Annotated in this window: 38 protein-coding genes and 7 pseudogenes (2 of these 45 only partly in view); 21 read left to right on the top strand and 24 right to left on the bottom strand. The window is 58.3% G+C overall.

Going from position 1 to position 57,671, the window contains the following annotated elements:
- From KW837_RS07715 to KW837_RS07685, 6 genes and pseudogenes are all read right to left on the bottom strand, one after another.
- A protein-coding gene (locus KW837_RS07715; RefSeq protein ID WP_192344462.1) for a cupin domain-containing protein crosses the window boundary here: on the bottom strand, window positions 1-283 show its 5' portion. Its footprint begins 62 nt before the window's first position; the window shows 283 of its 345 coding nt (coding positions 1-283); its start codon is at window positions 281-283; the stop codon falls past the left edge of the window.
- 34 nt (window positions 284-317) lie between these two features.
- Window positions 318-542: pseudogene (locus KW837_RS07710) on the bottom strand (Rhs family protein); the annotation flags it as partial.
- Between the two features lie 20 nt (window positions 543-562).
- Window positions 563-1,852 (bottom strand): OprD family porin, encoded by a 1,290-nt coding sequence (locus KW837_RS07705; RefSeq protein ID WP_218395100.1) that lies wholly within the window; start codon window positions 1,850-1,852, stop codon window positions 563-565.
- Window positions 1,853-1,987: 135 nt separating this feature from the next.
- Window positions 1,988-2,992: an MBL fold metallo-hydrolase gene (locus KW837_RS07700; RefSeq protein ID WP_218395099.1), complete on the bottom strand. Its 1,005-nt coding sequence runs from the start codon at window positions 2,990-2,992 to the stop codon at window positions 1,988-1,990.
- A gap of 71 nt (window positions 2,993-3,063) precedes the next feature.
- On the bottom strand, window positions 3,064-3,717 hold the full coding sequence (locus KW837_RS07695; RefSeq protein WP_008075462.1) for a hydrolase: 654 nt from the start codon (window positions 3,715-3,717) through the stop codon (window positions 3,064-3,066).
- Window positions 3,718-4,144: 427 nt separating this feature from the next.
- Window positions 4,145-4,594: pseudogene (locus KW837_RS07685) on the bottom strand (LuxR C-terminal-related transcriptional regulator); the annotation flags it as partial.
- 282 nt (window positions 4,595-4,876) lie between these two features.
- On the opposite strand from KW837_RS07685, the gene KW837_RS07680 reads away from it, so the two are divergent.
- A complete protein-coding gene (locus KW837_RS07680) occupies window positions 4,877-5,656 on the top strand; it encodes an SDR family NAD(P)-dependent oxidoreductase (RefSeq protein ID WP_008075469.1) in 780 nt (259 codons plus the stop codon).
- Window positions 5,657-6,269: 613 nt separating this feature from the next.
- Here the strand turns inward: KW837_RS07680 and KW837_RS07675 are convergent.
- Window positions 6,270-7,445, bottom strand: coding sequence for a PAS domain-containing sensor histidine kinase (locus KW837_RS07675; RefSeq protein WP_218395098.1), 1,176 nt, complete (start codon window positions 7,443-7,445; stop codon window positions 6,270-6,272).
- A gap of 238 nt (window positions 7,446-7,683) precedes the next feature.
- Here KW837_RS07675 and KW837_RS07670 point away from each other — a divergent pair, with 238 nt between their 5' ends.
- The gene (locus KW837_RS07670; protein WP_218395097.1) at window positions 7,684-8,460 is read left to right on the top strand and encodes a nucleotidyltransferase domain-containing protein; all 777 of its coding nucleotides are present in this window, start codon (window positions 7,684-7,686) and stop codon (window positions 8,458-8,460) included.
- 332 nt (window positions 8,461-8,792) lie between these two features.
- Here the strand turns inward: KW837_RS07670 and KW837_RS07665 are convergent, their stop codons facing one another.
- A complete protein-coding gene (locus KW837_RS07665) occupies window positions 8,793-9,842 on the bottom strand; it encodes a DUF3592 domain-containing protein (RefSeq protein WP_218395096.1) in 1,050 nt (349 codons plus the stop codon).
- A gap of 184 nt (window positions 9,843-10,026) precedes the next feature.
- Here KW837_RS07665 and KW837_RS07660 point away from each other — a divergent pair.
- Window positions 10,027-10,275, top strand: a pseudogene (locus KW837_RS07660) (tyrosine-type recombinase/integrase); the annotation flags it as partial.
- 184 nt (window positions 10,276-10,459) lie between these two features.
- Here the strand turns inward: KW837_RS07660 and KW837_RS07655 are convergent.
- A complete protein-coding gene (locus KW837_RS07655; protein WP_009043509.1) occupies window positions 10,460-10,840 on the bottom strand; it encodes a hypothetical protein in 381 nt (126 codons plus the stop codon).
- A gap of 366 nt (window positions 10,841-11,206) precedes the next feature.
- Between KW837_RS07655 and KW837_RS07650 the strand changes: the two are divergent.
- Window positions 11,207-11,405, top strand: a pseudogene (locus KW837_RS07650) (IS66 family transposase); the annotation flags it as partial.
- Window positions 11,406-11,443: 38 nt separating this feature from the next.
- Here KW837_RS07650 and KW837_RS07645 read toward each other — a convergent pair.
- Together KW837_RS07645 and KW837_RS07640 are read right to left on the bottom strand one after the other, a co-directional pair.
- A complete protein-coding gene (locus KW837_RS07645; protein ID WP_218395094.1) occupies window positions 11,444-11,926 on the bottom strand; it encodes a GNAT family N-acetyltransferase in 483 nt (160 codons plus the stop codon).
- A gap of 343 nt (window positions 11,927-12,269) precedes the next feature.
- Window positions 12,270-12,659 carry a MerR family transcriptional regulator gene (locus tag KW837_RS07640; protein ID WP_123494942.1) on the bottom strand — a complete coding sequence of 130 codons (390 nt, stop codon included), beginning with the start codon at window positions 12,657-12,659 and terminating at the stop codon, window positions 12,270-12,272.
- A gap of 74 nt (window positions 12,660-12,733) precedes the next feature.
- Between KW837_RS07640 and KW837_RS07635 the strand changes: the two genes are divergently transcribed.
- A complete protein-coding gene (locus KW837_RS07635) occupies window positions 12,734-13,813 on the top strand; it encodes an SDR family oxidoreductase (protein ID WP_218395093.1) in 1,080 nt (359 codons plus the stop codon).
- 167 nt (window positions 13,814-13,980) lie between these two features.
- On the top strand, window positions 13,981-14,880 hold the full coding sequence (locus KW837_RS07630) for a DMT family transporter (RefSeq protein WP_008075485.1): 900 nt from the start codon (window positions 13,981-13,983) through the stop codon (window positions 14,878-14,880).
- A gap of 130 nt (window positions 14,881-15,010) precedes the next feature.
- Here the strand turns inward: KW837_RS07630 and KW837_RS07625 are convergent.
- Window positions 15,011-16,167, bottom strand: a pseudogene (locus KW837_RS07625) (aminotransferase class V-fold PLP-dependent enzyme).
- A gap of 142 nt (window positions 16,168-16,309) precedes the next feature.
- Complete coding sequence (locus KW837_RS07620; RefSeq protein ID WP_256348551.1) at window positions 16,310-16,852, bottom strand: LysR substrate-binding domain-containing protein; 543 nt, start codon at window positions 16,850-16,852, stop codon at window positions 16,310-16,312.
- Here KW837_RS07620 and KW837_RS07615 point away from each other — a divergent pair.
- Window positions 16,809-17,552: pseudogene (locus KW837_RS07615) on the top strand (MFS transporter); the annotation flags it as partial. The gene KW837_RS07620 and the pseudogene KW837_RS07615 overlap by 44 nt on opposite strands.
- A 194-nt stretch (window positions 17,553-17,746) precedes the next feature.
- Here the strand turns inward: KW837_RS07615 and KW837_RS28730 are convergent.
- Window positions 17,747-18,145 carry a hypothetical protein gene (locus KW837_RS28730; protein ID WP_256348550.1) on the bottom strand — a complete coding sequence of 133 codons (399 nt, stop codon included), beginning with the start codon at window positions 18,143-18,145 and terminating at the stop codon, window positions 17,747-17,749.
- A gap of 407 nt (window positions 18,146-18,552) precedes the next feature.
- Here KW837_RS28730 and KW837_RS07610 point away from each other — a divergent pair, with 407 nt between their 5' ends.
- A complete protein-coding gene (locus tag KW837_RS07610; RefSeq protein ID WP_218395174.1) occupies window positions 18,553-19,317 on the top strand; it encodes a tetratricopeptide repeat protein in 765 nt (254 codons plus the stop codon).
- A 248-nt stretch (window positions 19,318-19,565) separates the two neighbouring features.
- On the opposite strand, the gene KW837_RS07605 is transcribed toward KW837_RS07610, so the two are convergent.
- Window positions 19,566-20,255, bottom strand: coding sequence for an SOS response-associated peptidase family protein (locus KW837_RS07605; RefSeq protein WP_218395092.1), 690 nt, complete (start codon window positions 20,253-20,255; stop codon window positions 19,566-19,568).
- Window positions 20,256-20,685: 430 nt separating this feature from the next.
- On the opposite strand from KW837_RS07605, the gene gabP reads away from it, so the two are divergent.
- From gabP to KW837_RS07585, 4 genes are all read left to right on the top strand, one after another.
- Entirely contained in the window at window positions 20,686-22,092 is a 1,407-nt protein-coding gene (gene gabP / locus KW837_RS07600) for a GABA permease (RefSeq protein ID WP_063343841.1), read from the top strand.
- Between the two features lie 112 nt (window positions 22,093-22,204).
- On the top strand, window positions 22,205-23,296 hold the full coding sequence (locus KW837_RS07595; RefSeq protein WP_218395091.1) for a GlxA family transcriptional regulator: 1,092 nt from the start codon (window positions 22,205-22,207) through the stop codon (window positions 23,294-23,296).
- A 237-nt stretch (window positions 23,297-23,533) separates the two neighbouring features.
- Window positions 23,534-24,631, top strand: coding sequence for a carboxynorspermidine decarboxylase (gene nspC / locus KW837_RS07590; RefSeq protein WP_218395090.1), 1,098 nt, complete (start codon window positions 23,534-23,536; stop codon window positions 24,629-24,631).
- Between the two features lie 27 nt (window positions 24,632-24,658).
- Window positions 24,659-25,894: a saccharopine dehydrogenase family protein gene (locus KW837_RS07585; RefSeq protein WP_033036557.1), complete on the top strand. Its 1,236-nt coding sequence runs from the start codon at window positions 24,659-24,661 to the stop codon at window positions 25,892-25,894.
- Window positions 25,895-26,015: 121 nt separating this feature from the next.
- Here KW837_RS07585 and KW837_RS07580 read toward each other — a convergent pair whose 3' ends face one another.
- The 3 genes from KW837_RS07580 to KW837_RS07570 are packed head-to-tail and all read right to left on the bottom strand — an operon-like array spanning window position 26,016 to window position 28,705.
- A complete protein-coding gene (locus tag KW837_RS07580) occupies window positions 26,016-26,669 on the bottom strand; it encodes a TetR/AcrR family transcriptional regulator (protein WP_218395089.1) in 654 nt (217 codons plus the stop codon).
- The gene (locus tag KW837_RS07575; protein WP_218395088.1) at window positions 26,656-27,507 is read right to left on the bottom strand and encodes a 3-hydroxybutyryl-CoA dehydrogenase; all 852 of its coding nucleotides are present in this window, start codon (window positions 27,505-27,507) and stop codon (window positions 26,656-26,658) included. Before KW837_RS07575 ends, KW837_RS07580 begins: the two co-directional genes overlap by 14 nt.
- Window positions 27,508-27,520: 13 nt before the next feature.
- Complete coding sequence (locus KW837_RS07570; protein ID WP_095631998.1) at window positions 27,521-28,705, bottom strand: acetyl-CoA C-acyltransferase family protein; 1,185 nt, start codon at window positions 28,703-28,705, stop codon at window positions 27,521-27,523.
- 131 nt (window positions 28,706-28,836) lie between these two features.
- On the opposite strand from KW837_RS07570, the gene KW837_RS07565 reads away from it, so the two are divergent.
- A complete protein-coding gene (locus KW837_RS07565) occupies window positions 28,837-29,862 on the top strand; it encodes an AraC family transcriptional regulator (RefSeq protein WP_218395087.1) in 1,026 nt (341 codons plus the stop codon).
- Window positions 29,863-29,939: 77 nt separating this feature from the next.
- On the opposite strand, the gene KW837_RS07560 is transcribed toward KW837_RS07565, so the two are convergent.
- On the bottom strand, window positions 29,940-30,857 hold the full coding sequence (locus KW837_RS07560) for a LysR family transcriptional regulator (RefSeq protein WP_218395086.1): 918 nt from the start codon (window positions 30,855-30,857) through the stop codon (window positions 29,940-29,942).
- 125 nt (window positions 30,858-30,982) lie between these two features.
- Here KW837_RS07560 and KW837_RS07555 point away from each other — a divergent pair, with 125 nt between their 5' ends.
- Complete coding sequence (locus KW837_RS07555) at window positions 30,983-32,197, top strand: serine hydrolase (protein WP_218395085.1); 1,215 nt, start codon at window positions 30,983-30,985, stop codon at window positions 32,195-32,197.
- Window positions 32,194-33,378 carry an MFS transporter gene (locus tag KW837_RS07550; RefSeq protein ID WP_218395084.1) on the top strand — a complete coding sequence of 395 codons (1,185 nt, stop codon included), beginning with the start codon at window positions 32,194-32,196 and terminating at the stop codon, window positions 33,376-33,378. Before KW837_RS07555 ends, KW837_RS07550 begins: the two co-directional genes overlap by 4 nt.
- A 19-nt stretch (window positions 33,379-33,397) precedes the next feature.
- Here KW837_RS07550 and KW837_RS07545 read toward each other — a convergent pair whose 3' ends face one another.
- Window positions 33,398-34,324: a LysR family transcriptional regulator gene (locus KW837_RS07545; protein ID WP_218395083.1), complete on the bottom strand. Its 927-nt coding sequence runs from the start codon at window positions 34,322-34,324 to the stop codon at window positions 33,398-33,400.
- Window positions 34,325-34,452: 128 nt separating this feature from the next.
- Between KW837_RS07545 and KW837_RS07540 the strand changes: the two genes are divergently transcribed.
- The 6 genes from KW837_RS07540 to KW837_RS07515 all read left to right on the top strand — a co-directional run bounded on the left by KW837_RS07540 (window position 34,453) and on the right by KW837_RS07515 (window position 42,761).
- Entirely contained in the window at window positions 34,453-34,716 is a 264-nt protein-coding gene (locus KW837_RS07540; protein ID WP_123494915.1) for a DUF2798 domain-containing protein, read from the top strand.
- A 534-nt stretch (window positions 34,717-35,250) separates the two neighbouring features.
- Window positions 35,251-36,654, top strand: a complete 1,404-nt coding sequence (locus KW837_RS07535; RefSeq protein ID WP_218395082.1) for an MFS transporter — start codon at window positions 35,251-35,253, stop codon at window positions 36,652-36,654.
- A 394-nt stretch (window positions 36,655-37,048) separates the two neighbouring features.
- On the top strand, window positions 37,049-38,830 hold the full coding sequence (locus tag KW837_RS07530) for a type I secretion system permease/ATPase (RefSeq protein WP_218395081.1): 1,782 nt from the start codon (window positions 37,049-37,051) through the stop codon (window positions 38,828-38,830).
- Complete coding sequence (locus KW837_RS07525) at window positions 38,811-40,124, top strand: HlyD family type I secretion periplasmic adaptor subunit (RefSeq protein ID WP_218395080.1); 1,314 nt, start codon at window positions 38,811-38,813, stop codon at window positions 40,122-40,124. Before KW837_RS07530 ends, KW837_RS07525 begins: the two co-directional genes overlap by 20 nt.
- A 2-nt stretch (window positions 40,125-40,126) precedes the next feature.
- Window positions 40,127-41,506, top strand: a complete 1,380-nt coding sequence (locus KW837_RS07520) for a TolC family outer membrane protein (protein ID WP_218395079.1) — start codon at window positions 40,127-40,129, stop codon at window positions 41,504-41,506.
- 538 nt (window positions 41,507-42,044) lie between these two features.
- Complete coding sequence (locus KW837_RS07515; protein WP_218395078.1) at window positions 42,045-42,761, top strand: LuxR C-terminal-related transcriptional regulator; 717 nt, start codon at window positions 42,045-42,047, stop codon at window positions 42,759-42,761.
- A 249-nt stretch (window positions 42,762-43,010) separates the two neighbouring features.
- Here KW837_RS07515 and KW837_RS28725 read toward each other — a convergent pair whose 3' ends face one another.
- From KW837_RS28725 to KW837_RS07495, 4 genes and pseudogenes are all read right to left on the bottom strand, one after another.
- Window positions 43,011-48,725: a DUF5801 repeats-in-toxin domain-containing protein gene (locus tag KW837_RS28725; protein ID WP_256348549.1), complete on the bottom strand. Its 5,715-nt coding sequence runs from the start codon at window positions 48,723-48,725 to the stop codon at window positions 43,011-43,013.
- 284 nt (window positions 48,726-49,009) lie between these two features.
- Window positions 49,010-49,156 (bottom strand): annotated as a pseudogene (locus tag KW837_RS28720) (IS5/IS1182 family transposase); the annotation flags it as partial.
- Window positions 49,157-49,369: 213 nt separating this feature from the next.
- The gene (locus KW837_RS07500) at window positions 49,370-52,855 is read right to left on the bottom strand and encodes a DUF5801 repeats-in-toxin domain-containing protein (protein WP_218395077.1); all 3,486 of its coding nucleotides are present in this window, start codon (window positions 52,853-52,855) and stop codon (window positions 49,370-49,372) included.
- Window positions 52,856-53,234: 379 nt separating this feature from the next.
- Window positions 53,235-57,671, bottom strand: partial view of a DUF5801 repeats-in-toxin domain-containing protein gene (locus tag KW837_RS07495; protein ID WP_256348548.1) — the 3' portion only. It continues 1,512 nt past the right edge of the window; 4,437 of the gene's 5,949 nt are visible here — the last part of the coding sequence; the start codon falls outside the window, past its right edge; its stop codon occupies window positions 53,235-53,237.

Here is a 57,671-nt window from a genome sequence, read left to right as displayed (position 1 = left end):
GCCAGTGTGTGGTGTTCCTGTCCTCGGGCCAGCCCACGCCAGGCCCATAGTCCGTGGCGACTCCATTTCGATGGTCAGTGATCGTTCCTTGCAGTATGTAGACGGTGCCGGGTCTGTCTTTATGGTTGTGAATCGGTCCGAAGACGCCTCCAGGCTCGATGGTCACCATACGCATTCTAAGTTGGCGCCCTGCCATGCCCTCGATCTCAGGGCCGAGGTCTACCGTTGCAAGTAACTTCACCGCAACACCTTTGGTCTCAGGTGCCTCCTGTTCGTTGCTCATCGTGCTCTCCTCTCTGCCTGACTAGAAGTACACATCCCAAAAGGTGTAATCGGTTGCCTTTGACGTTGGCCAGGTTCGCGGTTGGTTGTTCGCCTTGGCCGAGGAGGTTGCCTGCCGGGCCATGGACGAAGCTTTCCGGGGTGGTGCCACGGACGTTGATCAGGCGGTCGAGCGGATCGTAGTGATAGCTGCGGTTGCCTTTGCGGCTGTCGTCGATACCGGCAAGGTTGCCGTTGGCGTCGTAAGTATAGTGGCGCTGGGGGCTAATACCTTGAAGGCTCAAAGCGATCCCAGCTTGAGCGGGTACTCAATAACCACATAAACCCGATCGATGTCATCGCCGGCCTGAGCGTTATTTGCTCGATGCGTCACATGGGACAGCTGCACGGACAAGTCCTTGGCCGGGCCTGACTGCACGATGTAGCGCAGGTCTATATCGCGTTCCCAATGCCGGCCGCCATCCCCTTGTTGAGGTTGGTAATCGCCAGTGCGCGGGTCGAACGGGTTATAAGCGCCGCCCTTGGGTGCCTGGGTGCCGTCGATGCCACGCCCGGTCACGTAGCGGGCCATGAATTTCAAGCCGGGCAGGCCGAAAGTGCCGAGGTCGAAGTCGTAGCGCACCTGCCAGGAGCGTTCATGGGGGCCGTTGAAATCAGCGTACTTGATCGAGTTGGCCAGGTAGATGGAATCACCACCGACGAAGTCGAAGGGTGTGTCGCCGTTGATTTTTTGATAGGCGAGGGTGAAGGCTTGGGCTCCGGTGGTGTATTTGCCCGACAGGCTGTAGGCGCTGTTATCGATCGCTCCTGCCACGGCCTCGCCATAGTCCTGAGTGTGGTAAAGATTGCCGTCGAGGAAAAAACCGGACTGTTTCAGGTGCAGGTTGGCGTAGTACTGACGCCAGGTGTCGCTCAGTTGCGATGCATAAAAGGCACCGCCCACTGGGCGATCTTCGAACAGGCTGGCCCCGATAAAATCGATGCCGCCCGTACCGGTGCTCACACCGTAGCCGGAAAAGTCGCCCTTGCTGGTGGACGCATCCAGATTCTTGAAAGCAGTGAAGTGACCGGCCACCAGATGCACATCATCGATTTCACGGCTGTCGATCAACAAGCCCGTGGCGTATTCCGGTTGCAAGCGTTTGTCTGCCGTATCGAACACCGGAGTTTCCACAGTCATTTCACCGAACGCCAGGAGGGTGCGAGAGACTCGCAACTTCAGGGCTCCACCACCACTGGAGTAGTTGTCTTCGCTGCGTCCGTCATGATCCAGAGGCAACAATCCCGTTCCGGAATGCCCCTTGCCGCCGTCCAGTTTCAAGCCGAGAAATCCATGGGCGTCGATACCCACTCCAATCATGCCAGGGGTGAACCCGGATTCGAACGAGGTGATGAAACCCTGAGCCCATTCCTGTTTGTAACTCTTGTCTGCCGGCGAGGGCGATCGATAGTCATTGTTGAGGTAAAAGTTTCGGCTGAGCACCTCAAGCGTCGACCCTGCCAGCAAACCTTGTGCGGTGTGTGCGGGCTCAGCGGCTATCGCGGTTCCGGCTGTACTGGTGAGCAACATGCCCAACCATAAGGGCGCCCAAGGTCCGGTCGCGTTGAGATTTTCGGATGCATATATCTGCACTGCACACGGACCTTTATATGCAGGGCGGGAGTGGGAACTCCCGCGGTGAAGTCGGATTATGTCCAGGGGGGATCACTGGATTAGCGGAACATTTTTCGGTCGCTGGTAAGGACCGTATTCGACGGGCACCCAGGCGAAGGCTTTTTCGCGACCGCTGATATGCCCGATACCAGGGAAGGGCAAGTGAGCACCAGCAACCCAGGTACGGTCATGAGCGACCTGTTTGAACAGTTTTTCACGCGTCACGACGGCCTGTTTACCCTGGACATCGAAGCCGATGCTCACTTCTGGATGCTGGAACTGCACGGCGAAGCTGTGGACCAGGTCACCCATGAACATAATGCTCTGGCCGTTGGAGCTGAACGTGTAACCACTGCTGCCGGGTGTATGGCCGGGCAGGCTGACCGCGCTCACGCCGGGCATCAGCGACTGCTCGGGGGTGAAGGTTTTGAACCGGTGGACGGCGACATAGGGGGCCACCGATTTACGGGCGACCTCGAAGAAGCCACGGGCGTCTTTTGGGGCCTTGTCCAGGTTTTCCTGGCTGAGCCAGTAATCGGCCTCCGGTTTCGCTGCATACACGGTGGCGTTGGCGAACACCGGTTCGTCCTTGGTATTGATCAGGCCGCAGACATGATCGACATGCATGTGGGTGAGCAACACGGTATCCACTTGCTCAGGTTGGTAACCGGCAGCGCGGATGTTGTCGGGCAGCCAGCCCGCGGTTCCGCCGAAACAAGCACCGGCACCGGCATCCACCAGCACCAGGTTTTTACCGGTGTTGATCAGGAATGCGTTGAACGCGGTCGGCATGCCGGGGGTAAAAATGAACTTGCGTTCGAGCATGGCGCGAATGTCTTTCTGCGAAAGGCCTTTGAGCAGCGTCGGCCCAAGGTCGCTGTAGCCATCGAACAACGCGGTAACTTCGTATTCACCCACCGCCAGGCGCTGATAGCCGGGGGCCTGGGTTTGCAGTGGCGGCGGTGGCGCCGCCTGGGCTTGATTGCCTGCAAGCGTGAGACCCAGGGCCATCAGTGAGCCCTTGAAGCAGGAGGGGAGGTGCTTAAGAAGACTCATGGCTTGCGTCCTGGTTGCAATGAGAAAGGCGTGAAAAAGCGGCTACGCCTGCGCGCAGCCGCTGTCATTGCTCAATGGCCTTCAGAGGCCTGGAACATGGTTTTGGCGTAGATCAGCCCCAGGCCGTAGGCCCCGCCATTGGCGATCGAAGTCTTGACGGTTTCCTCGTAGGTTTCGCTGCGAGCCCAGTCACGTTGCAGCTCCAGCAGATATTGCAGTGCTGTCATTGGGCGGGCGCCGATTTGGATCATGCGTTGCACGGCCATTTCATGGGCTTCAATGGAGACATCGCCACAGGCATCGGCGATGAAGTACACCTCAAAGCCTTGATCGATAGCTGACAGCGCCGGGCCGACGATGCACACGGAGGTCCACAGACCGGCGAGGACGATTTTCTGTTTTCCGAAGGCGTTGACTTCAACGGCGATGCGTTCGTCTTCCCAGGTGTTCATGCTGGTGCGGTCGATCACTTTGTGGTCCGGAAACACTGACTTGATCTCGTCGAAGATCGGGCCGGAAAAGCTTTTTTCGGCAACGGTGGTGAGGATGGTCGACACTTCGAAGCCCCGGGCGGCCTTGGCTACCAGCGCGGCGTTGTTACGCAGGGTCACAGCATCAATCGACTTGGTCGCGAAGGACATTTGCGACTGATGGTCGATCATGATCAAGGTATGGTCAGTTGGGGTAAGAAGGGTTTTGCCTGGAGCTGCTTTTGCGAGGGCCATGATATTTTTCCTTAAGTATTGGCGAGGGTTATTTGGGTTGCTCGACGACAAGTGCCGTTGAGTTGATGAAAAACTCATCGGGTCTTTCGTGGGGAGATGGTCACGCATTCCACAAGGCCGAGATTGAACAGGTGTGCTGTGGTTTGGGATGTTTGTGCGATAGCGTGCGGTTTCTCGATAAGACAGCGGAACGCTTATCGGGTGACGGCAGCGATGGGCATCACTTGACGACTGCAGGTGAGGGGAAATGATTCACGCCCAGAGATGTGAACCTGTAGCGGCCTGAATGGCGGTGCTGTCGAGTGGTTCCGGCACAGGTGAGGGCGCGAGCACTGGCGGTGTTCATCCTGATGACTCTAGTGCCGGGGTTGAAGCGCCATCTCGACAGCAGTCAGCAACGCGTCGCCGCTGAAGGGTTTGCGTAGACAGTCGTGTAGATCACTTTTCGGATCGCAGGCGGGAAAACGAAAAATGGGATCACACGATCCCAAGCGCGGCGCCAAGCAGCCACTACCGTCGGATACTGCTTGCCCCATGGCCCGTGTTTGCGGTGGACCTTGGCGGTGACTTCACTGGTGCCTAGCCGGTTGGCGATGTGCTTGTTGGACATCCCTGCGACAATCAGCGGCAGTACTTCGCGCTCATGGGGTGTCAACAGGACCGCCCTTTGACGGGCGCTCTGAATGCGTTGCCATTGCTCGAACGCCATCGCTGCACGCTGACGGGGGGGGCGCAGGATGTCCAGCCACTGGTCGTCATTAAACGGTTTGGTCAGGAATTCCACCGCTCCCGCTTTCATGGCTTGCACCGACATTGGGATGGTGCCGAAACCGGTCATGAAAATGACCGGCCACGGAAGCCCGGCAGCGTTAATCGCGTGGAGATAGGGAAGAACCAGTTCGCTCTGAGATACGGATAGCCGTTGCAGGTCAGCCAGTGTCATCGGGATATCCTTGTGTCATGCGTTCATTGTTGCGTGTGGAGCCTGAGTAGTTCATGAGGTAAAGGCCTACTCGACTGAGCGCGCATACAGGCTATCAATGCATCACAGTCTGGCCGAATGCTGCCGCTCACAATCTTTAGTGCATCGATGCGGGCAGCTAGCATCTACTCTGGACTGTCAGACAGTACTTCCTGTGTAACCCTGTGGAGCATCGTAATGTTCAAAAACTGGAGTGGTCAGGTCGCATTGGTCAGTGGAGCTGGCAGCGAACATGGGATTGGTCTCGCCATCGCGCGACGGCTTGGGGACTCGGGCGCAAAGCTGATCATCACCGGCAGCAGTGCCCGTATCCATGATCGCGTCGCGGAACTGATCGCGGCAGGTTATGAGGTGCAAGGACGCGCTGCAGATCTCACTCAGCCGGCTCAGGTCGTCGAACTGGTGACTTGGGCGGAATCGCTATGGGGGCGAATCGATGTACTCGTGAACAACGCCGGTATGGCGATTCAGGGTGAAGCCGAAACGTTTTCTGAAGTGGCCAATATGAGCGTCGATATGTGGAACACTTCGATTGCCCGTAATCTGACCACTGTATTTTTGCTGACCCGCGCAGTGTTGCCGGGGATGCAGAATCGTCGTTACGGACGCATCGTCCATATCAGTTCTACGACCGGCACCCGCGTCAGCAACCCTGGCGAGGCCGCGTATGCGGCGGCGAAAGCGGGGATTGTGGGGATGAACATGAGCTTGGCGCTGGAAGTCGCACCATACGGCATCACCGTGAACTCTGTTGCCCCTGGGTGGATCGCGACGCAGTCCAGCACACCTGAGGAAGTGATCGCAGCGCAGTATGTTCCCGTAGGGCGTGCCGGTAGACCAGAGGAGGTCGCTGCGGCGGTAGCTTTTCTTGCTTCTCCAGAGTCCAGCTACATTACGGGCGAGCTTCTCGTGGTCGACGGGGGCAACTGCCTCTCTGAGAACAAAAGCCCCCGTTGAGGGCAGGGGAGCTTAAGTCTTTGCAGTTTGAGGAAGCGATATTTGAATACCGGCGCCGCCAAGTAAAGAGACGTGAAAGGCTAGTGTCCCCCCTGGGCATTCAATGGCGCGACGACACCTCGAAGAATGTTCCACGTTTTTCTTCGAGAACAAGGAAGGCGCTGACGCGCCTATACGCTTTGAAAATGAAAATTTTCCGCCTTTATCGCCACGAGTAGGCATTACGGTTTCAAAGCTCGCTGCGTTTGAAGGCTTCGAGCTTATCCAAACGCCGATATAGGGGGAACGCCATCATATTGGCTTCGACTGACCACTCCTGGCCGATTCTGTTGAAAAAGTCGATCCCTCAAGACTGCCTGCATACGGACTGCTGAAAACGCCTTTATTGCGCGCAGCTACGCGAAATCTGAGCCCGGAGTCCTGTGCTCAAGGCAAAGATTTCAATCTCAAGCACATACTTTCCAGCCGTGGAAACCATGATCGACTTTTTCAACAGAATCGGCCGATTGCTGCCTGTTGCGAAGGGCAGTAGTCGACCCATAGCGGCCAGTCACATCAGGCTATCGTCGGCTATTAATGAAGGGCGACGGGGCTGGGTGAAGGTCAATCCAAGCTAACTTAAGGTGCGAGGAAAGGTTGCAGTGAATGTCGTTCCGCTCGTTAGAGAAGATGCTACAGCCACTTCGCCGTAGTGCGCCCGTGCGATCTCACGAACAATGAACAGGCCCAGCCCGACACTTCTAAGTTCAGCATTGTCATGACTGCCACGGATCATCGGTTCGAACAGGTCCTGGAGCAACTCCAGCGGTATGGGTGTGCCAAGGTTGTGCACCGTAAGGATGATGGCTTGATCTTCGAAGCGCGAAGAAACCGTGACTCCGCTATCGGCAGCACCGTAGGCTACTGCATTGGCAACCAGGTTGCCGATGAGCTGATACAGCCGATCACTGTCGGCAGTAAAGTCACCTTGCCCATAACGCAGGTGGGTCAACTCATGTCCGGGGAACGCCAGACTCAACTCGTCCAGGCAGTCGGCCACCAGTTCGTGTAGATCGACGGGTTTGGGCAGGACTGCGATTCCTCGCCCGACCTGCGTCAAGGTGAAATCCAGCAGATCGGCCACCAGACGCTGTGCGCGTTCTGCGGAGTGGGTGATGTGGCCAAGGATTTGTGCTTGTTTAGCATCCATTTCCCTGCGGCCCAGCAGCTCCGCTGCCATTTTTATCGCCGACAATGGGTTACGCAGGTCGTGACTGACAATCCCGATAAGCTGCTCGGCGAACAGGGCCCTGTCTTCCGCCGCGGCGTAAGTGAGGCGCAGCTTGTTTTGGGTAATATCCACTACCCGTTGATCCTTGAGGTGTTTTGCCAAATGTCTTTCGGCGAGCATTCGGGCATTGAGCAGTTCGCGCTCGTACCTTTGCCGATCTTCGGCTTTGAACAGCGTCATTTCATGAAATATGCCAGCAGAACTCTCACAACGGATGGCGCTGAGCATCATCGGAATTGAATGTCCGTTGTAGTGAACGAGATCGAATTTCACATCAGCGATCACGCCCTGTATTTGCATAAGGGGCGCCCAGTACGCCTTGTGAAACGTTCTCCCTTCAGGGTTCATCAGGTCTTGGATGTGACGACCGAGCAGCTCTGTCCTGCGGTAGCCAATCCAGCGGCAGAAGGTGAGGTTGACCTGTGCGATCAGGCCATTTTCTGCGGTAAGCAGTAAGCCACAATCAGCTTCGTCGAAGAGAATTTCAGAACCGGGCAGCGAATCGTCATCTGCGGGCATTTGTATTCACTGACCAATGGGGCCGATATCTGAAAAATTATAGACACCACTTGCGCAAGGAGCCTGAAGATTTACAACATTCGCAGCGATTATCAGGCCTTGAAATTCGGGTTTTCACCAGCTGTAAATGACCGCTTCTGGCCGTTTTCTGCCGGTTACGAAGGGCTACAATCGGCCAGAAGCAGTCAATATTGGCTCTGTTAAAGTAGCTCTCTGAACACAACTCACGGACGGCTTCATGGAACGATTCCATCCTCGCGGCATTGATGCAGACGGTTGTATCCTCACCGTGTCCAACGTCGAGGTGCAGCCACAGTTTCAGGCTTTGCTGGCGGACGTTTGCATGACGCTCGCCCAGTCGGAACCTCTGCTGGACGGGATTTATCTTTATGGCAGCGTCGCTAGAGGCGACGCCGTACCGGGAGTTTCCGACCTAGACCTAACCCTTGTTCTGCACAGCCCTCCTACGTCGCAGGATCTCGAAATGCTCGAGTCGAAAAGGCGCACGCTGGAAAGTCGGCATACCGAAGTCATCAAGATCGATTTCGACATCGGTAGTCGTTCTGAAGTATTGGCGGCTGACAATCGATTGAGCTGGGGGTATTGGCTCAAGCATCACTGTCGTTGCTTATGGGGGAATGATCTGACCAAGCGCTTCGACCGGTTCAAGCCGTCGCGTAATATCGCCATTGCCGTGAATGGTGACTTTGAATCCGTACTTACCCGGTATGCCGATCTTATCGATCAGGCGACTACACCGACGCAATCCCTACGCCTGCAACGCGAAGCCTCGCGCAAACTCATCCGGTCAACTCAAGTACTTCGTTCTGAACAGGACCTGATGTGGCCGCAAACACTGGAGGAGCATGTCGAGCTATTTGTTCAGCATTACCCGTGCATGAGAATGCAGATCTCTTTTTTCTTGTCCCAGGCAAGGAACCCATACGCGAAGCCAAAAGAGTTTACGACTCAGGTCCATGATTTTTTGACCTGGATGGCGACAGAAACCGATTGAATCCACAGTCGATTGCAGCCCTTGGTGACAGGCAGAAATCGGCCGATTCTGTTGAAAAAGTCGGTCCTTCCAGACTGCCCGCATACTGACTGCTGAAAAAAGCCTTTTTGCGCGCAGCTACGCGAAATCTGAGCCCGGAATCCTCTACTCAAAGTAAAGATTTCAATCTCGGACGCGTACTTTTCGGATGCGCAAACCATGGCCGACTTTTTCAACACAATCGGCCAAAAGCTGCCTGCTTGAACCGGCTGAAATCGACCCGAAGCAGTCTTCGCTAACGATTGAACTCACAGGCCTGAACAGCCGTTCGGGCAGGTCCGGCGGCATGAGGGTCAGCCCGAAAATATGTACTTGCCTTTGATTTTCCTGGGGGTGACGAAGACGAAGTCTGGAAAGATTTTTCCTCGGACGTACCAAACAAAAGCCAGGATAACGATACTTATAGCTAATGCGATAGTGGTTGTTGCCGGACTCGATGTAAACCCCTCAAGCGATCTTGGGAATTGGAGAAGCGCAAGGAGTATGTACGCGTTGTAGGCGCCGACGCGATGGTTGTAGAAGCCCCATACCAAAAACAAGGGAATCAAGATCATTGAAACACCCATAACCCATTTGGCCGTTGGCCCCATCCTGGCGCCGATATCCAATCCCAGAAAGAATGCAATCAAAGCCTGGACGAGCATTATCGTGATGAGAATATTGACCTTGCGATCGTGCTCGTCACAACGAATTGGATCTGCATACGAAGCTATAAAGTAGGCAAGATGACTGTCTTTTACACCCCGCCCGGAGAGTTGTGAAAACACTTCCGACTTTGCAGTGCCGGCGGTGAGTAGCTCGCGAACTTCTTGCTGAACTTCTTTCTTGCTCAAAGTTGAATGTGAAATGCTTTCTCCTTGCGTCAACTTGACAGATTTCTTAGCAGGAAACACCAGGACAGCTACGGCCCCGATAAAGGCTAGCGTGCCCAAGAAAACGCCGAGGTAAAAACCCCCACCTAGTGAGTAAGTACCTGGCTTCACTCTACCCGGCTTTGCTGGGTCGACAAGAATTTCGATCACTTTTCCTTCCCTGAATGTTGCAACTGATCTTTCAACCGACTCCAGGCTGGTTCTGCAGGGCCGCTGCGATATTTCGAGCGGATAAGTGTATTGCTGTCCGCTCAACTCAAAGGTCACGTTAACCAGAGAGCAATAGGTCATACCCTTACTGCGCATCTCCTCAGAAATGGAGACAGTGGCGACAGTGGCATTCAACTTCTGCCAAGTCTTCGTCTCGTCCACCTCCTTGTACGAGGAAAGAGACACGAGAAGACAGAGCAAGCCAAAGGAAAATAAAACAACGAACAGGGCCGTCCTTAGCAAGAGCAAGAAGGTCTTCATAAGACTCCTTGGCCAACGTGAAATGGAGGTCAGTTGGGATATGACACCTTGGCGGCAAGTCCCCCTGCGCGCGGTGTAATGATGCACTGAGGTTAGTCCGTAGATACTCAAATGCAATGCAACTTCCCGCGCTTCCGCTCCTGGCCGGTTTCTGCCGGTTCCCAGCGACCACCACGCACCGTGACGGTTGCACGGCTCAGACCATCTATCCACCAGGCAATACGCTCGAATAGTCAAAGCGTGGGTGACAACCATTGGCCTTGACCCAACCATGTACGGTATTCACACGCTCCGGCGAACCAAGGCATCGCTGATCTATCGCAGGACGAAGAACCTGAGAGCTGTGCAACTCCTGCTTGGTCATACGAAGCTTGAAAGCACTGTCAGATACCTGGGTATCGAGGTCGATGATGCCCTAGAAATGTCTGAATAGACGGAGGTGTAATTCCTCTGCGATGGTCGCAACTAAACTGTCGCCAATAGCTGCCAGTGAGGTGAACCGGACTGACTAACCGAATTGTAAGCGCTCCATAAACCCCACCTGCACATGAAGCGCCGATTCAAGGATGCTGAGCTCCCATTTCTCGCTCGGATCGACCGATCCGCCGGACGGTCTGTTAGTCGTTACGTGTCTGTTCAAGCCGCTTATCAAGCTCGCTTGGCGGCAAGTTCGGCGTCGAGTGAAGCGTCAGCCAGACGGCCCGCAGAATGTTGATCGCGGCCATGTTCAGGTGTTGTTCGGCGGCGTGCAGGGCCAGTTCGGCTGCCAGGCGCTTGTCGGCAGCACTGAGGTGCGCCGTTTTGTGGGTCATGTCCGCATCGACGTTGGCCAACAGCCCCTGGAGTTCCTGCACCGCCTGATCCGATGCCTGACGCATGTCCGCCAGCAGGCGGCTGGCTTCGGCAGGCGTCATGGCCAAGGCGCGGACGCTGCGAAAAGTCAGGCGGGCGGGCAAGGTGGCCAAACTGAACCCCGTCGAAATTAACTTGCCAATCATGCGAACAACTCCTGTAAACGAGTGTTTCAGCAGCGTATCAGAGTAAATCGCAAAAAAATGTCTGCTCATCGCTTGCCAGAATCAACTCTCCGCCTCTTTTTGGCATCAAGCGTCTGATCGTCGTCAGAACCCTCGAACGATGCGCCCATAGGCACTTTGGAGTCGGATTCAGGCAGCCTCGGCAAAGGTGTTGCACCTAGCCGATGTCCAATTTCTTCAATCGAGCCAGGCCTTGTTTGATATGACCGGCGTTTTCACCCATGGTCTACAGTGGACCACGGACATTTCCCATGGCCGACTTTTTCAACACAATCGACCCAAAGCAGACATCATGTGTCTAGCAAATCTGGAGCAATTCGTTGATGTGAAAATCAAATCCGGCCATGGGCTTTCGGGCGTTCAAACTGACTATTCGCCGGCTCCTTATGCAGCGGCAAACGAGCGGCGGCGATCATGAGCTTGATCCAGTCTGAGCGGCTGAATGGTCATGATCTGAAGGCGCCTGCCGACGCAGCGGGCGAATGAGATTACCGACCTACTGCCGCACAGGTGGATGCCCATCTAACGGTGCAACCTCTGACGGGGCACCGTATCAAGATTTGCCTAGTCGCCAAAATTAACGGCATTACCGTTAATCCGGACATAATAATTATCGAATTCACCGCTTTCGACGAACACAAAGCCATGGCGAGTGTAAAAACGATTTGAAGCGCTTTCCTTGAGAGCACCAACCTTGATGGGACGCCCGATCTCATCAGCCTCTCTGAAAATCTGAGTAAGAACTTCAGAACCGATTCCTGCTCCTTGAGCACTGGGTATCACATACAAGTGGTCAAGCAGAAGCTCGCTCTGATGGTCTTTGATAACGACAAAACCGACCAGATCACCTGATACTTCTATGCGGCGTGTGCTGTTAGCGTCGAACCCACCAAGAAATCGTTCGCGCGCACGATCTGGGTTAAATCGTCCAAGCCGTTCAAGGCTCTCGCGCATGGCCTCAATCCTGATGGCTACCAGATCTTCCAGGTCGTTATTGGAAGCTGCGCATAAAACGACAGCGGAGTTTTGATCAGCGGAGGCTGGCATAACAAGCACCCTAAACATGGCCGGTCAGTCATTATAGAAAACAGAATCCGCATAACACTACTGCTTCGGTTCAATGGAGGCGATGGCTCCATATCAGCTTCAGGGGATGTGTTCGCCGGAGCGCTTACTGCGTATTTAAGGGGCGTGTTCACGCGACTGCCGATGCGGCGGCCGAGCGAGATTATCGAGTAGCTGCCGCGTAGACGGGCGCCCGTTTAACCACGCAAGGTCTGTTGGGCGGACGCTTTCTGTCCAGGGCCAGGCCAGAAGGTTTTAGAAAATGCGTAAGGGGGGCTTGAAACTGGAAGCAGGCTGCAGCTTCCGTTTTCTAGATGCTGACAGTTCAGTTTGAAGAGTTGTTCAGCTGCTGAAGCTCAAGTTGCTTGGCAGCACTGGCTTCGAGGTTTGCACGCTCTTCATCCAGATACCGATAAATGCTTTGGAGGTTGGCGATTTTCTGTTTGATTTCTGCCATCTTCTTTTCAATTAGCTTAGCGCCGTCAGCACAATCGATCAGCTTGTTCCGCTGCGCATCCAGAATCTCGCCTATTTCCCCCAGGGAAAACCCCATGCTTTGCGCGCGCTGGATAAAGTCCAGATCCTGCAGAGTTTGCGTTGTGTAAACGCGATATTTGTTAGTTTGCCGCAGCGGTGAGATCAGGCCGATTTGCTCGTAGTAACGCAGCGTATGGCGGCTGGCGCCGCTGCGGGCCTCGAGTTCGCCGATTTTCATGAAAACACCGCTTGACTATAGAGTTGGGTCGATAGTTTACGCTTGATTTCTCACCTTAAACAAGGAGCAGGGAAATGAGCGTGGAGTGCTTTGTCACGGGGGGTACCGGCTTCATCGGTCAACATTTGGTGGCGTACCTGAGTGCAAAAGGTCACACCATTCGGGTGTTGATGCGTCGCCCAGAGCGACTAGCTGCACTGCGCGAGCAAGTCGATAATTTGGGAGGGTGCGCAACCCGGGTATTTGCCGTAGCTGGCGATCTGGAACGGGACAACCTCGGGCTGAGTCTTGCTGACCGAGAAGTGCTAAGGCACGCCAGAGTCATATTCCACCTAGGCGCCCACTTCGCATGGGGGCTTTCAGTGGAGCATTCTCGTGCGGTGAATGTGGAAGGGGCAAAGCGCGTGGCGCTGTTGGCGGCTGAGCAACAAATCCGGTTAGTGATGATCGGCGGCTACATGCTGAAAAATCATGAACATCTGCAACGCATCGGAATTGATCCTCGTCATCCAGAGTTGACGAATTGGCCTGCCGTCTACCGACAGGTCGGTGGTTACGAGGGAAGCAAGCTGGAGGCGCATTTTGCGACCCTGGAGGTCATGTCCGCCAAGGGCGGGGAGATTACCGTCGTCCACCCTGCGACGGTCTGTGGCCACAGCCGCACGGGGCACATCCTTGACGGTCAGCCGCTGGTGGAGCTGATACGCAACCTTGTGCAGGGAAAGCTGACTGCAGTGCCCGGTACCGCCGAGCACTGGCTGCCACTGGTCACCGTGGATTACCTGGTTGAGCTGGTGGCAGTTTGTGCTTTTGATCCTGCCATGGTGGGCCAGGAACTGCTGGCGCTTGATGACCGAACTCCAAACTTGCGAGAACTCCTGATACAGGTGGCACAACCTTTGGGCTTAAAGTCTCCCAAGCATCACATTTCACTCCGATTGCTGAAGTTGCTACTGAGTATTCCTCCCGTCGCGTGGTTTTTGAATACAAAACCCGAAGCCTTGGACTTTATCCAGACCACTCGTTTTGATACAGCGGCGGTCGAGCAATTTGCCAACAGGCATGGAATAGCCAAACCGGATATACGTCAGTCTTTGCAGCACACTGCAGCGTTCGTCAACTCATATTGCATAGCCAAGGGCCAGGCCCTCTGACTTCTCCCTTGGCGGCGACAAGAAGGCGAATAGCATCCTACTGGGCGATCCAGCTTATGCCACAATAAATACTGGGGTTGGTGGGATCTTCGTATCCTCAAACTTTGCGCCGTCGATATAGGGCGGCATTCTATCGAACGACAATTCAGCGACAGGGATCGTCATCAATGCAATCTACTTTCAGCAAAGGCGTCATATTTGCACTCTCCGCTGCGGCACTGAACGCAACGATCGGTGTACTCAGCAAAATACTCATGAGTAATGGTTTCACCGCTAGCAGTGTCGCTGTCATCAAGACCGTACTGGGTTGCGTTTTGCTCTCGATCTTATTGTTTTTCCTCAAGCGCCCGGCGGCGTCGACCAAATGGACTCAGGCGGCTATCTGCGCATTCCTTGGCATCTTTGTGCTGTTCCATTTCGAAACGTCCGCCTATCGACACTACGCTGCGGCAGGTGTGGTGGTGGTGCTGATGGCCAGTGCCTCAATTTCCTCGATCATTCTGGGGCGCATTTTCCTCAAGGATGCCATCACCGCGAACGCTACCGTTGGTGCCGCACTGGCTATCGCTGGGATCTCGGTGATCTTCGGCGGCGACCTGCAGCAGGGCTTTACCCTGCAAGGTGCTGCGCTCGCCTCCATGGCCGGCTCCGGCTATGGGGCCTTTTCGGTTGCCATGAAGCGTATGGGTGTGTCGGGGGGGCTGCACTTCACCCGACAATTGTTGTTCTTTGGCAGCCTGTACTTGCTGATGCCGGCTGCGGCCGATGGTTTCGCGATGGGCGAGCTGTCGCCGCTGGCGATCGCCGCGCTGCTGGCGCTGGCCACGCTGCCGACAATCCTGGGCTTCTTCTGCACCACCAAGGCCATCGAGTATCTAAAGCCATCCCAAGTGCAAGCGCTGGAGCTGACCGAGCCACTGTTCGCCGCGCTGCTGGCGTTTGTGGCGCTCAACGAAGTACCGCGCGAAAGCCTGTACGCGGGAGCGGCACTGATCATCGTCGGCCTGTGTTTCTCCAATGAATTAATCCGCTTGGGCAGCAAAGCATCCGTTCCTTCGACCGAGTGAGCTATTTTCGGATGTTGGAAACCTTTTCTGATAGCGCTGAAGGACGCACGTGTCAGTAAGACGCGTGCACGGGCTTTCCCTTATGGTTTCAACATGACGTCCCGGCGACCAGCGTCATATTCGTCGAAGATCAGCGCCATCGGCCGGCAGTGCCCAGGGCTGCCATCACCTCGTCCAGTGCCTGCTCGAGGGTGCTGACCGTGCGCTCGATATTGTGCAGCTTTTCGAGTCCGAACAGACCGATGCGGAAGGTCTGGAAGTCGGCCGGCTCGTCGCATTGCAACGGCACTCCGGCGGCGATCTGTAGGCCGTGGTTGGCAATTTCTTACCGCTCTTGATGTCGGCATCATCGGTGTAGCTCACCACTACGCCAGGGGCCTGAAAGCCGGCTGCGGCCACGCTTTTGATGCCTTTGCCGGTCAACATCGCGCGCACCCGATCGCCCAGAGCCTGTTGTTCGTCGCGGACCTTGTCGAAACCGTAGGCTTGCGTCTCTTTCATCACTTCGTTAAACCGCGCGAGGGAATCGCTGGGCATGGTCGCATGGTAGGCATGTCCGCCCTGTTCGTAGGCCTGCATGATCTGAAGCCACTTTCTCAGGTCGCAGGCGAAGCTGCTGCTATGCGTCTGCTCGATGCGCTCGAGGGCCAAAGAACTGAGCATCACCAGGGCGCAGCAAGGGGAGGCGCTCCAGCCTTTCTGCGGTGCGCTGATCAGCAGGTCGACTGCGCATTTCTGCATATCAACCCAAAGCGTGCCTGAGGCGATGCAGTCCAGCACGAACAGGCCACCCACCGCATGCACGGCCTCGCCGACGGCCCGCAGGTACTCGTCGGGCAGGATGATCCCTGATGAGGTTTCAACGTGGGGGGCGAAGACAATCTGCGGCTTCTGCGCGTGAATGGCTGCCAGCACTTCGTCCAGAGGGGGTGGGGCGTAGGCAGCCTGGCGACCCGTGTCGACCGGTCGGGCTTTCAGCACCGTGGTGGCCGCCGGGATGTTGCCCATCTCAAGGATCTGGCTCCAGCGATAGCTGAACCAGCCGTTGCGTATCACCATGCATTGCTGGTCGGTGGCAAACTGTCGCGCCACCGCTTCCATGCCGAATGTGCCGCTGCCCGGGACCACCGCAACAGCCTGGGCGTTGTAGACCTGTTTCAGGGTCCTGGAAATGTTCTTCATCACGCCTTGAAATGACTGCGACATGTGGTTGAGCGAGCGGTCGGTGTAGACCACTGAGTACTCGAGCAGCCCCTCGGGATCGATACTGGGATATAGCTTTGACATGGGGTGACTCCTTTGGCAGAGATCTCAGTGGTATCGACCCTGCCCTAAGCCTTGGCAAATGACAAGATTGCAGTGAGCGCGACAGGTACTCAAAACTGGACTGGAAATCGCACTTCTACGCGAAATCCACATCTGGCTTGTTCTAGATCAATGGCGACTCAGACATCTCCACCAGCAGTTGTCCAAATGCATTGGCCGCGGGCGTCTTTCCCGTGACACTCCATATAAGTCTGAAATCAGCATCCAGCAGCGGTGGCAGGCCATGTTGACCGTCAATCACCACCATACCGGGCTCTAGATCGCCCAGCGGTAGAGCGGTGACGGCAAGCCCCGCCAGTACCGCCGCCCGCAGCCCTTGTTGACTTGGAGAGGTAAAGGCGACCCGCCAATCCACGGTGGAACTCTCCAACGCTTCTATGGCCACCTGGCGGTGCAAGCAGGGCGCTGGTGCAAACGCCAGCGGCAAAGGGGCATCGCCGGTAAAGTCGAAACTATGCGCAGCGGCCCAGACAAACCGGGTTTCGCGCAGCACGGTACCGCCGGCCTGGCTGCCCGGCAATGCCATGACCACGGCCAGATCGAGCCCATCGGCATCGACCTGCGCGCGCAGATCGAGGTAGGTGCCGACGGTTACATCCAGACGGATCCGCCGCTTCTCCGGTGCCTTGCTAGGGTCGGCAGGCATGAACTTCAGCTTCTGGCCATTCATGATTTACCTGCCTCTGTACTTTCAAAATAGCCTGGGCTACGCCAGTGTCGGCACCGGCCTGGCACTGCTGGCCTACACGCTGCCGACGCTGGTTGTCCCCCCGTTAGGCGAACGGCTGGCGCTGCGCTATCGACCTGACGTGGTGATTCCCTCAGGCTTGTTCACCATAGGTCTGGGGTTCCTGCTGATGAAATGGGGCAGCAGTGTCACGCATGCCAGCTGGTTGACAATGCTTCCAGGCTGCCTGATTGCCGGGATCGGACTGGGGCTGACCAATACGCCGGTTACCAATACCACCACCGGATCGGTGCCCAGTGAGCGTGCTGGCATGGCATCGGGCATCGATATCAGCGCTCGTATGATCAGTCTTGCCATCAACATCGCGCTTATGGGATTCATCTTGGTGGAAGGCATCCTGTCTTCCCTGCGCAATCAGTTAAATGGCTCGCCCGATGATGTGCAACTACGGTTGCTGGCGGAGAATATTTCGGCCGGCAACACTGCTGTGTTGGCGCAGACTGGCCAGGGGACTACGATTTCGGTCGATGTCGCCAACGCAGCTTTGGCGCACGGGTTTGGCTGGGTGATGCTGTATGGCGGTATTGCTGCGTGGGTGCTAGTGGCGGCGAGTTGCCTGGTCTTTCGTTCGAGCAAAGCCGTTCGTTCTCAGCTGTGACTGTAATTCGAAGGACCGCTTTTGGCTGATCCTGTTGAAAAAGTGTCTGACTCACTTGGGAAGCGCTGAACAAACATCTGATTCGTAGCTCGTCGACGTGGGCGAGCACTGCTATTTCGGACCGATTTGAGTCTTGGTTTTGCAGGCTGGCAGTATCGCCCCGTGTTGCAGGTGGATTGTTCCGGGGCTTCGCACTAGCGACGATAATAACCGTGATCATCCTTGTAACGGTGCCGCATGGCTCGATCCTGGTGGCGCTCCCAATCACGATGGCGTTCAGCTTCTCGGCGGGCTTGCTCTCTACGCCACTGATCTCTGCGCCAGTCGTCTCGGCGCCAATTGTCCCTACGATCATGCCAACGGCCGTCATGCCAGTATCGGTCGTCATGGGCAAGCAACGGCCCTGGCTGCTTGCCGGCCATACTCGCCAAGGTCGGCCAAGGGTTGCCGGCGGCCTGGACAGGAGCCTGTACGGCTGGGGCTTCAGTTGCGAAAACAGGGGTTGAAGTTTTCATCTGTGTGGCTGATGCCGAGCCCACTGCCGCGAACGCGAACAGGCCGAAGAGCACCATCCGTGGGACATGGAATTTCATGCGCGAAGACAACCTCTGATTGACAATAGGGCGTGTGGCCATCTGGCAGTGGGAAGCCTGCGGGGGGCGTGCTTACCTGGCGAATGTACCTATCCACATAGACCGATAAATAGGGAAAAGTTCTAGGGAACCGTTGCTTAAATAGCCAACGCTCTCAGCGTTCGACCATTTTTGAAGTTTGCTTTCTCGATGCCCGCTTCTGGCCGTTTTCTGCTCTGCGCGAAGTGCAGCAATAGCTCATGCTTAGATGTTGGGATGGTAAAAAATGATGCTGGTTGCGACGGCCGTTGCCGCAGGAACTTCAGGGTATTGGCCAGGTCAATAGCGGCCCGGTATTGGAATTGCCGAGCAGCGCTGTGGTCTGTTTTACGGCAGTGCCGTCCGAATTCACTCGAGTCCGCCCCCTGATGCCAACCAAGAGATTTCTGCCGGGTCTCATTCTGGTGTTCTGCGCCGTCGCGTCGCTTTGTTCGTTTGCTGCCGAGCGAAGAGCGCCTGCGCAAAGCAACAGCGCATCAACGACCCTGATCGAAACCGCCTCGCGGCAGTATGAAAATGGCCAACTGGATCAGGCCGCCGCCACGCTGGAGCGTGCCCTGCATATCCAGCCGAACAATCCCGCGACGCTGCATTACCTCGGTGTGTTGCGTCTTCAGCAGGGGCAGTACCAGCAGGCTGAAACCTTGGCGGTGCGCTCGAACATGCGGGTGGGTCGCAACGTCGAGTTGCGCAACCGCAACTTCCAATTGATCCAGGCGGCGCAGCAGGCCCAGTCTTCGAGTACCCCACCCAATACCAAAGAGAACCTGGTCGCAGTACAGAAGGGGTTGGCAGAGGAGAGCCAAAGGCGCCGCGAAGCGGAAATGGCGGTTGTTGAGCAATCCACTCAGAACACTGGGCGCGACGCTGACAACTTCACTCGCGCAGAGGCAAATCGGGTTTCGGATGCACCGACGGCTGGCAGAGCCGGGCCCGAAGGACAATTGCAAATGGTTAATGTCGAGCCAGAGCCTGCGTACGGTGAGGTTGAGATACCCCGCGGCCATATGCCACCTCCGGGTAAATGCCGAATCTGGTTTCCTGATCGTCCGCCGGGGCATCAGCCTGCACCGGGCAAATGCAAGAAGCTGCGATATCGGGTTCCATCAGGGGCCTACCTGGTGCATGGCTGAGTTTCTGGTGTCCCGGGTCGACTGACTGTTTCGGCTCGTTTTTCAGCTGGTGGAGCGGCTTACTATCAGGATGTCCCCTATGCGGTAGCTGATAAGCGCGTAGTTACAGCTCCAGGTGCTGCTCCGGTCAGTTTCATGGCTAAAATCTTGTGCACCTTGGGTATAAGTGACGAAAACCTCAAAGCCTACTTGGCAATGCACGCTGCCGAGCACTACCAGATGCGATAGTTTATAGAATCAGCAGGAACTCAGATAAGCGGATCGCTGGGATTGATCAGGCCGCTTTGTTGATTGCGGATATTACCGATAGCGCGGTCGACCTTGAACCACTCGAAAGCCTCCGGCGGTTCCCACTGTAATAGCATTATTTGCTCCGCGCGCTTTTCCGATGTAGCTGGATTCAGCCATTCCCGCGCCAGTTCGGGATTGAGCGTCACTGGCTGCCAGTCGTGTATATCCACCACGCCGCCCTTGCTGTCGGCGCTGATGAACACGAAGCCGTCATGCGCCTCCGGTGCATGCTCGGCGGTGGGATACTGGCCTATTGCGGTGCAGAAGATTGGGGCGCGATCCTTGCGCCGGATCAGATAAGGCTGTGGTTTCGCTCCACCTCCGTCCACCCATTCAAACCAGTTGTCGATCGCGATGATCGCCCGATGCGGCCATATCGTTCTGAAGAATGGATTATGGGCAACTCCGTCTACTCGGACCTTGATCGGCGCGGCATGCTCCATTGCCCAGCGTGGCCGCCAGCCCCAGCGCACCATGTCGGCTCGCATAAACTGACCTTCCTGGTGGAAGAGGGCGAGCTGAGCGGATGGCGCGACGTTGTAGAGCTCTAAAGGCTGGTCTCCTGCATAGTTGATCAATGCGTTTGGAATGTTGAGCGCCGCGACAAAGTCATGAATGCCTCGGTACTGGGAAAGACGTCCGCACATAGTTGGAAGCCTCCGGTTGTGTTTTCAGCGTAGTCCAGAACCTGGCGGCTTGATGAGGAAACCTTGTCTCAGTGTCGACCCGAACATCGGTTTGGGGTGTGGCGCGCACTGAGCCATAGGCCGATTCCTATATTGCTGAGTGGCAATGGCCAGCTTCGGTCTCTTTTTTTCGGGTAATGCACCACACGCGATACGCGCAACGCGTGTCGAAATCAGACTCGTAAGTGGCGCACTCGGGCTACTGGCTTCCAGGTCAAGACGCGTAAGGTGGCGCGTCACTTCATGGCCGTGTGCGGCTGTGATGCTTGATTTAGAAACTCCGGAGCGTTGAGGTGCGCCGCGTCCGAGACGCGGCAACAGGGAAAAATGATGATCGCCTGACCCTCAGTCAGTACGCCTAACGTCGATCACCAGAGAACAAAAAAAAACAATGAATAACCTGAACTCCAGAGATTCGAACGGTCAGTTGGCGCAGGGTTTCAAACCGCGTCACGTCACAATGCTTTCTATCGCGGGGATTATCGGCGCAGGTTTGTTTGTTGGCTCGGGACATGCCATCGCTGCGGCGGGGCCGGCGGTATTGCTGGCTTATCTGTTTTCCGGCCTTTTGGTCGTTCTGGTCATGCGCATGCTGGGCGAAATGGCGGTTGCCAACCCGGACACCGGATCTTTCTCTACCTACGCCGACCAGGCAATCGGGCGTTGGGCAGGCTTCACCATCGGCTGGCTCTATTGGTGGTTCTGGGTGCTGGTGATACCCATCGAGGCGCTCGCGGCCGGGCATGTATTGAACCAATGGTTCCCGCAGATCGATACCTGGTTGTTTGCCTTGACGTCGATCATCCTGTTGGTCGTGACTAACCTGTTCAGCGTGTCCAAATACGGCGAGTTCGAATTCTGGTTTGCGATGGCCAAGGTCGTGGCGATCATCGGCTTTATCGGTCTTGGTTTTGCGGTGTTGATGGGTTGGATTCCCGAGCGCGAAGCCAGCGGGTTGAGTCGACTCATGGAGGAACATGGCGGTTTCGCGCCCAACGGTTTGTCTGCGGTTGTCGGGGCATTCATCACCATCATGTTCAGCTTCATCGGTACAGAAGCGGTGACCATTGCCGCTGCCGAATCCAGCAATCCGGCGCAGAACATCGCCAAAGCCACACGCTCGGTGATCTGGCGGATCGGGGTGTTCTACCTGCTGTCCATTTTCGTGGTCATTTCCGTGGTGCCCTGGAATGATCCGTTGCTGGCGTCGGTGGGCTCTTACCAGCGAGCGTTGGAGCTGATGAACATTCCCCACGCCAAGTTAATGGTAGATGTGGTGGTGTTGATTGCCGTGGCCAGCTGCATGAACTCGTCGATCTATATTGCCTCGCGCATGTTGTTTTCGCTGGGCAAACGCGGTGATGCACCGAAGCCGCTGAAGGTGACGTCGTCGGATGGCGTGCCGAGGGCAGCGGTGATCGCCAGCACCGTACTGGGTGCCGGCGTGACCTTGTTCAGCTACTTCATGCCCGCCGGACTGTTTCAGTTTCTGCTCGCCAGCTCCGGCGCCATTGCCTTGCTGGTGTACCTGGTTATCGCAGTGTCGCAACTGCGCATGCGCAAGATTCTGCTTCGGCAGAATGTCACGCTGACCTTCAAAATGTGGTTGTTCCCCTGGCTTACCTGGTTGGTCATCGCCTTCATCTGCGCAGCGTTGGCGGTGATGATGGTGACGCCTGAGCACCGTATGGAAGTTTCTTCGACCATCGGCCTGGCACTGGTGATTTCCTTTATCGGCCTTGTGACCGCGCGTCAGCATGGGCAGCCGCGCAGTGCAGTGTCGGCGGAAAGTGCATAGCAGCCATATCAGCATAAACCTGCTTGCGATCTTTTCAGTGCGCCAGCAGTGGCGGGGCGGTTAACGCCGCCAGCGCCACGGGCCATTGCCGCTCACTGCGAGAAAAACATCGATGGCATACGACACCTCCAAGGCCGTTCCTCTGCAAACCATTGGTTTTTTGCTGCTGGACCAGTTCACGCTGATCTCTTTGGCATCTGCCATTGAGCCTCTGCGAATGGCCAATCAGTTGACCGGACAAGAGCTGTACCGCTGGCACACCTTCAGCTTTGGGGGCGAGCGGGTGTGGGCGAGCGATGGCATGCCGATCACTCCGGATGCGGCGATCAATAACGCACCGATACTGGATACTGTGATCGTCTGCGGTGGCATTGGCATTCAAAGCGCGGTGACCCGTGAGCACATTACCTGGTTGCGAGCCCAGGCGCGGCGCGCGAAGCGGATAGGGGGCGTGTGCACAGGTAGTTGGGCCTTGGCCCAGGCAGGCTTGCTCGATGGCTTCGATTGCAGTGTGCACTGGGAGTTTCTGGCGGCCATGCAGGAAGCATTTCCGCGAGTGAACCTCAGCTCCAGTCTATTCACCCTTGACCGAGACCGCTTCACCAGCTCCGGTGGCACCGCGCCAATGGACATGATGCTGCACTTGATCAGTCGCGATCATGGTCATGAACTGTCAGCAGCCATCTCCGACATGTTCGTCTACGAGCGAATCCGCAACGAACAGGATCATCAACGCGTGCCCCTTAAACACATGCTTGGTACCCACCAACCGAAATTGCAGGAAATCGTCGCCTTGATGGAGGCCAATCTGGAAGAGCCGATCGACCTCGACGAACTGGCGAACTTTGTCAGTTTGTCCCGTCGACAGCTGGAGCGGTTATTCCAGAAATACCTGCATTCCTCCCCATCACGCTACTACCTCAAGCTGCGTCTGATCCGCGCTCGTCAGTTACTCAAGCAAACGCCGATTTCGATAGTAGAGTTGTCGGTGGTGTGTGGCTTTGTGTCCACACCCCATTTTTCAAAGTGCTATCGCGAGTATTTCGGCATTCCACCCAGCGATGAGCGCTTGGCGACGCAAACGCAACCGCAAGTGACATCAAGGCCGGTTGTACAGGCGTTGCCAATGGCAAGGCCGATGAGTTTGCTGGATCAGGCTCGTGATGAATCAACGTTCGCCAGTATCAAAATTCTGAAACCCTGAACGATCCGGTACGCAATAAAGTCAGCATCTGAAACCGAAATAGCGTCGATACTTCCCGAGCGATGAAGTACTGCATTGTGTTCGAGAAAGCAGCCGCCGTTTGAGCTGCCGCTGACGCTGGCTTCTGGATCCAATCAAGGACGGCTCGGCAAACTGCGCTCTCTGCTCTTTCGATAAGTTGCCAGTGAAGGCACAATGCGCATCCTTTTTTTGGCTGGCCTTGCCGGAGGCCTCGAAATGATCAAGACGCCGTACTACCTCATCGACAAACAAAAGCTGCTGGCGAACATGCAGAAGATCGCTTATGTGCGCGAACAGTCCGGGGCCAAGGCCCTGCTGGCACTCAAGTGCTTCGCCACCTGGTCGGTGTTTGACCTGATGCAGCAATACATGGACGGCACTACGTCGTCGTCGCTCTACGAGCTCAAGCTCGGTCGACAGAAGTTCGCTGGCGAGACCCATGCCTACAGCGTGGCCTGGGCCGACGACGAGATCGAGGAGATGCTCGACAACTGCGACAAGATCATCTTCAACTCCATCGGCCAGCTGCAGCGCTACGCCGAGGCTTCAGCCGGCAAGGTGCGCGGTCTGCGGGTCAATCCGCAGGTGAGCAGCTCGGATTACCTGTTGGCCGATCCGGCGCGGCCGTTCAGCCGTCTGGGTGAGTGGGATCCGGTGAAGATCGAGCAAGTCATCGAGCAGATATCGGGCTTCATGTTCCACAACAACTGCGAGAACGCCGACTTCGGCCTGTTCGACCAAATGTTGAGCACCATCGAAGAGCGGTTCGGCCATCTGCTGCACAAGGTCGAATGGGTCAGCCTGGGCGGCGGCATTCACTTCACCGGTGAAGGCTACGCGATCGACGAGTTCTGCGCGCGGCTCAAGGCCTTCTCGCAGAAATACGGTGTGCAGGTCTACCTGGAGCCGGGTGAAGCCGCCATTACTCAGAGCGCCTCGCTGGAAGTCACCGTGCTCGACACTCTCTACAATGGCAAGCACCTGGCCGTCGTGGACAGCTCCATCGAGGCGCATATGCTCGATCTGCTGATCTATCGCCTGAATGCCAAGTTGGCGCCCAGCGAGGGCGAACACACCTACATGGTGTGCGGCAAATCCTGCCTGGCCGGCGACATTTTCGGCGAGTATCAATTTGATCGTCCCTTGGCCATCGGTGATCGGCTGTCGTTCGTCGACGCGGCGGGTTACACCATGGTCAAGAAGAACTGGTTCAACGGCCTGAAAATGCCGTCCATCGTAGTGAAACAACTCGACGGTAGTGTCGAGGTGGTTCGTGAGTTTGGTTTCAACGACTACATGTCCAGCCTTTCGTAAGCTGGCAGAGAAGGAGAGAGAGAAAAATTGAAGAAGAACGTGCTTATCATTGGTGCAGGAGGTGTCGCCAAGGTGGTGGCCCACAAGTGCGCGCAGCACAACGATGAACTCGGTCGTATTGCTATCGCGTCGCGCAACATCTCCAAATGCCAGGCCATCATCGACAGCGTCAAGGCCAAGGGCAGCCTCAAAGAGCCCGCTGACATCAAAGCCTTCTCGCTGAACGCTATGGATGTCGAGGCGACCAAGGCGCTGATCCGCGAAACCGGATCGCAGATCGTCATCAACGTCGGTTCTGCCTTCCTCAACATGTCGGTGCTGCGTGCCTGCATCGATACCGGCGTGGCCTACCTGGACACCGCCATTCACGAAGAACCGGGCAAAATCTGCGAGACGCCGCCCTGGTACGGCAACTACGAGTGGAAGCACCTCGAGGAATGCAAAGAGAAGAACATCACCGCCATCCTCGGTGTGGGCTTCGACCCGGGTGTGGTCAACGCCTATGCAGCGTTGGCGCAACAACAGTATTTCGACCGTATTGATTCGATCGATATTCTCGACGTCAATGCCGGTTCCCATGGCAAGTATTTCGCCACCAATTTCGATCCGGAAATCAACTTCCGCGAATTCACCGGACAAGTGTGGAGCTGGCAGAACAGTCAGTGGACCAGCAACACGATGTTCGAAGTCAAACGCACCGACGACCTGCCAGTCGTAGGGGCGCAGAACCTGTACCTGACCGGCCACGATGAAGTGCACTCCCTGTCCAAGAACCTCGGCGTGCCCAACGTGCGTTTCTGGATGAGCTTTGGCGAGCACTACATCAATGTGTTCACCGTACTCAAGAACCTCGGCCTGCTCTCCGAGCAACCGGTCAAAACCGCTGAAGGCCTGGAAGTCGTGCCGCTGAAAGTGGTCAAGGCCGTGCTCCCTGATCCGAGCTCGCTGGCTCCCGGCTACACCGGCAAGACCTGCATTGGCGACCTGGTCAAAGGCACCAAGGATGGCCAGCCGCGCGAAGTGTTCATCTACAACGTCGCCGACCACGAAGAAGCCTTTGCCGAAACCGACAGCCAGGGCATTTCCTATACCGCTGGCGTGCCACCTGTGGCGGCCGCCCTGTTGGTCGCCCGTGGCGAATGGGATGTGCAACGCATGGCCAACGTCGAGGAGCTACCGGCCGAGCCGTTCCTCAAGGCGCTGGATGTGATGGGTCTGCCGACCCGCATCAAGGACGAGAATGGAGACCGTCCCTGGAGCTGAAACGCCTGAGGCGTGCGAAATACAGGTGAATCTTGTATTTCGCTCCAAACACAAAAACGCCGCTCATTGAGCGGCGTTTTTGTTTGTGCGTCATCTGTTGTGCCAATCCCGGTGCGGGATTTTATTGCATGGGGTCTTGCGACCGTGGATACACGTCCTGTTTTTTGATCACACTGGCCAGGCGCGGCTTATCACCTGGCGCCAGTAATCGCTCGATGGCGCCACTCACCATGTTTTCCAGCAGATTATCGCGCTCTTGTTCATCCAGCGAATAGTGCGTCAGCCAACTGGGCGCGCTGTTGAGCAGGGCGGCAATGGCATGACCGGCGGCCAACACGCCCTGTTCACTGAACCGGGGGCGGATGCGCAGTATCAGCAGCAACTTGCGTTCGTACTGCTCGCGCAGCTGCCGGACCCGTTGCTGCTGCTCTTCATTCAGGCAGCCGCTGTCGCGCTCCACCAGACGAAAATGCCAGGGCATTTCCTGATGTAGATTCAGGTGCGCGCGAATCAATTGATTGAGTCTGTCGCGTTTTGCCGGGGCCGTTTGTTCGATGCGCCCCAACGTGGCCAGCAGCTCTTCGTAAAACTCCTCGATCAGGTCGAGCAGCAGGTGCTGCTTGCTGGGGTAATGGTAATACAGCGAGCCCGGGGCGAGCCCCAGGCAGGTCGCGAGCTCACGCATGCCGACTTGACCGAAACCCTTGCTGGCAAAGAGCTCCAGCACCTTGTCCCGGTATTCGGCGAAGCGTGAGCACCGCTCAGGCATAGACATGGAAGCCACGCCCCGTTTTGCGTCCCAGGTAACCGGCGGCGACCATTTCCTTGAGCAGTGGAGCGGGGCGGTATTTGCTGTCGTTGAAGCCGTCATAGAAGGCTTCAAGGATTGCCAGCACGGTGTCCAGGCCGATCAGGTCCGCCAACGCCAGCGGGCCGATCGGCTGGTTGCAGCCCAGGCGCATGCCGGCGTCGATGTCGTCGACGCTGGCCAGGCCTTCTTGAAACACCAGGATCGCTTCATTGATCATCGGCACCAGAATCCGGTTGACCACGAAACCCGGACGGTTGCCGGCGGTGATCGCGGTTTTGCCGAGAGTGGTCGCCATGTCCAGCGCCAGGGCGTGGGTGGCATCGCTGGTTTGCAGGCCACGAATCACTTCGATGAGGCCCATCACCGGCACCGGATTGAAAAAGTGCAGACCGATGAAACGTTCAGGCTGGCTCACACTGGCGGCGAGCTGCGTAATGGACAGCGACGACGTGTTGGAGGCGATCACGCAGTCAGCGCTGACCTGCGCGGCGATTTGTTGCAGCAAGCGCAGTTTCAGGTCGAGATTTTCGGTGGCGGCTTCAATCACCAGCTGCACGTTTTGCAGGCTGTTGTAATCGGTGCTGGTGCGAATCTTGTCGAGGGCAGCGAGCTTTTGCTCAGGCGTCAGCGTGTTTTTGGCGACCTGCCGATCAAGGTTTTTATCGACGGTCGCAATTGCCTTTTGCAAGGCACTCTCGGCAATGTCGATCAATGTCACGTTGAAGCCGGCCAGGGCGCAGACTTGCGCGATGCCATTGCCCATGGTGCCGGCGCCGATGACGCCAATGTTCTGAAGATTCATGCGCATGCCCTTATCAAACCCGCTCGAACAACACGGCGATGCCTTGGCCGCCGCCGATGCACATGGTCGCCAGGGCATAACGGCCTTGGCAGCGATGCAGTTCGTGAATCGCTTTGGTGGCGATGATCGCGCCAGTGGCGCCCACCGGATGGCCCAGCGAGATGCCCGAACCGTTGGGGTTGACCTTCTGTGGATCGAAGCCCAGTTCTTGCGCTACGGCACAGGCTTGGGCAGCGAAGGCTTCGTTGGACTCGATCACATCAAGGTCGGCAACGGTCAGGCCGGCGCGCTTAAGCACCAGGCGGGTGGCGGGAATCGGTCCCAGTCCCATCATCGACGGTTCAACGCCTGCGTGGGCATAACCGACCAGTCGAGCCATAGGCTTGAGGCCTTGTTCCTGAACAGTCTGGCCCGTGGCCATGATCAGTGCGCCGGCACCATCATTGAGGCCGGACGCGTTGCCGGCGGTGACGCTACCGTCTTTTTTGAAGGCGGGTTTCATACGGCTCAATTGCTCGGCGTTGACCTCGGCCCGCACATGCTCATCCGTCGCAAACGTAACCGTCCCTTTGCGGGTTTCAATTTCGATCGGCACGATCTGCCCGGCAAAACGCCCTTCGGCAATCGCCCGGGCAGCACGCTGCTGGCTGAGCAGCGCCAATTCATCCTGGGCCTGACGCGTGATGCCATAGTGCTCGGCGATATTTTCAGCGGTGATACCCATGTGGAAACCGGCAAACGGGTCTTGCAGTACCCCAAGCATGTAGTCGATGGCCTGCATGTCGCCCATGCGTGCGCCCCAGCGCGCCTGTGGCAACAAGTACGCGCCTCGGCTCATGGACTCGACGCCGCCTGCCAGTGCAGCGCCTGCATCCCCCAGCATCAAACTTTGCGCGGCACTGACAATCGCCTGCAAACCCGAACCGCACAGGCGGTTGACGTTGAAGGCGGGCGTCTCTTTCGTCAGGCCGGCATTGATCGCTACGGCTCGGGAGATGTAGGCATCACGTGCCTCGGTCGGGATCACATGTCCCATCACGGCATGACCGATGTGCTCGGGCGCCAGGCCTGAACGTTCGATGGCGGCGCGGCAAACGTCGGTTGCCAACTGAATAGGCGGCACATCCTTGAGTGAACCGCCAAAACTGCCGATGGCAGAACGAACGGCGCTCACTACAAAAATATCGGAATGGTTCATGTTGGCTCTCTGAATAGGTCTTTTTTGTTGGGCACGAGTCTAGAATCAGCAGCGCCACTGGCCTATGCCAAAACTGTTCAAGGGTGATGGCGTTTTTTGCCATATTCAGATGTGACGAGAGAGGCATTCAAATGCGGGAAACGGATTCGGTGGCGGTTTACTTCATGTACCCCATGATCCATGCACTACGTGAAGAACCACAGCGTCTGCGGTCAGTGCTTGAACAAGTGGGAATTGATCCGGCACTGATGGACCAGCCGACGGCACGGGTGCCGGCCACGGCTTTCGCCGCGTTGTGGCTGGTGCAGATTCGTGAGTTGAACGACGAATTTTTCCAGTTGGACTCCCATGGAATGCCGCCGGGCAGTTTTGCCTTGATCTGTCGGGCATTGATTCAGGAGCCGACGCTGGAAAAAGCCATGCGTCAGTGCCTGGCCAATTTCGCCCTGTTCCTGCGTGATTTTCGCGGCACGTTGAGCGTGCGTGGCAAGCGTGCTGTCATCAGCTTGCAGACCCGTGCGCAAAGCAACGAGGTCAGCCGGTTGGGCGAAGAAACGTTTCTGGTGTTGATGATCAGCCTGCTGTGCTGGCTGGGTGGGCGGCGCATTCCGATCGATCGGGCTGACTTTCGTCATCAGCGTTTGTCGCTGCGTGATGATGCCATGCTGTGGGGGCCCAACCTGACCTTTGGCACCGAACGCACCGAAATCGAGTTCGCCAGTCACTACCTGCGCCTGCCGGTGATTCAAGACCTTGCTTCGTTAAAAGTGTTTTTACGCACCGCACCGCAATGGCTGGTTATCCGCTTCCGCAACCAGCATGGGCTGACCTCGCAGGTTCATCAGCGTCTGCGCCACAGCCATTACAGCGAATGGCCGACCTTACAAGCCTTCGCCCTGGAACAGCACCTGAGCCCCAGCACCTTTCGCCGCAAACTAGGACGTGAAGGCTGTTCGTATCAGGAGATCAAGGATGAAGTGCGGCGCGCGGTGGCGTTTGAACGGTTGCGCCAGAGCAAGGCGAGCATCAGCGATATTGCCGAGCAGTTGGGATTTCAGGAGCCGAGCGCGTTCCATCGCGCGTTCAAGAAGTGGACGGGGGAGAGCCCGGGGCGGTATCGGGCGCGGTTTCAGGCATCGGAGGCAACTGATTCATGAATTGCGCTTGCTCGCAATGCGCAGACCCGCGAGCAGTTCCTCCGTGCCATGACGCTGAACACCGGTCCTGTAACGCCTCAACCGCTTACCGCTGCGTTGCCACTTCTGAGGTCCGCCGTTGCGCCATCACAAACAAAGTCAATAAACGCTCGTAACTTTGGCGTCAGGTAGCGGCTCGACGGCCATACCACCTGGATGTTCAGTGTGCGCAGCACTTTGTCGTCCAGTATCGACACCAGCGCTCCGGCCGCCAGTGCCTCGCGTACCGCAAACTCCGGGACGCAGGCGATGCCCAGGCCTTGGCGGGCCATGTGGATCAGCATTTCAAGATTATTGCAGACCATCGTGGCCGGTACTTTCAACTCAGTACCTTCGGCAAGCCCCGACAGTGGCCATTTTTCCAGTTTGCCCGTGGAGGGCAGTTTGTAATGCAGACAGTGGTGCTCCTGCAGTTGCTCGACATTCTGTGGGTAGCCGTGGCTCGCAAAGTAACTGGGGGCGCCGACGAGGTAGAAGCTGAAGCTGTCGAGTTTCCTGGCCATTAACCGGGAGTCGTGCAACTGGCCAGTGCGCACCACGGCGTCAAAACCTTCCTCGACTACATCCACCAGCCGATCGGTGAAGTCCAGTTCCAGCTGGATTTCTGGATAGTGCTGCATGAATCGTGAGAGCTGCATAAACAGAACGTTGCCCAGCAGCGGCAGGCTGATGCGCAGTTTGCCTCGCGGTGTCTCGCTGAAACTGGAGAGTTCCTGCTCGGCGGCTTCCAGTTCGTTGAGCACCCGGCGGCAGCGCTCCAAAAACAACGAGCCTTCACTGGTCAGGTTGATGCTGCGGGTATTGCGATGGAACAGGCGTGCGCCGAGTTTCTCTTCCATGCGCGCGATGCTCTTGCCCACCGCAGAGGCGGAGATCCCCAACAAACGACTGGCTCCAACAAAACTGCGGCTTTCGGCGACCTGCACAAACACCGTGATGCCATTGAGCTTATCCAACACTCACTCCTTTGATTGCGGACAAAAAGGTCCGTGGACCTCGGAATTGTAGCCTCTGTTTCCTGACAACGGCCCCCTCTATCCTCGAGACATCGAGTCATTCTTCCAACTATTCAGGCCCGCCAATGTCAGTCAACGAACCGCTCCGCCCATCACAGTCTCTACGCTCGCGCATCGACGCGGTGCTGGAGCAGACCTTGCACGATCAGCGCCTGGTAGGCGCAGTGGTGCTGGTGGCTCACCGCGGCAAGCTCATTTACCAGCGCGCGGCAGGGTTGGCCGACCGCGAGACGCAGTTACCGATGCGCGAGGATGCCTTGTTTCGGCTGTCTTCGGTATCCAAGCCAATCGTTTCGGTGGCGGCACTGGCGCTGATCGGCCAGGGCAAACTCAACCTGGATGACGACATCAGCCGCTGGCTGCCTTACTTCAAGCCGACCCTGAGCGACGGCCAGCCAGCGACGATCACGGTGCGTCAATTGCTGAGCCATACCGCCGGCTTCACGTATGGTTTTCTGGAAAGCGATCAGGGTGGTCCTTATCGTGACGCCGGTGTGTCCGATGGCATGGAGCGCAGCAACCTGACGCTAGAAGAAAATCTGCGTCGTCTGAGCCACGCGCCCTTGTTGTACAAACCGGGCAGTTCGTGGGGTTATTCGATTGCGACCGATGTCTTGGGCGGCGTGATTGCTGCGGTCACTGGCACCTCGCTGGCCGCCGCAATCGACGCGCTGATCGCCAAGCCACTGGGTTTGCGCGATATCGGTTTCAGCGTGTCCGACGCCAGCCGCCTGAGCCCGGCGTACCTGAACGATCAGCCACAGCCGCGGCGCATGAAAGAGCTGGAAGTGGTGCCGGTTTTCGAAGGCACCGCCGGCATCAAGCTGGAGCCGAGCCGGGCCCTCGACCCACAGGCTTTTAACTCCGGTGGTTCGGGATTGATCGGCAGTGCCGGTGAGTTCCTCCAGTTGCTCGAAACCCTGCGCAAAGGCGGGGCGCCGTTGTTGCCTGAAGCGCTGGTGGAAGAATTGGCCACCAACCAGACCGGCGAGCTCGAACTGGAAAACTGGCCCGGTCGCGGCTTCGGTCTGGGCTTTACCGTGCTCAAGGACCCGGCCGCCGCCCAGACGGCCGAGTCGGTGGGCAGCTGGCGATTGGGCGGTGCCTATGGACACTCCTGGTTTGTCGACCCGGCCGAGCAATTGACGGTCGTTGCCTTCACCAATACCGCCTTCGAAGGCATGTTCGGACAATTTACCGTCGACCTGTGCAACGCCGTTTATGGGGCGAATAACAGTGACCGCAACAAAGTCGTGGTCACGCTGGAGTCAGACTCATGAAAATGCTCCATCCGATCTACTTTCTCGCTCTAGGTCTGTTTGGCGTTTACACCATTGAGTTTGGCGTGGTCGGAATTCTTCCGGTGATCATCGAGCGCTTCGCGATCAGTGCGTCCCAGGCCGGCCTGTTGGTGGGGCTGTTTGCGCTGATCATTGCGGTCTTCGGCCCGGTTATGGTCTTGCTGCTGTCGCGCTTCAATCGCAAGAAGATCCTGACGATTGCATTGTTCATTTTTGCCGGCACCAGCGTGCTATCGGCCTACGCACCCAACTTTGAATCGCTGATGGTGCTGCGGATCATCCCTGCGTTGTTTCACCCCGTGTACTTTTCCCTGGCCTTTGTCGCTGCCGTTTCGCTGTACCCACCGCAGGAGTCGACCCGCGCCGCCGCCAAGGCTTTTGTCGGCACCAGCATGGGCATGGTGTTGGGGGTGCCGTTGACGACGCTGATCGCGGCGCAGTTTTCCTATGAAGCGTCGTTTCTGTTCTGCGCCGTGGTCAACTGCATTGCCGGTCTGGGGATCATTGCCAAGCTGCCGGACGCGCCCGACAAACAGCGGGTTTCCTATAAAGAGCAACTGGCCATTCTGCGCAAGTTCCCGCTCTGGCTGAACATCACCGCCTCGACGCTGATTTTTGCCGCGATGTTTTCCGTCTACAGCTACTCAGCCGAGTATCTGGCCAAGGAAGCGGGCATGAGCGCGCAGATGATCAGCATCCTGCTGGTGGTTTTCGGTATTGGCGGCGTCGCGGGCAATTTGTATGCCGGCAAGCTGATCGGGCGGAACATGGTTCGGACAACCCTCTTGCACCCGATCCTGCTGGCCAGTGCCTATGGGCTGTTGTACCTGTTCGCCGGCCCGTCCCTGATGACCATGCTGGTTATCGCGGTGATCTGGGGCGCGACCCATACCAGCGGGCTGATCGTCACGCAGATATGGCTGACCTCCGAAGCGCCGGAAGCGCCCGAATTCGCCACCGGCATTTATATCTCGTTCATCAACCTTGGGGTGACCATTGGATCAACTACGGGTGGGTGGTTCCTGGCACGCATGGGCTTGCAGGGCACCCTATACAGCGGTTTGTTATTTGCCGCGCTGGCCGTGTTGGTCATCGTGGTTAAAGTCCTGTTTTTCAGTGCCGAGCCGCGCAAGGAAGGCGCGCAGATCGCCGCGGATTGAGTTGAACTCGTCGTGCGGCTCAGGCGAGAACATGCGATTGGCTTTGCATCGCTCGTTCAAGAAAATCGATGAACGCGCGCACCTTTGCATTCAAAGCCGATCGCTCGGTGACGCAGGCATAGATGTGCATCGGCTCAGGCTCCGCGCAAGCTGCGTTGCGACTGCCCGGCTCGAACAACGGTAGAAGGCGGCCGTTGTCGATCAATGGTTGAGCGATAAAGCTCGCCAGACGTGCGATCCCGCCGCTGTTTACAGCAATCTGCGCGATAGTATCGATGTCATCGCAGATGAAGCCCGGGTTGACTTTGGCCTCGAAGCGGCTGCCGTTGAGTACAAAGGTCCAGGGCAGAAAACGACCATCCGTTGGATAGCGAAAGACAAGGCAAGTGTGTTGCTTCAGCTCCTCAGGTGTTGTCGGTATGCCCGCGCGGTCGAGATACGCGGGCGCCGCGCAGAATACGAAAGGAAACGAAGCGATATGCCGGACAATGAGCTGATCGTTCAGTTGCGCTTCGATGCGGATACTGACGTCGACGCCCTCCAGCCGATGATCAACGCTGCGATCCGTATTGATCAGTTCGATGTCGATGCGCGGATAGGCGTCCTTGAACGCGGGCATTAATGGCGCGAGTACATGCCGACCAAATGCCGCGGTGGTGGCGATGCAAAGCGGCCCCTGCGGTTTGGTGGCGACCGTGGCAGCTTGCGAGGCGAGATCGATATCGCCCGGGATGTGGCGCACTTTCTCGAAATAGCGAGTGCCGCTTTCGGTGAGCGCCATTCTTCGGGTTGTACGAGAGAGCAGGCGCACGCCCAAGTGGGCTTCGAGTCGCGTGATGCTCTGGCTGACCGCTGCGGCGCTCATGCCTTGGGCACGGGCCGCCGCCGCGATGCTGCCGTTTTCTACCACACGGATATAGGTATTGATCAAACCAAGAATATCCATCGGGCCCTCATGCTCGATTCGTTGATTTTGCTTAAGAAAGATTCAAGCGCAACGCGTCTACCGGTGCGTTTGGCAGCTTGCTAGGTTAGCCGCTCTTTCGCCACTCAAGATTGACAAGGCTTAAATCGATGTCCGATAGAACAGCTAAAAATACCGTGCGTTTTCGCTTGCCTAAACATGCCACGCCTTACGTCTTTGCTCTTTACATGGCAACGATCATGGCGTTTCTCATGTGTCTCGTCATCACCCTAGCGGAATTCGGAATAGGTGAACATTACATGGAAAATGTGATGAATGCGTACCGGGTGGCAATGCCTTCGGCATTCATCTGCGTGCTCGTCGTGCGCCCATTGGTTGCCCGACTTGTGGCGTGGACCGTGCAGGGCCACTGAGGGAAAGTCACTGCCATAAGGAGGTGGAGCGCAAGTGATCGTATGACTATGGTTGAACCCGGTACCTTGCCGTCATACCGGGAAATTGAAGGTCCATCGGCCAGCGTTTCCCTGGTTCTCTTGATTTAATCCTGATATTGGCCGGTGTCTCCTTGAGACAGACGGCCATTTTTCAGATTGACAGCGGGGTAGGGGTATCGATATAAAAAGCACAGTTGTACGACGACAGACGATTAATCGGCTGCTCAACCCTTAACAATAAAAAAAGTGTCGGCCCCCATCATGAACTCAGCCTGTTTTCCCACCTCCCTAAACGCCCCTTCCAAAGATGCAATCCTGGCTGCCGGCATCTGCGCGCAGCACTCCGATTACATGCGCATCGTTGCACCTGATGATTACTCAAGTTAATCGCAAACACCCAGGAGTCTGAATGGCCTTGGCGCGGCCCCATCGCGTTGTGGCGATGCTCTACGACCCATTGATCTCGCTTAAAACCGAGACTTCATCACCCTAATCCAACAATAAAGTGATGCCATGAATCTGAACGAGCCCATCAATGCTCAGCGAATCGGCCAAGCCGTCGGCAACTATCGCTGGACTATCTGCGCGCTGTTGTTTTTTGCCACTACCGTCAATTACCTCGACCGCCAGGTATTGAGCCTGTTGGCGCCGGATCTATCGACGCAGTTTGGCTGGAGCAATAGCGATTACGCCAACATCGCCTCTGTTTTCCAGTTTGTGTACGCGATTTCCATGCTGTTCGCCGGTCGCGTGGTCGACAAGATCGGCACCAAGACCGCCTATGTGGTAGCGATCTGCATCTGGTCGACCGGCGCGATCATGCACGCCTTTGCGGTACCGATGGGTGAGGGGATAGGTGCCGTGAGCAGTGCGCTCGGCATTGCCATGATTCCGGTTTCGATCGCAGGCTTCATGGTGTCGCGCGCCGTGCTGGCGATAGGCGAAGCGGGCAACTTCCCGATCGCAATCAAGGCCACCGCAGAATACTTTCCGAAGAAAGAGCGTTCCTTCGCCACCGGCATTTTCAATTCCGGTGCCAATGTGGGCGCGATCCTGGCACCGATCTGCGTGCCGCTGATCGCCAGTCTGTGGGGCTGGGAAGCGGCTTTCATCGTGATCGGTATGTTGGGCTTCGTTTGGGTGGGCGTATGGATTGCGCTGTACGAGAAGCCGGAGCAGCAAAAACGCCTCTCGGCGCAGGAACTGGCCTACATCCGCAGCGACCAGGTCGTTCAGGCGGTTACTCGCCCGGTACCGGGTGTTGCCGACAAAAAAGTATCCTGGTTCAAATTGCTGACCTACCGCCAGACGTGGGCTTTTGCTTTCGGTAAATTCATGACCGACGGCGTGTGGTGGTTCTTCCTGTTTTGGCTTCCCACCTATTTGTCGGCGCAATACGGCATGAAAGGCCAGGCCATCGTGATGCCGCTGGCCGTGCTGTACAGCATGACCATGATCGGCAGTATCGGCGGCGGCTGGTTCCCCAGCTATTTCATGTCACGCGGTGACGCGCCGTATGACGGTCGCATGAAAGCCATGCTGGTAATCGCATTCTTTCCGTTGCTGGTGTTACTGGCGCAGCCATTGGGTTACATCAGTTTCTGGGTGCCGGTGCTGCTGATTGGCGTGGGCGCGTCGGCGCACCAGGCATGGTCGTGCAACATTTTCACCACGGTGTCTGACATGTTTCCGCAAAAATCCATCGCTTCGGTGGTCGGTATCGGCGGTTTGGCAGGTGGCTTGGGCGGCGTAGTGATGACCAAGATCGGCGGTTGGGTGATCGATCACTACAAACTGATCGGCGATATTCATACCGGCTACATGATCATGTTTGCCATTTGTGCGTTGGCCTATCTGGTGGCATGGAGCGTCATGAAGGCGCTGGTACCACGCCATAAGGAAATCACCGATCTGTAAACGGCTGGCACCCGTCAGCCAGCGAGGGCTACGCACTGCGACGCATTTTGTCGCAGTGCGTGACTTGACCGCCTTCCTCTGAGCCTCCGCCACCCATGTGGTCGACGAAGTCCGGCCTGTCGGTGCCGACTATCGGATTGCCATAAGCGAAGGAAGGCGCACGACGCGCCTGCCTGGCAATCCGCTATTTGGCCAATAACCTGCACCAGAAACCTCTCTCCAGCCCGTGATAAGGGCGACAGCACGTTATAGAGCATCCTGGCTTCGTCGCCGATCGCTTGCGCCCCTCACTGCCGGGTCGTTGTGGGGGAGGAGGCGATCCGGCCATTTGCTGCACACAGTCGTTCGGCATGATCTAAGCTCCAGAAGATGGTTTTTGCGAGCAGGGGTTTCAATGCGGAGCACACCTGAAAACAGCCTGAAAAATGCGTTGAAAGCCTGTAGAGACAGCTTTATTTCTGTTGGTTTTTTCAGCCTTTTCATCAACGCGCTCATGCTCGTTCCCACCTTCTATATGCTTCAGGTGTATGGGCGAGTGATGACCAGCGGAAGCCTGACAACCCTGGCAATGCTGACGCTGATCATGACCGGGCTGATCATCACGCTCGGCTCCCTGGAATGGATCCGTTCGCGCATCATGGTTCGGGTCAGTACCCGACTGGATGTGTTGCTGAGTCGCCAGGTCTATAAGGCCAGTTTCAAGCGGGCGCTGGACAGCGGTGGTATGGATGCCTCGGCCCAGTCGCTCAACGACCTGACGGGTTTGAGACAGTTTCTCTCCGGTAATGGGTTGTTCGCCTTTTTCGATGCGCCCTGGTTGCCTATCTACATCGCCGTGATGTTCATGTTTCACCCTTGGTTTGGCTGGGTAGCGACGGGCAGTGCGCTGCTGTTGTTAATGCTCGCGTTTATCAATGAGAGGCTGACGGGGCCGACGCTGGCCCAGGCGAACAAGGAACATATCGGCGCGACGCTCTACACCACAAAAAATCTGCGCAACGCTGAAGTCATCGAGTCCATGGGCATGCTTGAAACCCTGATGGACCGTTGGGGGCATCGTCAAAGAAACGTCCTGTTGCTGCAGGCCCAGGCGAGCGACAGAGGTGCCATAATCAGCACGCTTTCCAAGACCTTCCGGATCCTGGTGCAATCACTGATCCTTGGCCTGGGGGCCTACCTGGCCGTGGACCATCAAGTGGGGGCAGGCCTGGTGTTTGCCGGGGCCGTGCTGCTAGGGCGTGCATTGGCCCCCATCGATCTGATCATCGGCAGTTGGAGGGGCTTTATTGCGGCTCGCTCGCAATACGGTCGTCTCAACGACATCCTCGACAAACAACAGGCCCAGCCCGAGCGTATGTCATTGCCTGCGCCTCAGGGTCACGTGCAGGTGGAGAATCTGGTCGTATCGGCACCTGGTTCGAGAACCCCGATCATCAACAACATGAGTTTCAGCGTACCTGCCGGCTGCGTTGTCGGCATCATCGGTCCCAGTGCCGCGGGCAAATCGACCCTGGCCAGGGCATTGATGGGGGTATGGGCACCGCTGCAAGGCGTGGTCCGGCTCGATGGCGCGGACATCAGCGCGTGGGATAAAGATGAACTTGGACCGTATATAGGTTACTTGCCCCAGGACATTGAGCTGTTCGAAGGCAGCATCAGCGAGAACATTGCCCGCTTCGCCGAGGTCGACTCGGTAAAAGTCATTCAGGCTGCCAGGACCGCTGGCGTTCACGAAATGATTTTGCAATTGCCCGATGGCTACGACACGGTCATTGGCAGTGAAGGCCTCACGCTGTCGGGAGGGCAGCGCCAGCGCATCGGACTGGCCCGCGCCCTGTATGGCGACCCGCGACTGATTATTCTCGACGAGCCCAATTCCAATCTTGACGAAGTCGGCGATCGCGCCCTGGTGGCAGCCATCCAGCAGATCAAGCAGAGCGGCGCGACCCTGTTTGTCATTACCCACCGAACCAACATCGTGTCGCAACTGGACCGGCTCATGGTGATGAACGCAGGGGCTATCAGTCTTTATGGACCACGCGAGCAAGTGCTCGCCGAACTCGCGCAGAAACAGCAGGCACAAAAGCACGCCATGTCGGCAGGCGCCACCATGGCTTCGGTCAAAACCAGCAAGGGCGATGCCGATGAACCCTACGATGCCCAGTCGTCAAATTGAAAGCTTCGCCGGCCTGCCGATATCTGATCGTAAAGCACGCCGCCTGGGCATTGGTATTGTAGGGGTGACCTTCGGCCTGTTTGGCACCTGGGCGGCGCTCGCGCCCCTGGACGGTGCCGCTTTCGCGCCGGGGGTGGTCACCGTGCAGACTTACCGCAAAACGGTCCAGCATCCTGAAGGTGGCATCGTCAAAGAGGTACTGGTCCATGACGGTGACATCGTCAAGCGCGGTGATCCGCTGATCATTCTTGATGATGCCCAGTTGCGCTTCGAATACGAGATAAGCCGAGGCCAGTTGGTCGCGACAAGAGCCATGGAGGCAAGACTCAGGGCCGAACGCGACACACTGTCGGCGATCAGCTTTGGGGAGATAGCCGATCCGGACAGTCTGCGCGGAGTGGAGGCGCGTCAGGGCGAGACTCAGGTATTCAACGCCCGGCAGGGCTCGCGGCTGGGTCAGATCTCGGTGTTGCGCGAACGCATTGGCCAGTTGAGTCAACAGATCAAAGGACTGGAATCGATGATTGCTGCCAAGGTTCATCTGGAGAAATCCTACAGCGGTGAAATCGTTGAATTGACCGACCTGCTCAAGCAAGGGTTCGTTGACAAACAACGTCTGCTCGATCAGGAACGCAAGCTGGGGATGCTCAGGTCGGAGGTGGCTGATCACCGTTCCGCTATTAACAAGACCCGTCTACAGATCAACGAAACACAGTTGCAGATTCTGCAAATTGACAAGGATTTCAATACTGAGGTGGTCAAGGAGCTGGCCGAGGTACAGACCCGGATGTACGACCTGCAAGAGAAAACCTCGTCCCTGGAAGACCGGCTCAGTCGTATTGTCATCCGCGCACCCGACGCGGGCATGGTGATTGGCATGACCGTGCACACCATCGGTGGTGTGGTAAGCCCGGCGACGCCGCTGCTGGATATCGTTCCATCGGTTTCCGAGCTGGTCATAGAGGCCCAGGTGGCGCCGGTGGATATTGATCGTATCGGCATCGGCAAGCGGGCCGATATCCGTTTCGGCGCGTTCAAAAGCTCGACCACGCCGGTGATCGAAGGCGAGGTCAGCAGCGTATCGGCTGACCGGCTGGTCAACGAAAAGGCCGGGACGGCCTATTACCTGGCGCGGGTGCGGGTAACCGAGGAGGGCGTGCGCACCTTGGGTGAGCGCAAGCTGTTGCCGGGGATGCCGGCGGACGTATTAATCATCACCGGGCAACGCACGTTGTTGCAGTACTTGATGCAGCCTGCTCGCGATGCCATGGCTCAATCGATGATCGAGGAATGACCATGAGCGCGTCGGCAGTTCTGCTGGGCGGTGTGTTCATGCTTGCGGCGGGTACCGCTCTGGCGCAAACCATTGCGGCCACGCCGACCGGTGTCAGTGCCTCGACATTTTCCACCGACCTCATGCAGTTGTACCGTGAGTCGAGGCTGGAAGATCCGCGGGTATTGGCCTCCTATGCGCAAGCGCAGGCGGGTAAGGAGCATCAGCGCGAGGCTATGGGTGCGCTGTTCCCGCAGGTATCGCTCAACGCCGGGACGAATCGGATTCATCAGGAGAACGACCTGGTGCAGCGCAGTTACGATAGCGAAAATTACAGCCTCGTACTGCGTCAGTACCTCTACAACAAGACCGCGTGGGAGAACTACCAAAAATTCAAAAGCCTGGCCAGGCAATCCGAATCGCAAGCGCTGGATGCCCAGGCCGAGGCCACAGTGGACCTGGCGCAGCGTTACTTCACCGCGTTGGCGGCCGAAGATGAACTGGAGTTGGTGAGGGCGGAGCGTCGAACCACGCAAAAGAGTCTGGACCGAGTCAATGCGTTGTACGAGAAGCAGCTGGCAATGATTACTGATCAGCTCGACCTCAAGGCCCGGGTAGATTTGCTGGCAGCGCAGGAGCTGGATGCCCAGAACCAGGCCAGTATCAGTCGCGAGGCACTGGCGGAGATCGTCGGCCGGCCGGTCAAGGAGAAGCTCAACCGGATTCGCGATGACGTGCAACTGCGGGTTTCAGCGCAGAGCCTGGAATCCTGGGTGCGCGAGGGTATAGCGCTAAACCCGGCGCTCAAGGCCAACGAGAGCGGTGTGGAAGCCGCGGGCGCAGCCTTGCGCAGCGGCAAGGGCGGGCACTATCCGACCCTGAGCCTTACGCTCAGCGCGCAGCAGACCAACGAGGGCTACAACAATACCCTGGCGCCACGCACCGACAGTTATGTCGCCGGCATTGGCGTGCAGGTGCCGCTGTACAGCGGCGGCTCGACCTCGGCGCGGGTCCGTGGGCTCTATCAGGATCAGATTACCGCCGAGCAGGAACTGGAAGCGATCCGGCGCCGGGTGGTCAAGGAGATCACCAGCGCTTACCTGACCGCCAATTCGAGCGGAGAGAAGATCAGTGCGAGCCGAAATGCCCTGGCCTCGGCACAGCTGTCCAGAGTGGCCGCAGAGAAAGCGCTCGATTACGGAATGGTCAATGCCGTCGATGTACTGACCAGCGTACGCAACGAATTCCGGGCGCGTCGTGATCTGCTCAAGACACAGTACGAATTCGTCACGAATGTCCTCACGCTCAATCGTTGGGCGGGAAAGCTGCCTGCCGAAAGTGTCGAAAGCGTTAATGGCTGGTTGAGCTCCGGCAGCTCCAGCAAAAACCTCATATCCCCCTGATCCTGCCGCAACACCCACTGTATCGCCGATAAATTGACGTCAATGTCGCGGTTACGCCTGCGTGCAAACCATTTGTCGGTTAATTGACGATTTCGATCGGGGTCAGACCTTGATCGTAGTCGGCCAATGCAAACCTAAGATATTGATTTTAAAGGGATAAATGAGCGTTTTTGACAGCGGCCGGGCTACCCGCATGAGGCGTGAGTCGACGACTGGCGGATGGGTGTGCTGGCAGAGTGCTGGTCTGGCCTAGACTCAGTTGAACAGATCGAGGGAGCACATCAATCATGCGCAAGCTATTGATGATTATTCCTATTTATGTTGCCTCGATGGCTTTGCCCGGCTTTCGGAAACGCCCGCAACCCCTGCTTGTCGAACCAGTGGAAGGGGCCCAAAAAAATGAAGACCCGGGCAGGCACCGTTAAGGCCTGTCGGCGTTCGCATCTGTCCTTCGATCACGGTGGGCAGGTGAGCGAGCTGCTGATTCAGGAAGGCCAAGGGAGGGAGGTCATTAATTCTTCAAGGGAGTCAGGAAAATATGACGACCCACAAAAAAACAATACGAGTGATGCTGATCGATTGTCGTCCCCTCGTTCTCATGGGTCTTCAAGACTTGATCAATGCCAGGAAGCCTCAGATGGAAGTGAGCGGCCAGGCCACCACCTATACCAATGCGCTGGACCTTGCCGATCAGTTGCGTCCCGATGTCATTTTTTTCAGTTTCTTTCCGGATGCGCTGAACCCGCTGGCGGTCATCACGGGACTCGCCCGTAGCGCCGAAATGAAAGTGCTGGTGCTCAAGGGCCTGTACGAAACCATCCCTATTGCCCAGGCGATAGAAGCGGGCGCACGCGGCATCGTGATGGCAGAAGACTCGACGGAATCGATCATCCGCGCCATCGTCACGGTCCACCATCGCGACATCGGACTGAACAGATCCTGGGCCGTTGGGCTTTCCGGCTATGCCGCAACCGGGCATATACCCTTGAAATGCAATTCGGAGCGGGCGAAACTGGCGCGGCTGACGCTACGCGAGAGGGAACTGATTCGCGCCATCGTGGGGGATCCGTCCGCCAAATACATGTGCATCGCCGGGCGCTTGGGCATCAGCGAGCACACCGTGCACAACCACCTCAGCAACATCTATCAAAAGCTTGATCTCATCAACCGTATCGACTTGCTGATGTACGCGCAGAAGCACGGGCTCACTAACAACGAAGAACCGCCCGAGGCCACTTGGGTGGAATCGGACTGATTGGTGCGCGCCACGGTAAGGCGCACGCCGTCATCGGGCAGGGGACAAACGTGTCCTTGTGCGCCCGGCAAGCCCGGCAATAGCATCTGCCCGACCCAAAACACCCTGAACCAATAGTTTTGATGTGCTGCAGCAGCAGATGCTGTTTGCGGCGTGGATGTGCCTGGCGTCAGCGGCTTCGCACTGAACCCCGTCCAATGAAAACGGCCTGACCCCTTGTGGGAGCCAGGCCGTGGCCCTCAGTGGCGTTTAGACAATGTCAGTGAATGCGATGTCGGTCACACCGACCAACTGGATGATGTTGGTGATACCACTGCCGTCGCCGTCGAATGCCAGGTAGCCGTCGCCTCCAACGACGCCGAAGTAGTAGTCGATCGTGCCGTTCAGCGCGGTATCGGCGGCCGAGATGAATCCGGCCAGGTTGGCAGCGGGTGCCGACACTTCGGTGTAGTTCGATCCAGAACCTGCCGTCGTGAAGTTGAGCGTGTCGACGCCGGAGGCGAAGCCGCCGGAGATCACGGTTGTCGCCGCGGACAGCGCCCCATCGGTATCGGTATCCAGGCCGCTGAAGTCGAAGGTGTCCACACCCGCCCCACCGGTGAAGGTCTTGCCGCCGGCGATGGTCACGTCCAGCGTCTGGGTGCCGGTTGAATCACCGTCCGCATCCGTCACCACCACATCGAAGGTCAGGTGGGCGTTCGGTGTCGACGAGGTCACAAAGCCCATGTCGACGATCTTGACGACGTCGCTGTCCCATGAGCCTGCCTCGCCGGTCTCCAGGGGGTTGCTCTTGCCGCCCTCACCAGCCTCGTCCCCGAATGTCAACGTGGCATTGATGCTTGTTGCCCCGTTGACGCCGACATTGCCGTTGAGGTTGTACCCGGTCCCTGTGACACCCTCGGTCGAAACCAGCACCTGCAAGCCCTCGATCAAGTAGTTGTCGTCGCCAAAGTTGTAGTCATTGCTCTCGATGATCACCGCGCCGTCGTTCTGATCCAGCACGATCCCGTACGCTGCGGGATTCGCAATCGGATGGAAGTTATTGGCAGAAGTCGAGGCGGTTTTCAGGATGATGTCTTGGCTATCGACAATGATCGCCCGGGTGATATGTTGGTCGTCAGAATTGACCAGCTTCAGCACAATCACCAGGTCCTCGCTGCCGATGCCGTCGAACTTGAGGTAAATCCCCTTGCTCGTTTCTGTGGGCAATGCATTGGTGTTCCCGAGTGGATTGGCCGTGAAGAAGTCCAGATCCATCACCTCGCCTTTCTGGAGCGTGTCACCGGCCACGCCTGCTGCAGTCCCGGAAACACTCACCCAGGACGCCGCTGCAGAGAACAGCTCGTTGGGGGTGAAGGCGTTGTCGCCACCCGCTTTGATGTTGTCGGCTCCGGTTCCACCGCCTGCCTCGGCGAATCCAGTGAACTGCACGAAGAAATCGTCGGCCAGTTTGGCCACCGAGACCGGCGGTTGCTGGTTGATCGGCGTTGTGCCGTTGATCGCATAACCGGTAAAGCCCTGCGCGGTTGATGTCCTCAGGATGCTGAAGCTCTCAATCTCGTCAGTCAGGCTCAGCGTGTAAGTGTCGGCCACCTTGTTGAAAGTCAGTGTCCCGGTTGCGTTGGTGAGGGCGCCCTGAGTCGGGTTGTTGGACACATAAGTAAAGGCGATATTGAACACCGCACTCGTGTCACTCTCCGAGAACCAGGTCACCGACTTGTTGGTAATGGCGTTCGTTCCCACCGAGACGCCTGTCAGGCTCACGGACAAGTCGGCGTTCGTCGCGCTGTAGCTCAGCCGCTCGTCCGCGCCGATGTCGTAGGCAAAGACGCCGGTGCCACCGGGGGTCGGATTGCTGGAGTTCGCATAGACCAGGTTCGACTTGGCCGTTACGACCGGCGAGTCATCATCGACCGTGATCACCAGGCCGTTTGCGGCCGCCGTCACCGAGTCGCCGTCGAAGTCCGTGGCGTTGATCGCCGTGCCCAGCGCGATGCCCAGGTCATTCTCGGTGTTGTCGCCGGTCAACCCATCGAGGCTTGCATGGTCGAGCTGATCGACCAGCGTGAAGAGGTAGGCGCCCGACTCCGCATGGACGCTGAACGTGAACACCGTGTTCCCGGCCCCGGCCGAGGCCGTCAGCGTGTGGAGCTTCGTGCCCGCATCATAGGCGACCGCATAGGTCACTGTGACCCCGGCGCTCTTCAGACCCAGCGCCGTCAGGCCATTTGTCGTCAGCGAATAGCTCAGCGCCTCGTCCGCGCCGGACTGGAACAGCGTGCTCACAGTGCCGCTGGCCACCACTACTTGGTTGGCCACGTCGTCTATACCGCCCGCGATGCCATCGCCCCGGCCGGCGTCGGCCGTGCCTTCCACTACGCCGTCTTCGTCCACCGTGCCGGTGAGGGTCGCCAGCGTCGCGATCGGTGTGTCGTCGTCGACCGTGATCACCAGGCCGTTCGCGGCCGCCGTCACCGAGTCGCCGTCGAAGTCCGTGGCGTTGATCGCCGTACCCAGCGCGATGCTCAGGTCGTTCTCGGTGTTGTCGCCGGTCAACCCATCGAGGCTTGCATGGTCGAGCTGATCGACCAGCGTGAAGGTGTAGGCGCCCGTCGCCGCATGGACGCTGAACGTGAACACCGTGTTCCCGGCCCCGGCCGAGGCCGTCAGCGTGTGGGTGTTCGCGACCGCGTCATAGGCGACCGCATAGGTCACTGTTACGCCACCGCTCTTCAGACCCAGCGCTGTCAGGCCATTGGTCGTCAGCGAATAGCTCAGCGCCTCGTCCGCGCCGGACTGGAACAGCGTGCTCACAGTGCCGCTGGCCACCACTACTTGGTTGGCCACGTCGTCTATACCGCCGGCGATGCCATCGCCCGGGCCGTTGTCGGACGCGCCCTCGCGTACGCCGTCTTCGTCCACCGTGCCGGTGAGGGTCGCCACTGTCGCGATCGGTGTGTCGTCGTCGACCGTGATCACCAGGCCGTTCGCGGCCGCCGTCACGGTGTCGCCATCGAAGTCCGTGGCGTTGATCGCCGTGCCCAGCGCGATGCTCAGGTCGTTCTCGGTGTTGTCGCCGGTCAACCCATCGAGGCTTGCATGGTCGAGCTGATCGACCAGCGTGAAGGTGTAGGCGCCCGTCGCTCCATGGACGCTGAACGTGAACACCGTGTTCCCGGCCCCGGCCGAGGCCGTCAGCGTGTGGGTGTTCGCGAGCGCGTCATAGGCGACCGCATAGGTCACTGTTACGCCGCCGCTCTTCAGACCCAGTGCCGTCAGGCCATTGGTCGTCAGCGAATAGCTCAGCGCCTCGTCCGCGCCGGACTGGAACAGCGTGCTCACAGTGCCGCTGGCCACCACTACTTGGTTGGCCACGTCGTCCGTGCCGCCCGCGATGCCATCGCCCGGGCCGGCGTTGGCCGTGCCTTCCACTACGCCGTCTTCGTCCACCGTGCCGGCGAGGGTCGCCACTGTCGCGATTGGCGTGTCGTCGTCGACCGTGATCACCAGGCCGTTCGCGGCCGCCGTCACCGTGTCGCCATCGAAGTCCGTGGCGTTGATCGCCGTGCCTAGCGCGATGCTCAGGTCGTTCTCGGTGTTGTCGCCGGTCAACCCATCAAGGCTTGCATGGTCGAGCTGGTCGACCAGCGTGAAGGTGTAGGCGCCCGTCGCTCCATGGACGCTGAACGTGAACACCGTGTTCCCGGTCCCGGCCGAGGCCGTCAGCGTGTGGAGGTTGGTGCCCGCGTCATAGGCGACCGCATAGGTCACTGTCACGCCGCCGCTCTTCAGACCCAGCGCCGTCAGGCCATTGGTCGTCAGCGAATAGCTCAGCGCCTCGTCCGCGCCGGACTGGAACAGCGTGCTCACAGTGCCGCTGGCCACCACGGGTTCACTGGCCACGTCGTCTGTACCGCCCGCGATGCCATCACCCGGGCCGGCGTTGGCCGTGCCTTCCACTACGCCGTCTTCGTCCACCGTGCCAGTGAGGGTCGCCACTGTCGCGATCGGCGTGTCGTCGTCAACCGTGATCACCAGGCCGTTCGCGGCTGCCGTCACGGTGTCGCCGTCAGCGTCCGTGGCGTTGATCGCCGTGCCCAGCGCGATGCTCAGGTCGTTCTCGGTGTTGTCGCCGGTCAACCCATCAAGGCTTGCATGGTCGAGCTGATCGACCAGCGTGAAGGTGTAGGCGCCCGTCGCCGCATGGACGCTGAACGTGAACACCGTGTTCCCGGCCCCGGCCGAGGCCGTCAGCGTGTGGGTGTTGGTGCCCGCGTCATAGGCGACCGCATAGGTCACTGTCACGCCGCCGCTCTTCAGACCCAGCGCCGTCAGGCCATTGGTCGTCAGCGAATAGCTCAGCGGCTCGTCCGCGCCGGACGCGAACAGCGTGCTCACAGTGCCGCTGGCCACTACGGGTTCACTGGCCACGTCGCCCGTGCCGCCCGCGATGCCATCGCCCGGGCCGGCGTTGGCCGTGCCTTCCACTACGCCGTCTTCGTCCACGGTGCCGGCGAGGGTCGCCAGCGTCGCGGCCGGCCCATCGTCCTCGAAGTTCACCTGGCTACCGATTTCCTGGGGTACGGCCACGATATTGGGTAAATGGAAGCCGCCGATGTCGAAGGGGGAGTTGAGCTTCTGAGCCGCATTGCCGATGTTTTCGATCATCACGCGGTTGTGCAGTTCGCTGGTCGTGTATTCGAGCGAGTAGTTGGATTCAAATCCGGCAATCGTCGCGGTGCGATCGGCGCCCCCATTGCTGAGGGTGAATGTCACGCTGATGTTGCCTACCGTCGTGTTGGTGGTGACACCATCAAGGCCGGCGATGACATCGCCATTGGCATCGCGGACCGTGATGCTGGCGATGTAGCCCAGGTTGTCGTCCGCATCCAGGAGACCCTCAAAATAGCCAGTCGTCTCCTCGAAATCCGTGGTATAGACGCTGATCCTGGCCGTGGACGCCTTGGGTGGTGTCTGCTGTGCGATGACAAAGGTCGCCCCTGTCGCACCAAAGAGTCCTCCGAAGTCAATATTGCCTTCGACATTTGCCTCCGTTGGCGTCAGGTTGGGGACGGTGTAGAGCGCGTTCGGGTCGGTCACGAAGGTGAAAATCATCCCTTCACCGGGATTGACCGCCTGGTTGTTGGTGCCGATGGTCGTGCCGCCGCCACCCTGACTGGTGGAGACGTTGTCACCCACGTCTTTGCCAGCGGCGTCAACCCTATCCGGATCCATGCCGGTGACGACGAGTCCTACGTTCGAGCTGCCAGCTTTGAACATCAGGAAATCATTTTCCCCGGACGGCAAACCGGCGAAATCGAAGGCGGCGTCCTGGCTGGCGGTGGCCCAGAGGTGGTCTGTCATGTCGACCACGTCGTCGGGGTTGGAGGTATTCGGATGCTTGAGCGGCTCCTGCTGCACCATCCAGACCTTGGCGCCTGTTGCTGTCTCTTCCAGATAGGCGGCGAAAACGATAGTGCCGTTCGGATTTGCCACGTCGTCCTCGGGCGCGGCGGTAGCCCCCTCATTGCCCGTGCGGCCGAGGACGATGTTGTTGTTGGTGGAGTCCGTGTACAGGAAGATTCTCGTGCCGTCGAGGGTATAGAGACCGCTCCAGTCCGAACCGGCGTTTGCATTGGTCGGATCGCCGAGCGGTTTGCCCTGGGCATCGGTGAAGGCGAGATCGATGTAGTCATTGGTGATAGTTATCAGGTCGGCACCGGTGTTACCGGCGGCGCCGGAATAACCGCTCAGCGCCGTGTTTGCCGGGACGCCCGAAATCCCCAGCGCGAACAAACGAGACTCGAACGCGAAGGGAAGGTCGCCGGTGTCATCGGTACCATTGATAGCTGCAACGGTGATGTCGTTATCGTTACTGTCTTCCGGGATGCTGGGGGTGGCAGTGGCATTCTGCAAGTTGCCTGACTCATCAACCGTAATGCTGCCGCTCAAAATGATAGCCATGACTCTCTCCTGACTAGTTCCGGTCATTGAGGCTGACCGAGGACCTTTGGTCGCAACTATGGCTAAGCGCCAGGGATTGCGCATCGACCGATACTCCCAAGCAGGCTGGGAGTTTCAGACTACTTGGGAGGGGGAGACGGGATGAGGACACGAAGAAGTGACACTGAATATCCCGTTTGTGAATGAGGACATGCCGCTGGCGCTGAAGGCCGCCCGGACTTTAACCGCCAGCGCGTTGAGCTGAATCTGAGCCAGCTCAGGCGATCGTGTGCGGGGGGCAGCTTTTTTTGACGGAGGTACACGAAGTCCTGCTTGCCGAAGCGCCCGTCCGCCTTGCTATTGGACGTCAGCGGTTTAGGAATATACGTGGTGATGCAGGACTGTTCACAGGCGAGAATTTCTTCGCCACTGAAATAGCCACGCCCTGCGATACACCTTCGCCAGTGACTTCATGTAGGGCTTTTTGAGAGGGGCCAGTGGGCTTTGCGGCTATGCCGCGATCGGGCATATACCCTTGAAATGCAATTTGGCACCAACAACGGACAACCGCCCGAGTCCACTTGGCGTTGGCTCAGGAGCGAAACGCCCCAAATAAAAACGGCCTGACCCCTTGTGGGAACCAGGCCGTGTGCCCGCAGCTGCCTTCAGACAATGTCAGTGCTTGCGATATCAGTCACACCAACCAATTGGATGATGGTGGTGATGCCATTGCCGTCGGCGTCAAATGCCAGGTAGCCGTCGCCTCCAACGACGCCGAAGTAGTAGTCCTTCGTGCCGTCCAGCGCGATATCGGCGGCGGCTGTGAACGTCGCCAGGTTGGTGACCGGTGCCAGCACTTCGGTGTAGTTCGTCACCGAACCCACCGCCGTAAAGTCCAGCTTGTCAGTGCCTGTGACAAAGCCACCATCGATGACAGTCAAGACCATGGAGAGCAGCCCGTCGACGTCGCTGTCGGCGATCACGAACGTGTCCGCTCCCGTTGAGGCCGTCACGCGGTTGTCGCCAACGATCGTTACGTCCAGGGTGTGCGTGGCCGTCGCATCACCGTCGGCATCCGCCAGCACCACATCGAAGGTCAGGTGGGCGTCCGGTGTCGAAGTGGCCACGAAGCCGATGTTGACGATCTTGATGGGTTCGTTATTCCCCTCAGTCGTGGCGCCGCCGAAAGCTATCTGGCCATCGGGTGTTGCGCCCTCGATCCCCGGAGTCGCAGGATTGTCGATGGCCCCATTGAGTTGGTACCCGGTTCCGCTTGTGCCTTGGGTCGATGTCACCACTTGCGCGCCTTGGATCGAGAAGTGTTCTCCAGCGAAGTTGTAGTCATTGCTCTCGAAGACCACGATGCCGTTTTGTGCCTTGGCCACGAAGCCGTAGGTGGGCACACTGTCATTGAGAACGTCGTCATTACCGTTTGAGTTTCCAACAATGAAGGTCCGATTGATGGTTGCCCCGGAAATGTCATCAACCAGCTTCAAGACCACCAGCATGTCTTTGCCGGCGCCAATACCGGCCTGTGTGAACTCGATAAAGATCGCCTTGCTCGTGGCCTTTTCCACGGCAGAATTGGTGAACCCTTCGGGATTACTCTTGAAAAAGTCCAGGTCAATCACTTCGTCCGATTGGAGCGTGTCGCTGGCAGCGCCAATCGAACTCGATGAGACCGTGACATACCGTCGATCATTCGAGAACAAGCCTGTGTTGGTGTCGTAAGCGAAGGTTTGGGCCGTCCCGTTGTTCACGCCAAATCCCTCGAACTGCACGAAGAAGTCGCTGGCCAGCGTCATCACCGAGACCGGCGGATTCGACCCCACGATCGTGGCTGAGTCGAGCGCATAGCCCTTAAGGGGGTTTCCAGGCGTCGAGGTGTTCAGGATGCTGAAGCTCTCAATCTCCTGAGCCAGCTTCAAGGTATAGGTGTCAGCCACCTTGTCAAAGATCAGCGTGCCGGTGGCGTTGGTGGTCGCTCCCTGAGCCGGATTGTTGGACACGTAGGTGAAGCCGACGTTGAACACCGCCTGGTTATCATTCTCCGAGACCCAAGTCACCGATTTGTTGGTGATGGCGTTCGAACCCACCGTGACACCTGTGAGGGCCACGGACAGGAAGTCGGAGTTCGGCGCACTGTAAGGCGTCACATGCTTGTCCGCGCCAATCGAGTAAGCGAAGACGCCCGTTCCCCCGACATCCGTCAAAGACGCCCCGTTGCTGCTGTTCGCGTAGACCAGACTCGACTTGGCCGTCACGACCGGGGTGTCGTCATCGACGTTGATCCCCAGCGTGCCATCGGCGGTATCGCCATCACCATCGGTCACCCGGTAGTTGATGGTGAACGCCTGGTTGTTCTCGTTCAGGCCCGCCACATGAAGGATCGGGTTGTTTTGCACCACCGTGTAGGCGCCCGTTGCCGCGACCATCGTCAGCGTCAGCACCGTGGTGGTGCCTTGTTTGACCAACAGACTGGTGCCATCGGCTACGTAGCTGAAGCCTGAGGGCGCGCCGCTGGTCAGATAGGCCACTGTGCCGGCCCCGTCCTGCCCAAAGTCGTGGCCCAGAGTGCCGCTTGTGTTAGCCGCGTCTGCATCGTCGTCCGTGCCGCCAGGATTGCCACCCGTGAGCGCATCGTCGTCGAGCAGCACCGTGTTGTTGGCTGAAGTCGCAGGCCCGTCATCCTGGAACGTCAGCGCCGAGAACAGATTCGGTGTGACATTGGAATTGACCAGGCGGAAGCCACCAATGTCGAAGGGGGCGTCGAAGTTGGTGTCGGTCGAGCCGATGTTGTCGATCAGCGCCCGAGTGTGTGGACCGTCGGTGTTGTAGGCGATCAGGTCGTCGGCTTCCAGGCCTTTGATCACCACGGTGTTGGTGGAGAACGTGACCGTGATGCCGCTCAGCGTGGTGGGAGTCGTTCCGATAGCGCCCTTGTCAAACACCAGGGTCTCACCCGGAACCGCATTCTTGCCGTGCCCGGTGGGCTGGGTCGTGATGGTGACCTTGTTGACCTCAACCGCCGTGTTGGTGTGCAGGTTGTCGATGAAAGTAATACCTGGATTGAAAGGCGTTGTGTAGGCGCTGATCTCCAGCGTGGATTTATCGCCCGAGGCCGATTGGACAACGGAAAAACTGGCCCCATTGGTGCCGTAGAGCGAGGTGAAGTCGATGTTGGCCTCCACGTCCGCTTCGTTCTGGTCCAGGTTGGGAACCGTGAAGTTGGTGTTGGCCCCCTTCGCGAAGGTGAAGTACAAGCCGGAGCCTTCCACGATTTGCTGGCTGTTGGTGCCCAGGGTGGTGGGGCCGCCGCCCTGGCCGGTGTTGACGGTGTCGCCGGCGGTGATGGCCGGAGCATTAGGGTCGGACTGGTTGACCGGGTTCTTGCCGGTGACGATGATCACCGCGTCGGTCGGGCTGGGGGTTCCATCGCCGTACATCAGGAACAGGTTCTGGCCTGAAGGCGCGCCTGCCAGCGAGAAGTCACTTTGATTGCTGACCGATACATGGAGGTTGTACAGGCTCAAGGCGTCGTCGGGGTTGGTGGTAATCGGGTGCTTGATTTCCTCGTACTGCACCAGCCAGACCTTGGAGCCCACGGCGTTCAGATCGGAGGTCTGGACGGCACCGGAAGCGTCCGTGGGTTGCAGGTACGCGGCGAAGACGACGTCGCCCGACGGGTCTGCCACATACTCACTGCCATTCCAAAAGCCTTTGCGGCCGAAAACGGCGTTGTTCTCATCAATGCCCAGGTCGGCGCCCGTATAGCTATAAAGGAAAATTTTCGTGCCGTCGACGGTCAGCAGAGGGACGCCTGGCGCAGACAGTGCCTCTTCCCCAAGCAGCGGACCACCCGTGGAATTGGTGAAGGCCAGATCGGTGACATCGTCCCCGAAACCGCTGAGCATGGAACTGCCATCAGGGTCGGCGGAAGTGCCGTTACTCACGGCTACGGTGACGTTGACTCCAGAGAGATCCTGCACCACCACGGCATTCAAAAGCGTGTCGAATGCAGTTACGCCGGTGTTGAGGAAGCCCAGACCATCTGCAACGTCGTTGCCTGTGATGTCACTGCCGCCGGCCGTCGCGTTCTGCTTACCCAACGTCTCGTCAATGATCAATGTTCCGGTGATGGTGATAGCCATGATCTACTCCCGAAAAATTCCGGTCATCGAGGCCTGACCGGTGACCTTTGGTTGCAACTATGGATAAACGCCGGGGATTGCACATCGGCCGATGCTCCCAGACGGGTTGGGAGTTTCAGACTACTTGGGAGGGGTAAATGGGATGAGGACGCGAAGAAGTGACGGCGAAAATCCGTTCCTGGCGCAGGGTGCTCAGGTTGATGGTGATGTCGTTCTCGTTGTTTCCTGACGCGTGGACGTGTATGTACGCCGCCGCGTTTAAGCCTTGTGGTGCTCGAGAGCCCACAGCGAATGCGACCCGTGCGGATCTCATATTAGAGCTACAAAAAACAATGCGAGGGTGGTTTGCGCCACCCTCGCATTCTTTTACGCGCGTTTCTCAGACGCTGCCATAAACAATGTCGCTACTCAGAAGATCGACCCCGACCAAGGTGATGGTCGTGACTTGTCCGCCCGTTTCGGCAACCGTCACGATGCTGTCTGCACCGCTGATGTCGATCGATTGGACAACCGCGCTCTGGTCGCCGTTGAGTACCAGTGTGTCTCGCAGGCTTGCGTTCGCATCGAAGCCGGTAACCTGGTACTGGTTCTCATCGACTGACAAATCGATGTTGAAGGCATCACGTTCACCGCCCGTGCCCACCAGCGAGAAGTCGAAGGTGCCGGACAGGTCGTTGGCGAACAGGTTGGCGTCGAACGTACTCGTCGCCGAGTCCCCATCCTTGTCGGTCAGCGTCGCGTTGAACGTCAGCTGGACATCACTGGCCAGGCTCTCGGTCTCGTGGATGAACTGGATCGTCGGGATCTTGATCTCGCCTCGGGCCATCGTGAGCTGAACAGCGTCGATCAGATTCGTGCCATCGCTCTCAATGAGGAAGGATACCTGTCCGCCTGCCTCCGGAGTCAGGGTGTTCACTTCGATGAGATTCGAGAACGTGCCATCCTCGTAGAAGGCCCTGTAGTACAGGTCCTCGGTCGCCGTGTTGTAACCTCCCACGGAGTTGTCGATGAAGACCCTCATGCCCGTCAGCAAGCTCTCCGGATTGACGACGAAACTTTCATCGGCAGCGCCGATTGCCGCCAGGTTGTCTCCCTGGAACAGGTTATTGGCGACGCCGATGCCGGCGGTGCTGACGTTCATGGCCCTCGGGTCGATGTACGAGGGCAGGGGGTTGGTCTGTAGCGTGGCTTCGGTGGGGTCGGGCGCTCCAAGCCCGATACCGGTCAGGATGTCCGAAGTCGACGCAAGCGCCTTCGCGGTAAAGAACACAACCTCCTCAGATGGCGAAGGAATAGTCGGCGGATCCTGCTCTGGAATTAACAATGTGCGCACTGGGTCCGGACCGCCGGCACCGAGCGCGCCGTCGGCAGTGCTGAGCACGATCTCTGAACTGAAGCCTTGCACCAGATCCAGTGCATAGCGGCCATCGGCATAGGCGGTCAGCGTGTAGTCGACGCTGGTGTCCGCCGTTGCGGCGTTGTTGTCGAAATCACCGGTCAACGTCCCTGCAAACTGGTATGCGCCATTGCCGTCGGGTGAGGGCGACTGCTCGGTGAGCGTTGCGGTCCCGGTGGTGGTCGTGTTGTCTGGCCTGACGAGGGTGAACTGGCTATTCACCGAGATATCCAGACCCGCCGCACCCAGCCCGTCGGCGCCCGCCGAATGGTCCCAGAAGCCGAATTGCGGCAGGACGCTACCGGTGCCGATCAGGTTGCCGAATGCAAGTGACGGGCCGTCGTCTTCGAACACCAGGTTCTGCCCGATATTGAGGGTCGCCTGGGCTCTGTCGCCGTCCTTGTCGGTGATGGTCCCTATCAGCGTCACCAGATTGTCCGCCGACAGCGTCGTCGAATCATCAGGATTGGTCGCATCGGGATGCACCACCGCGCGCAGCTGGTCGAGGGTGACGTCACCGTTGGCGGCGACGCTGACCGTGAACACCAGCAGGTTGGTGGTGGCCGTGCGGCCTTCGACCACGGTGCCGTTGAGCGACAGGTTGACCGCTTCGCCGGTGGCCGTGTCGGTCAGCCCGGAAGCACCGGCGGTCATGCCCAACGCATAGGTCAGCGTGCCGGCGCCATCAGCGCCAAACGCCGAGCTGAAGTTGGCGGTAAAGCTCTGGGTGGCGTCGGTTGTCAGCACCGTTTCGTCTACTGTCAGTATTGGCTCCGTGCCGGTGGTGTGGATGCTCGGTCCGTCGTCCTCGAACACCAGGTTCTGGCCGATGTTAAGGGTTGCCTGGGCACTGTCACCGTCCTTGTCGGTGATGGTTGCCGTCAGGGTTACCAGATCGTCCGAGGTCAGGCTCGTCGCATCATCGGGATCGGTGGCATCGGGATGCACCACGGCGCGCAGCTGATCGAGGGTGACGTCACCGTTGGCGGCGACGCTGACCGTGAACACCAGCAGGTTGGTGGTGGCTGTGCGGCCTTCTACTACACCGCCGTTGAGCGACAGGTTCACTGCCTCGCCGGTGGCCGTGTCGGTCAGTCCGGAAGGGCCGGCCGTCATGCCCAACGCATAGGTCAGCGTGCCCGCGCCATCAGCACCAAACGCCGAGCTGAAGTTGGCGGTAAAGCTCTGGGTGGCGTCGGTCGCCAGTACCGTTTCGTCTACCGTCAGTATTGGCTCCGTGCCGGTAGTGTGGATGCTCGGTCCGTCGTCCTCGAACACCAGGTTCTGGCCGATGTTGAGGGTCGCCTGGGCACTGTCACCGTCCTTGTCAGTGATAGTTGCCGTCAGGGTGACCAGATCGTCCGAGGTCAGGCTTGTCGCATCATCGGGATCGGTGGCATCGGGATGCACCACCGCGCGCAGCTGGTCGAGGGTGACGTCACCGTTGGCGGCGACGCTGACCGTGAACACCAGCAGGTTGGTGGTGGCCGTGCGGCCTTCGACTACACCGCCGTTAAGCGACAGGTTCACCGCTTCGCCGGTGGCCGTGTCGGTCAGCCCGGAAGCACCGGCGGTCATGCCCAGCGCATAGGTCAGCGTACCCGCGCCATCAGCGCCAAACGCCGAGCTGAAGTTGGCGGTAAAGCTCTGGGTGGCGTCGGTTGTCAGGACCGTTTCGTCTACCGTCAGCGTCGGTTCGTCGCCGGTGGTGTGGATGCTTGGTCCGTCGTCCTCGAACACCAGGTTCTGGCCGATGTTGAGGGTCGCCTGGGCACTGTCGCCGTCCTTGTCAGTGATGGTTGCCGTCAGCGTGACCAGATCGTCCGAGCTCAGGCTCGTCGCATCATCAGGGTTGGTGGCATCGGGATGCACCACGGCGCGCAGCTGGTCGAGGGTGACGTCACCATTGGCGGCGACGCTGACCGTGAACACCAGCAGGTTGGTGGTGGCCGTGCGGCCTTCGACTACACCGCCGTTGAGCGACAGGTTGACCGCCTCGCCGGTGGCCGTATCGGTCAGCCCGGAAGCACCGGCCGTCATGCCCAACGCATAGGTCAGCGTACCGGCGCCATCAGCGCCAAACGCCGAGCTGAAGTTGGCGGTAAAGCTCTGGGTGGCGTCGGTTGTCAGCACCGTTTCGTCTACCGTCAGCGTCGGTTCGTCGCCGGTGGTGTGGATGCTTGGTCCGTCGTCCTCGAACACCAGGTTCTGGCCGATGTTGAGGGTCGCCTGGGCACTGTCACCGTCCTTGTCAGTGATGGTTGCCGTCAGGGTGACCAGATCGTCCGAGCTCAGGCTCGTTGCATCATCGGGATCGGTGGCATCGGGATGCACCACCGCGCGCAGCTGGTCGAGGGTGACGTCACCGTTGGCGGCGACGCTGACCGTGAACACCAGCAGGTTGGTGGTGGCCGTGCGGCCTTCGACTACACCGCCGTTAAGCGACAGGTTGACTGCCTCGCCGGTGGCCGTATCGGTCAGCCCGGAAGCACCGGCCGTCATGCCCAACGCATAGGTCAGCGTGCCGGCGCCATCAGCACCAAACGCCGAGCTGAAGTTGGCGGTAAAGCTCTGGGTGGCGTCGGTTGTCAGCACCGTTTCGTCTACTGTCAGTATTGGCTCGGTGCCGGTGGTGTGGATGCTCGGTCCATCGTCCTCGAACACCAGATTCTGGCCGATGTTGAGGGTCGCCTGGGCACTGTCGCCGTCCTTGTCGGTGATGGTTGCTGTCAGGGTTACCAGATCGTCCGAGGTCAGGCTCGTCGCGTCATCGGGATCGGTGGTGTCGGGATGCACCACGGCGCGCAGCTGGTCGAGGGTGACGTCACCGTTGGCGGCGACGCTGACCGTGAATACCAGCAGGTTGGTGGTGGCCGTGCGGCCTTCGACTACACCGCCGTTGAGCGACAGGTTCACTGCCTCACCGGTGGCGGTGTCGGTCAGTCCGGAAGGGCCGGCCGTCATGCCCAACGCATAGGTCAGCGTACCGGCGCCATCAGCGCCAAACGCCGAGCTGAAGTTGGCGGTAAAGCTCTGGGTGGCGTCGGTTGTCAGCACCGTTTCGTCTACCGTCAGCGTCGGTTCGTCGCCGGTGGTGCTGATGCTCGGTCCATCGTCCTCGAACACCAGGTTCTGGCCGATGTTGAGGGTTGCCTGGGCACTGTCACCGTCCTTGTCGGTGATGGTTGCCGTCAGGGTCACCAGATCGTCCGAGCTCAGGCTCGTCGCATCATCGGGATCGGTGGCATCGGGATGCACCACGGCGCGCAGCTGGTCGAGGGTGACGTCACCGTTGGCGGCGACGGTGACCGTGAACACCAGCAGGTTGGTGGTGGCCGTGCGGCCTTCGACCACGGTGCCGTTAAGCGACAGGTTCACCGCTTCGCCGGTGGCCGTGTCGGTCAGTCCGGAAGGGCCGGC

The organism is Pseudomonas sp. PDM24 (assembly GCF_019218905.1).
Lineage (GTDB): Bacteria > Pseudomonadota > Gammaproteobacteria > Pseudomonadales > Pseudomonadaceae > Aquipseudomonas.
The sequence above is the reverse complement of the archived record's forward strand: the minus strand, read 5'-3'. Positions and strand labels throughout refer to the sequence as shown.

Bases quoted from the DNA above. Each gene is read 5' to 3' on its own strand.
- KW837_RS07705 (WP_218395100.1), bottom strand. From the start codon at position 1,852: ATGTTGCTCACCAGTACAGCCGGAACCGCGATAGCCGCTGAGCCCGCA.
- KW837_RS07700 (WP_218395099.1), bottom strand. From the start codon at position 2,992: ATGAGTCTTCTTAAGCACCTCCCCTCCTGCTTCAAGGGCTCACTGATG.
- KW837_RS07695 (WP_008075462.1), bottom strand. From the start codon at position 3,717: ATGGCCCTCGCAAAAGCAGCTCCAGGCAAAACCCTTCTTACCCCAACT.
- KW837_RS07680 (WP_008075469.1), top strand. From the start codon at position 4,877: ATGTTCAAAAACTGGAGTGGTCAGGTCGCATTGGTCAGTGGAGCTGGC.
- KW837_RS07675 (WP_218395098.1), bottom strand. From the start codon at position 7,445: ATGCCCGCAGATGACGATTCGCTGCCCGGTTCTGAAATTCTCTTCGAC.
- KW837_RS07670 (WP_218395097.1), top strand. From the start codon at position 7,684: ATGGAACGATTCCATCCTCGCGGCATTGATGCAGACGGTTGTATCCTC.
- KW837_RS07665 (WP_218395096.1), bottom strand. From the start codon at position 9,842: ATGAAGACCTTCTTGCTCTTGCTAAGGACGGCCCTGTTCGTTGTTTTA.
- KW837_RS07655 (WP_009043509.1), bottom strand. From the start codon at position 10,840: ATGATTGGCAAGTTAATTTCGACGGGGTTCAGTTTGGCCACCTTGCCC.
- KW837_RS07645 (WP_218395094.1), bottom strand. From the start codon at position 11,926: ATGCCAGCCTCCGCTGATCAAAACTCCGCTGTCGTTTTATGCGCAGCT.
- KW837_RS07640 (WP_123494942.1), bottom strand. From the start codon at position 12,659: ATGAAAATCGGCGAACTCGAGGCCCGCAGCGGCGCCAGCCGCCATACG.
- KW837_RS07635 (WP_218395093.1), top strand. From the start codon at position 12,734: ATGAGCGTGGAGTGCTTTGTCACGGGGGGTACCGGCTTCATCGGTCAA.
- KW837_RS07630 (WP_008075485.1), top strand. From the start codon at position 13,981: ATGCAATCTACTTTCAGCAAAGGCGTCATATTTGCACTCTCCGCTGCG.
- KW837_RS07620 (WP_256348551.1), bottom strand. From the start codon at position 16,852: ATGCCTGCCGACCCTAGCAAGGCACCGGAGAAGCGGCGGATCCGTCTG.
- KW837_RS28730 (WP_256348550.1), bottom strand. From the start codon at position 18,145: ATGAAATTCCATGTCCCACGGATGGTGCTCTTCGGCCTGTTCGCGTTC.
- KW837_RS07610 (WP_218395174.1), top strand. From the start codon at position 18,553: ATGCCAACCAAGAGATTTCTGCCGGGTCTCATTCTGGTGTTCTGCGCC.
- KW837_RS07605 (WP_218395092.1), bottom strand. From the start codon at position 20,255: ATGTGCGGACGTCTTTCCCAGTACCGAGGCATTCATGACTTTGTCGCG.
- gabP (WP_063343841.1), top strand. From the start codon at position 20,686: ATGAATAACCTGAACTCCAGAGATTCGAACGGTCAGTTGGCGCAGGGT.
- KW837_RS07595 (WP_218395091.1), top strand. From the start codon at position 22,205: ATGGCATACGACACCTCCAAGGCCGTTCCTCTGCAAACCATTGGTTTT.
- nspC (WP_218395090.1), top strand. From the start codon at position 23,534: ATGATCAAGACGCCGTACTACCTCATCGACAAACAAAAGCTGCTGGCG.
- KW837_RS07580 (WP_218395089.1), bottom strand. From the start codon at position 26,669: ATGTCTATGCCTGAGCGGTGCTCACGCTTCGCCGAATACCGGGACAAG.
- KW837_RS07575 (WP_218395088.1), bottom strand. From the start codon at position 27,507: ATGAATCTTCAGAACATTGGCGTCATCGGCGCCGGCACCATGGGCAAT.
- KW837_RS07570 (WP_095631998.1), bottom strand. From the start codon at position 28,705: ATGAACCATTCCGATATTTTTGTAGTGAGCGCCGTTCGTTCTGCCATC.
- KW837_RS07565 (WP_218395087.1), top strand. From the start codon at position 28,837: ATGCGGGAAACGGATTCGGTGGCGGTTTACTTCATGTACCCCATGATC.
- KW837_RS07555 (WP_218395085.1), top strand. From the start codon at position 30,983: ATGTCAGTCAACGAACCGCTCCGCCCATCACAGTCTCTACGCTCGCGC.
- KW837_RS07550 (WP_218395084.1), top strand. From the start codon at position 32,194: ATGAAAATGCTCCATCCGATCTACTTTCTCGCTCTAGGTCTGTTTGGC.
- KW837_RS07545 (WP_218395083.1), bottom strand. From the start codon at position 34,324: ATGGATATTCTTGGTTTGATCAATACCTATATCCGTGTGGTAGAAAAC.
- KW837_RS07540 (WP_123494915.1), top strand. From the start codon at position 34,453: ATGTCCGATAGAACAGCTAAAAATACCGTGCGTTTTCGCTTGCCTAAA.
- KW837_RS07535 (WP_218395082.1), top strand. From the start codon at position 35,251: ATGAATCTGAACGAGCCCATCAATGCTCAGCGAATCGGCCAAGCCGTC.
- KW837_RS07530 (WP_218395081.1), top strand. From the start codon at position 37,049: ATGCGGAGCACACCTGAAAACAGCCTGAAAAATGCGTTGAAAGCCTGT.
- KW837_RS07525 (WP_218395080.1), top strand. From the start codon at position 38,811: ATGCCCAGTCGTCAAATTGAAAGCTTCGCCGGCCTGCCGATATCTGAT.
- KW837_RS07520 (WP_218395079.1), top strand. From the start codon at position 40,127: ATGAGCGCGTCGGCAGTTCTGCTGGGCGGTGTGTTCATGCTTGCGGCG.
- KW837_RS07515 (WP_218395078.1), top strand. From the start codon at position 42,045: ATGACGACCCACAAAAAAACAATACGAGTGATGCTGATCGATTGTCGT.
- KW837_RS28725 (WP_256348549.1), bottom strand. From the start codon at position 48,725: ATGGCTATCATTTTGAGCGGCAGCATTACGGTTGATGAGTCAGGCAAC.
- KW837_RS07500 (WP_218395077.1), bottom strand. From the start codon at position 52,855: ATGGCTATCACCATCACCGGAACATTGATCATTGACGAGACGTTGGGT.